Source organism: Chloroflexota bacterium, assembly GCA_016235055.1.
In the GTDB taxonomy this organism is placed as follows: Bacteria; Chloroflexota; Anaerolineae; order JACRMK01; family JACRMK01; genus JACRMK01.
Genome location: JACRMK010000094.1, coordinates 1 through 52,009, shown reverse-complemented (window position 1 = coordinate 52,009; position 52,009 = coordinate 1). Strand labels below are relative to the sequence as shown.

At 64.7% G+C, this 52,009-nt stretch carries 59 protein-coding genes, 1 tRNA gene and 1 riboswitch; of the genes, 36 read left to right on the top strand and 24 right to left on the bottom strand.

Going from position 1 to position 52,009, the window contains the following annotated elements; all coding sequences use genetic code 11:
- The first annotated feature begins 208 nt into the window (after positions 1 to 208).
- The 15 genes from HZB53_21690 (at position 209) to hisE (ending at position 11,929) form a co-directional block, all read left to right on the top strand.
- A tRNA-Thr gene (locus HZB53_21690) sits at positions 209 to 281 on the top strand.
- A 430-nt stretch (positions 282 to 711) separates the two neighbouring features.
- Positions 712 to 1,914, top strand: coding sequence for an ATP phosphoribosyltransferase regulatory subunit (gene hisZ, locus HZB53_21685; protein ID MBI5880272.1), 1,203 nt, complete (start codon positions 712 to 714; stop codon positions 1,912 to 1,914).
- Complete coding sequence (locus tag HZB53_21680) at positions 1,914 to 2,558, top strand: ATP phosphoribosyltransferase (protein MBI5880271.1); 645 nt, start codon at positions 1,914 to 1,916, stop codon at positions 2,556 to 2,558. The genes hisZ and HZB53_21680 overlap by 1 nt, the downstream gene beginning before the upstream one ends.
- Positions 2,559 to 2,586: 28 nt before the next feature.
- Positions 2,587 to 3,267 (top strand): histidinol phosphate phosphatase domain-containing protein, encoded by a 681-nt coding sequence (locus HZB53_21675; GenBank protein ID MBI5880270.1) that lies wholly within the window; start codon positions 2,587 to 2,589, stop codon positions 3,265 to 3,267.
- A complete protein-coding gene (gene hisD, locus HZB53_21670) occupies positions 3,267 to 4,610 on the top strand; it encodes a histidinol dehydrogenase (GenBank protein ID MBI5880269.1) in 1,344 nt (447 codons plus the stop codon). Before HZB53_21675 ends, hisD begins: the two co-directional genes overlap by 1 nt.
- 19 nt (positions 4,611 to 4,629) lie before the next feature.
- Positions 4,630 to 5,733 (top strand): histidinol-phosphate transaminase, encoded by a 1,104-nt coding sequence (gene hisC, locus HZB53_21665; protein MBI5880268.1) that lies wholly within the window; start codon positions 4,630 to 4,632, stop codon positions 5,731 to 5,733.
- On the top strand, positions 5,730 to 6,332 hold the full coding sequence (gene hisB / locus HZB53_21660) for an imidazoleglycerol-phosphate dehydratase HisB (GenBank protein MBI5880267.1): 603 nt from the start codon (positions 5,730 to 5,732) through the stop codon (positions 6,330 to 6,332). The genes hisC and hisB overlap by 4 nt, the downstream gene beginning before the upstream one ends.
- 22 nt (positions 6,333 to 6,354) lie before the next feature.
- A complete protein-coding gene (gene hisH, locus HZB53_21655; protein ID MBI5880266.1) occupies positions 6,355 to 6,969 on the top strand; it encodes an imidazole glycerol phosphate synthase subunit HisH in 615 nt (204 codons plus the stop codon).
- Between the two features lie 116 nt (positions 6,970 to 7,085).
- A complete protein-coding gene (locus HZB53_21650; protein MBI5880265.1) occupies positions 7,086 to 8,147 on the top strand; it encodes an NAD-dependent epimerase/dehydratase family protein in 1,062 nt (353 codons plus the stop codon).
- Position 8,148: 1 nt separating this feature from the next.
- On the top strand, positions 8,149 to 8,892 hold the full coding sequence (gene hisA / locus HZB53_21645; protein MBI5880264.1) for a 1-(5-phosphoribosyl)-5-[(5-phosphoribosylamino)methylideneamino]imidazole-4-carboxamide isomerase: 744 nt from the start codon (positions 8,149 to 8,151) through the stop codon (positions 8,890 to 8,892).
- A gap of 20 nt (positions 8,893 to 8,912) precedes the next feature.
- Positions 8,913 to 9,674: an imidazole glycerol phosphate synthase subunit HisF gene (gene hisF, locus HZB53_21640; protein ID MBI5880263.1), complete on the top strand. Its 762-nt coding sequence runs from the start codon at positions 8,913 to 8,915 to the stop codon at positions 9,672 to 9,674.
- 13 nt (positions 9,675 to 9,687) lie between these two features.
- The gene (locus tag HZB53_21635; protein MBI5880262.1) at positions 9,688 to 10,815 is read left to right on the top strand and encodes a hypothetical protein; all 1,128 of its coding nucleotides are present in this window, start codon (positions 9,688 to 9,690) and stop codon (positions 10,813 to 10,815) included.
- A gap of 6 nt (positions 10,816 to 10,821) precedes the next feature.
- A complete protein-coding gene (hisI, locus tag HZB53_21630; GenBank protein ID MBI5880261.1) occupies positions 10,822 to 11,142 on the top strand; it encodes a phosphoribosyl-AMP cyclohydrolase in 321 nt (106 codons plus the stop codon).
- Positions 11,143 to 11,165: 23 nt separating this feature from the next.
- A complete protein-coding gene (locus HZB53_21625) occupies positions 11,166 to 11,654 on the top strand; it encodes a DinB family protein (GenBank protein ID MBI5880260.1) in 489 nt (162 codons plus the stop codon).
- On the top strand, positions 11,630 to 11,929 hold the full coding sequence (hisE, locus tag HZB53_21620; GenBank protein MBI5880259.1) for a phosphoribosyl-ATP diphosphatase: 300 nt from the start codon (positions 11,630 to 11,632) through the stop codon (positions 11,927 to 11,929). The genes HZB53_21625 and hisE overlap by 25 nt, the downstream gene beginning before the upstream one ends.
- A gap of 4 nt (positions 11,930 to 11,933) precedes the next feature.
- On the opposite strand, the gene HZB53_21615 is transcribed toward hisE, so the two are convergent.
- From HZB53_21615 to HZB53_21595, 5 genes are all read right to left on the bottom strand, one after another.
- Positions 11,934 to 12,233, bottom strand: a complete 300-nt coding sequence (locus HZB53_21615; GenBank protein ID MBI5880258.1) for a hypothetical protein — start codon at positions 12,231 to 12,233, stop codon at positions 11,934 to 11,936.
- A 52-nt stretch (positions 12,234 to 12,285) separates the two neighbouring features.
- The gene (locus HZB53_21610) at positions 12,286 to 12,753 is read right to left on the bottom strand and encodes a hypothetical protein (GenBank protein MBI5880257.1); all 468 of its coding nucleotides are present in this window, start codon (positions 12,751 to 12,753) and stop codon (positions 12,286 to 12,288) included.
- A gap of 78 nt (positions 12,754 to 12,831) precedes the next feature.
- Positions 12,832 to 13,977 (bottom strand): thiolase family protein, encoded by a 1,146-nt coding sequence (locus HZB53_21605; protein MBI5880256.1) that lies wholly within the window; start codon positions 13,975 to 13,977, stop codon positions 12,832 to 12,834.
- 30 nt (positions 13,978 to 14,007) lie between these two features.
- The gene (locus HZB53_21600) at positions 14,008 to 14,889 is read right to left on the bottom strand and encodes an MBL fold metallo-hydrolase (GenBank protein ID MBI5880255.1); all 882 of its coding nucleotides are present in this window, start codon (positions 14,887 to 14,889) and stop codon (positions 14,008 to 14,010) included.
- Positions 14,886 to 15,257, bottom strand: a complete 372-nt coding sequence (locus HZB53_21595) for a PAS domain-containing protein (GenBank protein MBI5880254.1) — start codon at positions 15,255 to 15,257, stop codon at positions 14,886 to 14,888. The genes HZB53_21600 and HZB53_21595 overlap by 4 nt, the downstream gene beginning before the upstream one ends.
- Positions 15,258 to 16,081: 824 nt before the next feature.
- Here HZB53_21595 and HZB53_21590 point away from each other — a divergent pair.
- The 12 genes from HZB53_21590 to arsM all read left to right on the top strand — a co-directional run bounded on the left by HZB53_21590 (position 16,082) and on the right by arsM (position 26,223).
- On the top strand, positions 16,082 to 16,498 hold the full coding sequence (locus HZB53_21590; GenBank protein ID MBI5880253.1) for a hypothetical protein: 417 nt from the start codon (positions 16,082 to 16,084) through the stop codon (positions 16,496 to 16,498).
- A 532-nt stretch (positions 16,499 to 17,030) separates the two neighbouring features.
- Positions 17,031 to 18,275 (top strand): MFS transporter, encoded by a 1,245-nt coding sequence (locus HZB53_21585; protein MBI5880252.1) that lies wholly within the window; start codon positions 17,031 to 17,033, stop codon positions 18,273 to 18,275.
- A 22-nt stretch (positions 18,276 to 18,297) separates the two neighbouring features.
- A complete protein-coding gene (locus tag HZB53_21580) occupies positions 18,298 to 20,874 on the top strand; it encodes a DEAD/DEAH box helicase (protein MBI5880251.1) in 2,577 nt (858 codons plus the stop codon).
- A 187-nt stretch (positions 20,875 to 21,061) separates the two neighbouring features.
- Positions 21,062 to 21,340: a type II toxin-antitoxin system HicB family antitoxin gene (locus HZB53_21575; GenBank protein MBI5880250.1), complete on the top strand. Its 279-nt coding sequence runs from the start codon at positions 21,062 to 21,064 to the stop codon at positions 21,338 to 21,340.
- Positions 21,333 to 21,572 carry a type II toxin-antitoxin system HicA family toxin gene (locus tag HZB53_21570; protein ID MBI5880249.1) on the top strand — a complete coding sequence of 80 codons (240 nt, stop codon included), beginning with the start codon at positions 21,333 to 21,335 and terminating at the stop codon, positions 21,570 to 21,572. The genes HZB53_21575 and HZB53_21570 overlap by 8 nt, the downstream gene beginning before the upstream one ends.
- Positions 21,569 to 22,825 (top strand): ribonuclease H-like domain-containing protein, encoded by a 1,257-nt coding sequence (locus HZB53_21565; GenBank protein ID MBI5880248.1) that lies wholly within the window; start codon positions 21,569 to 21,571, stop codon positions 22,823 to 22,825. Before HZB53_21570 ends, HZB53_21565 begins: the two co-directional genes overlap by 4 nt.
- Before the next feature lie 130 nt (positions 22,826 to 22,955).
- Positions 22,956 to 23,198, top strand: a complete 243-nt coding sequence (locus HZB53_21560; GenBank protein MBI5880247.1) for a DUF433 domain-containing protein — start codon at positions 22,956 to 22,958, stop codon at positions 23,196 to 23,198.
- Between the two features lie 15 nt (positions 23,199 to 23,213).
- Entirely contained in the window at positions 23,214 to 23,573 is a 360-nt protein-coding gene (locus HZB53_21555; protein ID MBI5880246.1) for a DUF5615 family PIN-like protein, read from the top strand.
- A 224-nt stretch (positions 23,574 to 23,797) separates the two neighbouring features.
- Positions 23,798 to 24,109 (top strand): hypothetical protein, encoded by a 312-nt coding sequence (locus tag HZB53_21550; GenBank protein ID MBI5880245.1) that lies wholly within the window; start codon positions 23,798 to 23,800, stop codon positions 24,107 to 24,109.
- Between the two features lie 133 nt (positions 24,110 to 24,242).
- Positions 24,243 to 24,554, top strand: coding sequence for a hypothetical protein (locus tag HZB53_21545; protein ID MBI5880244.1), 312 nt, complete (start codon positions 24,243 to 24,245; stop codon positions 24,552 to 24,554).
- A 515-nt stretch (positions 24,555 to 25,069) separates the two neighbouring features.
- On the top strand, positions 25,070 to 25,381 hold the full coding sequence (locus tag HZB53_21540; protein ID MBI5880243.1) for a winged helix-turn-helix transcriptional regulator: 312 nt from the start codon (positions 25,070 to 25,072) through the stop codon (positions 25,379 to 25,381).
- Positions 25,382 to 25,437: 56 nt separating this feature from the next.
- Positions 25,438 to 26,223, top strand: a complete 786-nt coding sequence (gene arsM / locus HZB53_21535; protein MBI5880242.1) for an arsenite methyltransferase — start codon at positions 25,438 to 25,440, stop codon at positions 26,221 to 26,223.
- 87 nt (positions 26,224 to 26,310) lie between these two features.
- On the opposite strand, the gene HZB53_21530 is transcribed toward arsM, so the two are convergent.
- From HZB53_21530 to HZB53_21480, 11 genes are all read right to left on the bottom strand, one after another.
- Positions 26,311 to 27,930: an exo-alpha-sialidase gene (locus HZB53_21530; protein ID MBI5880241.1), complete on the bottom strand. Its 1,620-nt coding sequence runs from the start codon at positions 27,928 to 27,930 to the stop codon at positions 26,311 to 26,313.
- A 200-nt stretch (positions 27,931 to 28,130) separates the two neighbouring features.
- A riboswitch (cyclic di-GMP riboswitch) is annotated at positions 28,131 to 28,215 on the bottom strand.
- A 302-nt stretch (positions 28,216 to 28,517) separates the two neighbouring features.
- Positions 28,518 to 29,285: a CPBP family intramembrane metalloprotease gene (locus HZB53_21525; protein MBI5880240.1), complete on the bottom strand. Its 768-nt coding sequence runs from the start codon at positions 29,283 to 29,285 to the stop codon at positions 28,518 to 28,520.
- A gap of 92 nt (positions 29,286 to 29,377) precedes the next feature.
- Positions 29,378 to 30,961 (bottom strand): NYN domain-containing protein, encoded by a 1,584-nt coding sequence (locus HZB53_21520; GenBank protein MBI5880239.1) that lies wholly within the window; start codon positions 30,959 to 30,961, stop codon positions 29,378 to 29,380.
- Between the two features lie 83 nt (positions 30,962 to 31,044).
- Positions 31,045 to 31,338: a DUF167 domain-containing protein gene (locus HZB53_21515; protein MBI5880238.1), complete on the bottom strand. Its 294-nt coding sequence runs from the start codon at positions 31,336 to 31,338 to the stop codon at positions 31,045 to 31,047.
- Positions 31,335 to 31,592, bottom strand: a complete 258-nt coding sequence (locus HZB53_21510) for a YggT family protein (protein MBI5880237.1) — start codon at positions 31,590 to 31,592, stop codon at positions 31,335 to 31,337. The genes HZB53_21515 and HZB53_21510 overlap by 4 nt, the downstream gene beginning before the upstream one ends.
- Complete coding sequence (locus tag HZB53_21505) at positions 31,589 to 32,299, bottom strand: YggS family pyridoxal phosphate-dependent enzyme (protein MBI5880236.1); 711 nt, start codon at positions 32,297 to 32,299, stop codon at positions 31,589 to 31,591. The genes HZB53_21510 and HZB53_21505 overlap by 4 nt, the downstream gene beginning before the upstream one ends.
- A gap of 7 nt (positions 32,300 to 32,306) precedes the next feature.
- Positions 32,307 to 33,092 (bottom strand): peptidoglycan editing factor PgeF, encoded by a 786-nt coding sequence (gene pgeF, locus HZB53_21500; GenBank protein MBI5880235.1) that lies wholly within the window; start codon positions 33,090 to 33,092, stop codon positions 32,307 to 32,309.
- 60 nt (positions 33,093 to 33,152) lie between these two features.
- Positions 33,153 to 34,127 carry an electron transfer flavoprotein subunit alpha/FixB family protein gene (locus HZB53_21495; GenBank protein MBI5880234.1) on the bottom strand — a complete coding sequence of 325 codons (975 nt, stop codon included), beginning with the start codon at positions 34,125 to 34,127 and terminating at the stop codon, positions 33,153 to 33,155.
- A gap of 21 nt (positions 34,128 to 34,148) precedes the next feature.
- Complete coding sequence (locus HZB53_21490; GenBank protein MBI5880233.1) at positions 34,149 to 34,922, bottom strand: electron transfer flavoprotein subunit beta/FixA family protein; 774 nt, start codon at positions 34,920 to 34,922, stop codon at positions 34,149 to 34,151.
- 29 nt (positions 34,923 to 34,951) lie between these two features.
- A complete protein-coding gene (locus tag HZB53_21485) occupies positions 34,952 to 36,091 on the bottom strand; it encodes an acyl-CoA dehydrogenase family protein (GenBank protein MBI5880232.1) in 1,140 nt (379 codons plus the stop codon).
- A gap of 330 nt (positions 36,092 to 36,421) precedes the next feature.
- A complete protein-coding gene (locus tag HZB53_21480) occupies positions 36,422 to 37,912 on the bottom strand; it encodes a hypothetical protein (GenBank protein MBI5880231.1) in 1,491 nt (496 codons plus the stop codon).
- Positions 37,913 to 38,623: 711 nt separating this feature from the next.
- Here HZB53_21480 and HZB53_21475 point away from each other — a divergent pair.
- Positions 38,624 to 39,289, top strand: coding sequence for a hypothetical protein (locus HZB53_21475; protein MBI5880230.1), 666 nt, complete (start codon positions 38,624 to 38,626; stop codon positions 39,287 to 39,289).
- Between the two features lie 92 nt (positions 39,290 to 39,381).
- Here HZB53_21475 and HZB53_21470 read toward each other — a convergent pair whose 3' ends face one another.
- The gene (locus tag HZB53_21470) at positions 39,382 to 39,717 is read right to left on the bottom strand and encodes an RNA-binding protein (GenBank protein ID MBI5880229.1); all 336 of its coding nucleotides are present in this window, start codon (positions 39,715 to 39,717) and stop codon (positions 39,382 to 39,384) included.
- A 403-nt stretch (positions 39,718 to 40,120) separates the two neighbouring features.
- Here HZB53_21470 and HZB53_21465 point away from each other — a divergent pair, with 403 nt between their 5' ends.
- From HZB53_21465 to HZB53_21430, 8 genes are all read left to right on the top strand, one after another.
- A complete protein-coding gene (locus tag HZB53_21465; protein MBI5880228.1) occupies positions 40,121 to 40,465 on the top strand; it encodes a winged helix-turn-helix transcriptional regulator in 345 nt (114 codons plus the stop codon).
- The gene (locus HZB53_21460) at positions 40,462 to 40,815 is read left to right on the top strand and encodes a DsrE family protein (GenBank protein ID MBI5880227.1); all 354 of its coding nucleotides are present in this window, start codon (positions 40,462 to 40,464) and stop codon (positions 40,813 to 40,815) included. Before HZB53_21465 ends, HZB53_21460 begins: the two co-directional genes overlap by 4 nt.
- A 14-nt stretch (positions 40,816 to 40,829) precedes the next feature.
- A complete protein-coding gene (locus tag HZB53_21455) occupies positions 40,830 to 41,189 on the top strand; it encodes a DsrE family protein (GenBank protein ID MBI5880226.1) in 360 nt (119 codons plus the stop codon).
- Positions 41,190 to 41,202: 13 nt separating this feature from the next.
- On the top strand, positions 41,203 to 41,529 hold the full coding sequence (locus HZB53_21450; GenBank protein MBI5880225.1) for a DsrE family protein: 327 nt from the start codon (positions 41,203 to 41,205) through the stop codon (positions 41,527 to 41,529).
- A gap of 67 nt (positions 41,530 to 41,596) precedes the next feature.
- Positions 41,597 to 41,815 carry an SHOCT domain-containing protein gene (locus HZB53_21445; GenBank protein ID MBI5880224.1) on the top strand — a complete coding sequence of 73 codons (219 nt, stop codon included), beginning with the start codon at positions 41,597 to 41,599 and terminating at the stop codon, positions 41,813 to 41,815.
- Between the two features lie 132 nt (positions 41,816 to 41,947).
- Positions 41,948 to 42,181 carry an SHOCT domain-containing protein gene (locus HZB53_21440; protein ID MBI5880223.1) on the top strand — a complete coding sequence of 78 codons (234 nt, stop codon included), beginning with the start codon at positions 41,948 to 41,950 and terminating at the stop codon, positions 42,179 to 42,181.
- Between the two features lie 109 nt (positions 42,182 to 42,290).
- Positions 42,291 to 43,307, top strand: a complete 1,017-nt coding sequence (locus HZB53_21435; protein ID MBI5880222.1) for an NAD(P)/FAD-dependent oxidoreductase — start codon at positions 42,291 to 42,293, stop codon at positions 43,305 to 43,307.
- Positions 43,308 to 43,523: a hypothetical protein gene (locus HZB53_21430; GenBank protein ID MBI5880221.1), complete on the top strand. Its 216-nt coding sequence runs from the start codon at positions 43,308 to 43,310 to the stop codon at positions 43,521 to 43,523.
- Between the two features lie 175 nt (positions 43,524 to 43,698).
- On the opposite strand, the gene HZB53_21425 is transcribed toward HZB53_21430, so the two are convergent.
- The 7 genes from HZB53_21425 to HZB53_21395 all read right to left on the bottom strand — a co-directional run bounded on the left by HZB53_21425 (position 43,699) and on the right by HZB53_21395 (position 51,686).
- A complete protein-coding gene (locus HZB53_21425; protein ID MBI5880220.1) occupies positions 43,699 to 45,984 on the bottom strand; it encodes a recombinase in 2,286 nt (761 codons plus the stop codon).
- A gap of 112 nt (positions 45,985 to 46,096) precedes the next feature.
- A complete protein-coding gene (nrdR, locus tag HZB53_21420; protein MBI5880219.1) occupies positions 46,097 to 46,585 on the bottom strand; it encodes a transcriptional repressor NrdR in 489 nt (162 codons plus the stop codon).
- 180 nt (positions 46,586 to 46,765) lie between these two features.
- Positions 46,766 to 47,779 (bottom strand): GNAT family N-acetyltransferase, encoded by a 1,014-nt coding sequence (locus tag HZB53_21415; protein ID MBI5880218.1) that lies wholly within the window; start codon positions 47,777 to 47,779, stop codon positions 46,766 to 46,768.
- A gap of 89 nt (positions 47,780 to 47,868) precedes the next feature.
- Positions 47,869 to 49,074 carry a hypothetical protein gene (locus HZB53_21410; protein ID MBI5880217.1) on the bottom strand — a complete coding sequence of 402 codons (1,206 nt, stop codon included), beginning with the start codon at positions 49,072 to 49,074 and terminating at the stop codon, positions 47,869 to 47,871.
- A gap of 91 nt (positions 49,075 to 49,165) precedes the next feature.
- A complete protein-coding gene (gene modB, locus HZB53_21405; protein MBI5880216.1) occupies positions 49,166 to 49,996 on the bottom strand; it encodes a molybdate ABC transporter permease subunit in 831 nt (276 codons plus the stop codon).
- Positions 49,997 to 50,003: 7 nt separating this feature from the next.
- Positions 50,004 to 50,558 carry a PadR family transcriptional regulator gene (locus HZB53_21400; GenBank protein ID MBI5880215.1) on the bottom strand — a complete coding sequence of 185 codons (555 nt, stop codon included), beginning with the start codon at positions 50,556 to 50,558 and terminating at the stop codon, positions 50,004 to 50,006.
- A 243-nt stretch (positions 50,559 to 50,801) separates the two neighbouring features.
- Positions 50,802 to 51,686, bottom strand: coding sequence for a dihydrodipicolinate synthase family protein (locus tag HZB53_21395; GenBank protein MBI5880214.1), 885 nt, complete (start codon positions 51,684 to 51,686; stop codon positions 50,802 to 50,804).
- Positions 51,687 to 52,009: the final 323 nt, after the last annotated feature.

Genomic DNA, 52,009 nt, shown 5'->3' with positions numbered 1-52,009 from the left:
GTCCCCGGTCTATACACAAAGTTGGGAGGGGGTCGGGGGGAGGGCAACGCCGCTTTCTTGTCGAGCCAGCTTGCGTGATAAGCACCAAGGGGCCAGTTCATAGCAAGCCGGCATTGGAAAGTACCCGTCCAAAGCCAAAATGGGAATTGCTGGCTTGTCGCGCATATTTGCCCGAATGTCTGAACAACGCTAAAATATATTCCATTGCGCCACCCTAGCTCAATCGGCAGAGCAACCGCTTCGTAAGTGGTAGGTTATCGGTTCAACTCCGATGGGTGGCTTCGAGCGCATCATGGTGATGACCAATTTCGCATGCAATCCGGCTGTTAGCGCCCATCATCACGCCACGGGGTGAGTCGATTCCGCGCGCCCTCTGGCGCGCGTGCAACGGCTCACCGCTAGACTAGTCACGCTGACTAGTCTTTTTTGTTGTCTGATACTGTTTCTATATAGGTATGTTCCCATCGGATTGATTCATGAGCCGGTCGCATCGCAGAACCTTCGCCCTCCCCCCGACCCCCTCCCAGCTTCGCTGGGAGGGGGAGCGAGTGGTTGGGGATTGGCGCGGCGGCAAAGCCGCCGCGCCAATCCCCATTAGCTTTTCCCCTTCTCCCCCGCATTGCGGGGGAGAAGGGGTAGGGGATGAGGGGGCGCACTTCAACCATCTGTGCTTGCGCAACAGCTTTGAGGACATAGTCAAACGAAAACAGTATGAGAGTAACGATACCCATGCAGAATCGCGAGCACCTTGAACGCCAGTTGCCGCACGGGTTGAGCGACTGGTTCTATGAAGCCGCCGCCCAGCGCACCGAGTTGGAGCAGGCGTTGGCTGAGACCTTCCGGCGCTGGGGTTACGTCCAGATCATCCCGCCGATGTTCGAGTTCTACGAGAGCATCGCGGCGGAAGCCGGCACGCGCCTGCGCGAGGAGCTGTACCGCTTCTTCGACCGCGACGGCCGCACGCTGGCGCTGCGCGCCGACTTCACGATCCCGATCGCGCGCATCGTGGCCACGCGCCTGTTCGACCGCCCGATGCCGCTGCGCTTCTACTGCGTGGGCAGTGTCTTTCGCCACGAGGAGCCGCGCGCCGGCCGCCGTCGCCAGTTCACCCAGGCGGGCATCGAGTTGATCGGGGTGCGCTCCGCCGTAGCCGATGCCGAAGCGGTGGCGCTGGCCGTTGAATCGCTGCGCGCGATGGGGCTGAGCGGTTATCGCTTCAGCCTCGGCCAGATGGCGTACTTCCGCGCGCTGGTGGCCGGTCTGGGGCTGGACGACGAGCAGATCGCGCGCGTGCGGGCGGCGATCGAGCGGCGATCGAGCGGTGCATTGCAGGAACTGCTTCGCGACATGCCGATTGCACCGGATCGCAAGGCGATTCTGACGCGCCTGCCACACTGGCGGCACAGTGATCGCTGGCTGGATGACGCGCGCGAGTTGTGTATCGATGAGGCAACCACCACAGCGATCGACGACCTGCAGGCAGTCATGAGCCGGCTGGAGGCGATGGGCTACGGCGATGAAATCAGCGTGGACCTGGCCGCCCTGCGCGGCATGGACTACTACACCGGCATCGTGTTCGAGGGCTTTGTGCCGGATATCGGCTACCCGATTGTCAGCGGCGGCCGCTACGACGAGCTGATCGGCCACTATGGCGTCAGCCTGCCGGCCGTTGGCTTCGCGGTCGAGGTGGAGCGCGCCATGCTCGCGCTGCAGGACCGGCGCGTCTCCATCGCTCCGGACGCGGTGGGGGAGGCGTGCGAGCACGCCGCGTGCATGGCGCTGATCGCGGAGGCGCGGCGCGCGGGCGACCGCGTGCTGGTCGACTTGCAGGGGCGCAGCGGCGGCGCGCTGGCCGAATATGCGCGCTCGCTCGGCGCGGCGCGCGTGATGCCGTGCGCGCAGAAAGGGTCGTGATGCGAGGCTTGACGATTGCGCTGCCGAAAGGACGCCTGCTGAGCAATTCGCTGCGGGCGCTGGAGAGCGGCGGCGTGCATTTCGCCGAGGCGCACAAGGATTCGCGGCGGTTGATGTTCACCTCGACCGACGGCGGCTGGCGACTGATCCTCGTCAAACCGGTGGATGTGGTCACGTACGTGGAGCACGGCGCGGCCGATCTCGGCATCGTGGGCGAGGATGTCGTGCGCGAATCGGGTGTCGATGTGCTCCAGCCTTTGACGCTTCCGTTTGGTCAATGTAGAATCGTGGTGGCCGGGACGCCGCAGCAGAAACAGGCCAACCTGCGGCTGCTGACCAACCTGCGCGTGGCGACAAAGTACCCGCGCATCACGCGCGACCACTTCTCGCGTCACGGCCTGAGCGCCGAGATCATCGGGCTGAGCGGCTCGATCGAGCTCGGCCCGGCGATCGGCCTGGCCGACCTGCTGGTGGACGTGGTGGATACCGGACGCACGCTCCGCGAGAACGGCCTCGTCGAGATCGAGACGATACTCCATTCGGCGGCCTGCCTGATTGTGAACCGGGCCAGCCTGGTCATGTATTCCGACCGCATCAACCGGCTGGTCGAGACAATCGGCCGGTCGCTGCCGGAAGCCGCCTGAACGGCTCGGCCACGCAAGGACATGATTCATGCGCATTGATTTGCATACGCACACATTCTTCTCCGACGGCGAGATGCTGCCGAGCGAGTTGCTGCGGCGCGCCGTCGTGAACGGCACGGTCGCGCTGGCGATTACGGACCACGCCGACGCCTCCAATCTCGAAGAAATCATCAACCGCCTGCAGAACTACGCCGTGCAGCAGGCGGCCGACTTTGAGCTGGAGTTTCTGGTTGGCATCGAACTGACGCATGTGCTGCCGGCGCGGATCGGCATGCTGGCCGAGGATGCTAAGCGGCTTGGTGCGGATATCGTCGTCGTGCACGGCGAGACGCTGGCGGAGCCGGTCGCCAAGGGCACCAATCGCGCGGCCGTCGAGTCGCCGTTTGTGGACGTGCTGGCGCATCCCGGCTTCATCACGATCGAAGAGGCGCGCATTGCGGCCGCCACCGACGTGCACCTGGAACTGACGTCGCGGCTGCGGCACGCGCTGACCAACGGGCATACCGCGCAGGTGGCGCGCGAGGCGGGCGCCCGGCTCGCCGTCAATTCCGACGCGCACAGCCCGGCCGACCTGCTGGACGAGGCGCGCGCGATCGACGTGGCGCTCGGCGCCGGCCTGAGCGTCATGGAGGCCGAGTCCGCCGTCATACGCCACCCGCGGGCGCTGGTCGAGAAGATTGTGCGCCGCCGGAATGCGAGGCTGGCCTGATGCCCGTCGTGCGTATCATCCGGGATGCCGCCGAGGGCCGGCGCTTCATCACCCGCAACCGCTCGCTGACCGACCGCGAGGTGTCGCCCGAACTGCTGGACGGGCTGGCGCGGCTGTTCGGCGAGTCGCTCTCGCCCGATCAGGCGACGGCGCGCATTGTGGCGTCGGTGCGCGAGCGCGGCGCAGACGCGCTGCGCGAGTGGTCGCAGAAGCTGGAAGGCGTGGTGCCGGCCACGTTTGCCGTCAGCGCCAGCGAGATCGACGCCGCGTTCGAGGAGACGCCGCTGGCGGTGCGCGAGGCGCTGGCCCACTCGGCCGCGCGCGTGCGTACCTTCCACGAGAAGCAGTTGCGCCGCTCATGGCTGGACTGGGAAACCGACGGCACCGCGCTCGGCCAGATGATTCGCCCGCTGGAGCGGGTTGGCGTGTACGCGCCGGGCGGCCGCGCCCCGTACCCGTCGTCGCTGCTGATGGCCGTGGTCCCGGCGCAGGTGGCCGGCGTGCGCGAGATCATCGTGTGCAGCCCGCCGCAGAGCGACGGGCACGTGGCGCCGGTGGTGCTGGCCGCCGCGCGCACGGTCGGCGTCGATAAGGTCTTCGCGGTCGGCGGCGCGCAGGCGATCGCCGCGATGGCGTACGGCGCGGGGCCGGTGCCGCGCGTTGACAAGATCGTCGGCGCGGGCGGGTTGTTCGTCACGCTCGCCAAGCGAATGGTCTACGGGCAGACCGGCATCGACGGGCTGTACGGCCCGACCGAGACGCTGCTGATTGCCGACGATTCGCCCGATCCGGCCTGGGTCGCCGCCGACCTGCTAGCGCAGGCCGAGCACGACCCGCTGGCCTCGGCGGTGCTGCTGACGACCAGCGACGCGCAGGCCGAGGCGGTCGCGCAGGAACTGGAGCGCCAGATGCCGTTGTTGCCGCGCCGCGCCATCATTGCGCAAGCGCTGGCCGGGCAAGGCGCGATCATCGTCGTCGGCTCGCTGGACGAGGCGCTCGAACTCGGCAACCTGTACGCGCCGGAGCACATGTGCCTGCTGGTGCGCGACGCGTGGTCGCTGGTCGGGCGGGTGCAGAATGCCGGCGGCGTTTTCGTCGGGCACCAGACCTCCGAGGCACTGGGTGACTACGCCATCGGGCCGAGTCACATCATGCCAACGAGCGCCACAGCGCGCTTCGGGTCGCCGCTCAACGTCAACGATTTCCAGAAGATCATCAGCGTGTTCATGCTGGGCGAGCCGACGGCGCAAAACATCGCGGGCACGGCCATCACACTGGCCGAGGCCGAAGGCCTGACCGCGCACGCCAACGCCGTCAGACAGAGACTGGCAGCCAGCCGCTAGCGGCTAGAAAGGGAGACTCGTGTCATTCGATTTCAGCACACTAATCCGGCCGGACATTCTTGAGCAGCCGCTCTTCCAGTGGACGAACTCGCTGGAGGCCGCGTCGAAGCGGCTCGGCATTCCAGTGGAGAACCTGGCCAAGCTCTCGTCGAACGAGAACCTGTACGGACCATCGCCGAAGGTCATCGAGGCGGTTGCCAGGTTCAACGAGCTGCATTACTACCCCGACCCGATGTACCTGCGCCTGCGCGAGGCGCTCTCAAAACACACCGGCGCGCCGATTGAGCGCATCGCCGTGGGCAACGGCCTCGACGAAGTGATCCAGATGCTGATGCGCGTGCTGCTGCGTCCGGGTGACGCGATCATCGACTGCCCGCCGTCGTTCGAAATGTACCGGATGGAAGCGAGCATGGCGCATGGGCGCACCGTGAACGTGCCGCGCAGCGACGAGGACTTCTCGCTGAACCTCGACGGGATCGAGGCCGCCGTCGCCGCCGAACCCGGCATCAAGGCGCTCTGGCTGACTGCGCCGAACAACCCGGACGGCACGCTGCTACCGCCGGAGCACCTCAAGCGCCTGCTGAACCTGCCCGTGTTCGTCATCGTCGATGAGGCGTACGCCGACTTTGCGCCGTACAACTTCATGGACTGGACGCTCAAGTACGACAACCTCGCGGTCCTGCGCACCTTCAGCAAAGGGCCGGCGCTGGCCGGCCTGCGCATCGGCTACGGCGTCTTCCCCCGGATCCTGGCGGACAACCTCTGGAAGATCACGCCGCCGTTTAACATCAATGCAATCGGCGCCGTCGCCGCAACGGCCGCGCTGGAAGATTGGGATTACACGAAAAAGATCGCTGGGCTGATCATCGAGGAGCGCGAGAAGCTGTTCGAAGAACTGTCACAGTTCCCGTTCCTGCAACCGGTGCGCGGCCACGGCTCGTTTCTGCTGGCGCGCGTAGAGGGGCGCAGCGCGGCCGACCTGGCCGGAGCGATGGCCAAACATGGCTGTCTGATCCGCTCGTTCGACAGCGAGTACGTCAAGAACTGCATCCGCATCAGCATCGGCACCCCGCGCGAGACGCGCATGGTCGTCGATGCGTTGAAGGCGATTGTCGCGTCATGAGCGCGAGCGGCGCACCGCGCGCGGCCAGCATCGACCGCCGCACGAACGAAACGACCATCGCCGTGACGCTTGGGCTGGACGGCAGCGGCCGCCATGCGATTGCGACCGGCGTGCCGTTCTTCGACCACCTGCTGACGCATGTGGCCGTGCACGGCCTGTTCGACCTGACGGTACAGGCGCAGGGCGACCTGCAGATCGACGAGCACCACACGGTCGAGGACGTCGCGATCGTGCTGGGGCAGGCGCTCGACCGCGCGCTAGGTGACCGGCGCGGCATCCGGCGTATGGGCTATGCCTACGTGCCGATGGACGAGGCGCTGGCGTTCGTCGCCGTGGACCTGAGCGGGCGGCCGTACACGGTCGTCGAGGCGGCGTTCAGCACGCCGTCAATCGGCGCGCTCGGCACGAGCCTGGTGCCGCACGTGCTCGAATCGCTGGCGACCCATGCGCGGATGAACCTGCATGCGCGGGTGCTGTACGGGCGCGACGACCACCACAAGGCGGAGGCGCTGTTCAAGGCGCTCGGCCGCGCCCTGCGCGATGCGGTCGAGCCCGATCCGCGCCGTGCAGATGTGCCGTCAACGAAGGGCGTGCTGTGAGGCCGGGCCGGAGAGCCAGCGCGTGATCGCGATCATTGACTACAAGCTGTCCAACCTGCGCAGCGTCCAGCGCGCCTTCGCGCAGATCGGCGTGGAGGCACAGTTGTTGACCACGCCGGACGACCTGGCGCACGCGCGCGGCGCGGTGATCCCCGGGGTCGGCGCGTTCGGGCAGGCGATGAGCAACCTGCGCGAGGCCGGCTTTGTGGACCCGATTCACGAGTTTGTTGCCAGCGGCCGGCCGTTCGGCGGCATCTGCCTGGGTATGCAATTACTGTTCGATGAGAGCGAGGAACTTGGCCAGTACGCCGGGCTCAGCCTGCTGCCTGGTCAGGTCAAGCGGTTCTCGGGCGGCGTCAAGGTGCCACACATCGGCTGGAACCAGGTGCAGGTCGTGCGCGATACGCCGCTGCTGGCCGACGTGCCGAGCGGCAGTTACGCGTACTTCGTGCACTCGTACTACTGCGTGCCGGCCCGCGCGGCCGACACCTGCGCCACCACCGAGTACGACGGCGACTTCGCGTCGGTCGTTGCGCGGGACAACATCTACGGTTTTCAGTTCCACCCGGAGAAGAGCCAGCAGGTTGGCCTGCAGATGCTGCGCAACTTCGCGCGCCTCGCCGGCGAATCAGTCTAGCAAACCTATTCACCACAAAGACACAGAGGCACAAAGAAAACCTGGAAGAATCTCTTTGTGTCTTGGTGTCTTTGTGGTGAGATTGAATACAAGGAGCGCGGTTTAACCAGTTAGCCATGTCGAACTCAACACCGAAAACCTACCTCGTCACCGGCGGCGCCGGTTTCCTGGGTATCAACCTCGTGCGCCATCTGCTGGCGCGCGGGCATTCCGTCGTGTCGCTGGATATCGCGGACTTCACGTACCCGGAGAAAGATCGCGTCAAGGTCGTCAAGGGCGACATTCGCCGCAAGGACGACGTCGACCGCGCAATGGAGGGCGTGCAGATCGTGGTGCACACCGCCGCCGCGCTTCCGCTCTACACCCCGGCCGACATCCTTTCCACCGATATCGATGGCCTACGTGTTGTGCTACAGTCGTCGTACGAGCACAAGGTCGAGCGGATGATCCATATCTCCTCGACGGCCGTGTACGGCATCCCCGATCATCACCCGCTGCTGGAAGACGACCGCCTGCACGGCGTCGGCCCGTACGGCGAGGCGAAGGTGCAGGCCGAGCAGATCTGTGCCGAATACCGCGCCAAGGGGATGTGCGTGCCGGTCATCCGCCCGAAGTCGTTCGTGGGGCCGGAGCGCCTCGGCGTCTTCGCGCTGCTCTATGACTGGGCCAAGGACGGCGCGAATTTCCCGATGATCGGCAGCGGCAAGAACCGCTACCAGTTGCTCGACGTCGCAGACCTGTGCGACGCCATCTACCTGTGCGCCACGCTCGACGCGTCGGTAGTCAACGACACGTTCAACATCGGCGCGGGCGAGTTCACGACGATGGGCGAGGACTACCAGGCCGTGCTGACCGAGGCCGGCTTCAAGAAGCGCATCGTGCCGCTGCCGAAGGGGCCAATCATCGCCATCCTGAAGGTGCTGGAGGCGCTCAAGCTGTCGCCGCTCTACCGCTGGGTGTACGAGACGGCCGGCGAGGAGTCGTTCGTGTCGATTGAGCGCGCGCAGAAGAAGCTCGGCTACGCGCCGAAGTTCTCCAACAAGCAGGCGCTCGTGCGCAACTACCAGTGGTACATCGCGCACCTCAAGGACTTCGAGCACACGTCGGGTGTCTCGCACCGCGTGCCGTGGAAGCAGGGCGCACTCGGCATGGCGAAGTGGGTGTTCAAGCTACTCTGACATGAACATCTACCCGGCCATTGACATGCGCGGCGGCAAGGTCGTCCGCCTGCGGCAGGGCGACCCCAACGCGCAGACCGTCTACGCCGACGATCCGGCTCAGCAGGCGCAGCAGTGGGCGGCGCAGGGCGCGCGCTGGCTGCACGTCGTCAACCTTGACGGCGCGTTCACCGGCAGCGGCCACGCGGCGAGCGAGAGCCCGAACCTGGCGGCGCTGCGCCGCATTCTGGCGGCCGTGACGGTGCCGGTGCAGTTCGGTGGCGGCCTGCGCGATTTGGACGGCATCGAGGCCGCGCTCGGCATGGGCGTGGCGCGCGTCGTGCTCGGCACCGTCGCGGTGCAGCAGCCCGAGATCGTGCGCGAGGCGGTGGCGCGCTGGGGCGCGGCGTGCATTGTCGCCGGGCTTGACGCCAAGGACGGCATGATTGCCACGCACGGCTGGCAGACGACATCGGCGTTGACGGCATCCGAAGTGGCACGGCGCATGGGCGCGATGGGCGTTGAGCGGATCGTGTTCACGGATATTGCGCGCGACGGCATGCTGCAAGGCGTCAACGTGGCCGCCACGCGCGACCTGGCGCGAGCGAGCGGCGTGGCGATCATCGCGTCGGGCGGCGTCGCGTCGCTGGACGATATCACGCAGCTGCGCGCGCACGCGGCCGACGGCATCGAAGGCGTCATCATCGGGCAGGCGCTGTATACGGGTGCTGTGAAGTTAGTCGATGCACTGAGCGCGGCCGCCTAGCGCCTGCAAGGAAACGAACCATGCTGGCCAAACGCATCATACCGTGCCTGGATGTCAAAGACGGGCGCGTCGTCAAGGGCGTCTCGTTTGTCAACCTGCGCGACGCGGGCGACCCGGTCGAGCAGGGTGCCGTCTACGACCGCGAGGGCGCCGACGAGCTGGTGTTCCTCGACATCACGGCGTCGCACGAGCGGCGCGGAACCATACTTGACATGGTGCGCGCGGTCGCCGATGCGGTGTTCATCCCGTTCACGGTAGGCGGCGGCGTGCGCAGCGTGGACGATGTGCGTGCGATCCTGCGTGCCGGCGCTGACAAGGTCGGCATCAACACGGCGGCGGTACAGAACCCCGCGCTGATCAGCCAGAGCGCCGAGAACTTCGGCGTGCAGTGCATCGTCGTGGCGATCGACGCCAAGCGCGCGAGCGGCGGTCGCTGGGAAGTCTATGTGCAAGGCGGGCGCACGCCGACTGGCCGCGATGCGGTCGAGTGGGCGCGCGAAGCCGAGCAGCGCGGCGCGGGTGAAATCCTGCTGACGAGCATGGACGAGGACGGCCGCCTGAACGGCTACGACATCGCGCTCACAAGCGCCATCGCGCAGGCGGTGTCTATCCCGGTGATCGCGTCGGGCGGTGCGGGCAAGCTGGACGATTTTCGCGCTGCGCTGGTCGAAGGTGGCGCCGGGGCGGCGCTGGCCGCGTCGCTGTTTCACGACCGCAAGTTGGCGATTCGCGATGTGAAGGAATACCTACTGAACAACGGAGTGGCCGTGCGGCCTATGTAGCCAGGAGGAGAACATGCGCACATGTTTCGCCGGGTTGCGGGGCTGGGTGATAGCTTGCGCGCTGGCGCTGGCCGCGTGCAGCCCGATGACGCCGGATGTCGTGTCAACGCCGCCGCCGCCGACGGCGACACCGACCAACACGCCGCAGGCAACGGCGACGCCCGTGCCGTCGCCCACGTCTCTGCCAGCGGCAACGCCAGTACCGAGCGCGACGCCCGCCCCGACGGCGACCCGCCCTCCGGCGACGAGCGTGCCGACGGCGATCCCGACGCCGGTCGGCTCGTCGCCAGTCTCAAAGTACTTTGTGCCGCTGGCGGGACAGATATCCGGCCCGGCCGCAGTGTTGACGCTGCAACGGCTCGAGTTCTGGCAGGAACTGACCCGCACCAAGCCGCGCAACGGCCTGTTCATCGTCTTCGTCGGCGAACTCAAGAGCGCGACCGCGCAGGTGGCGTGCGCGCACGCGGACAACCTTGCGCTGATGTCCGGCAGCCGCCGCTACGAGACCACGTCCACGGACATGGATCCGTTCAAGGCGCTCTACAAGACCAACTACCCTGGCTCGGTGCTGGGGCAGTGTGTCGTGCGGCCGGAGCCGACGTTCTTCGTCTTCGATACGACGCAGACGCCAGGCCCGACTCGCCTGACGTTCAACAACGTTTCGTTCGACCTGGGCGACCTGACGGCGCTCGTACGCAAGTCGGGCTTCCCGCTGCCGGGCTCCGAGACGCAGCTCAAGACGGCGGTTGAGAAGCTGCTGGCACCTTCGCCGCGCATCACGAACCGCTTGCTCGACTTCAAGCTCGCCGACGCCCCGGCGCTGGCCGGCGCGAAGCTGGCGACCGTCGCGTGGGTCATCGAAGACACCGGCGACGCCGTGAAGACGCGGACCACCTTGAAGTCGGAGGCGACCGCACTGTTTCGCGGCGTCTATACCGCGCCTGGCGTAACGATCGCCGGCGTCGAGGTGTCGGCCACACTGCGCGCCTTCGACGTGTTCGGCAATCCGAAGGACGCGCTGATCGCGCGCCTGTCGCTGGATGCGGCGACGGCGGCCAAGATCAACTGGACGAACTTCCAGGCCGAGAATCTGTTTGCGGTCGCCAAAGTGATCGCGCTTGATCCAATATTGAAGGAGTAGCGCTCCTTGATAGAACTGAAATACAACAGCCAGGGCCTGATTCCGGCCGTCGTGCAGGATGCGCAGACGAAGGAGGTGCTGATGGTCGCGTTCATGAGCCGCGACTCGCTGGCGCGCACCTTCGAGAGCGGCGAGACGGTGTTCTGGAGCCGCAGCCGGCGGGAGTTCTGGCACAAGGGCGAGACGTCGGGCAATACGCAGCGTGTCGTCGAGGTGCGGGCCGACTGCGATGGCGACACCCTGCTCGTGCTCGTCGAGCCGCGCGGCCCGGCGTGCCATACCGGTGCGGTGAGTTGCTTCTTCAACAAAGTGGAGGGGGCAGCCTGAACGGTTGCGACAAGCAGATGATCATGACACCGGAAGAGCGCAGGCAGCGTATCGCGGCCTATGGCGCGGCGCACAGCGTGCTCGTCAAGGCGCTGGAACAGTTCCCGCGCACGATGTGGCAGTTTCGCCCCGCACCGGACCGGTGGACGATCCACGAGATCGTGGTCCACATCACCGACAGCGAGACCAACTCGTTCATCCGCTGCCGCCGCGCGATCGCCGAACCGGGCAGCGGCATCTACGCTTACGACGAGATGCGCTGGGCACGCGAGCTTGACTACCACGGCCAGAGCCCCGATGACGCGCTCGAACTGTTCAAGTGGCTGCGATTGACAACGCACAAGCTGATCGCGACGCTGCCGGACGAGGCGTGGTCGCGCACGTTCGTGCACTCCGACAACGGGGTCGTCACGCTGGAGCAGTGGCTGGACACGTACGAGCGGCACGTGCGCGATCATGTTGCCCAGATGCAAGGAGTGTATGCCGCATGGCTGAAACGCAAACCGGCGTAGCGATCATCCCGGCGCTGTACGATCTGATCCGCGAGCGGCGGCAGAACTCGCCGCCCGGCTCGTACACGGCGTCGCTGTTCGAGAAGGGGCGCGTCGAGATCGTCAAGAAGCTTGGCGAGGAGGCGGTCGAGGTCGTCGTCGCGGCGACGGCGCAATCGCGCGACCGGGTCGTGTACGAGTCGGCCGACCTGATCTATCATCTGCTGGTGCTGCTCGTCGAACAGGGTGTGACGTGGGACGAAGTTGAAGCGGAACTGGCGAAGCGGCGAAAGTAGAAAGTCATCGGGCGCGTCGCGCTACGATGAAGTCGCTCACCATCGCTATCAGCAGGGCATAGGCGACGGCGAGTGCGAGATTCACGGCGAGCCAGAGCGCCGGCTGCTGCTCCGGCCTCAGATAGGTGTAATCCTGCCAGTAGCCGCCCAGGGTGACGATCGCCCAGCCCCAGTCAACCGTATCGCCGACCTGGTCCGTGCGCCACGAGCGCAGCATGGTCCGCTCGACGTACAGGGGCAGCAGCGGCGTGAGCGCCAGCGCGGCGATGAACACCAGGATGAATCGCAGTTTTCGTTTGTTCACGGGGGCCTCGCACGTTAACCGGTTGGCGGCGCAACATCGCCAGGATGGCGCGTCAGTCGCTCAACCGGCAACTCCGCATCTGGTGGATGCTCAAAGCCCAAAAGGCGGCCTTGACGCTGCGATTGCCCGGCAAAGGGAGCATCGTCGTCGTGTTTTGCAGTTGAACCCTCGCCTCAACGCGGTAGAGGTCCGCCGTGGATTTTGCGCCGGTGCAAGCGCGTACCACAAGCGCGCGGGCCCCATTGTCCAGCCAAACCTGGTTCCCATCAAACGTCTTGAAATCACGGGTTCGCGGCTCTATCACGGGCCGCTCGCCGAAGTGGTCGTAATAGTCGTGGCTTGCCACCTGAAACACGGCCTCTTGGATCTCGGTGGTGTTTTGTAGTTGCTCGCGTGTATCGAATAGTCCTTGCCAGAACGCGAACGCCAGCCCGCTTGCCACGGCACAGACGACTAGCGCCCCCAGGGCAAATAGCGGGATGAGCCGACGGTTTCGGGTCTTCCGATTCGTAGTTGCCATACCAGCGACTCCTTTCCGTAGAGGACTGCATCGGCCCGGCGTTGGAGCCTGTCCACTGATTGGCAGATGGTGTGCGGGCTAGGCGCCGATCCGCTCAATAATCGTCGCGGTCGCCATGCCCCAGCCGATGCACATCGTCTGCAGGCCGTAGCGCCCGCCACTGCGTTCCAGCCGGTGCAGCAACGTGGTCATGATGCGCGCTCCGCTGGCGCCGAGCGGGTGCCCGAGCGCGATCGCGCCGCCGTTGGCATTCACTTTCGCCATGTCCGGCTCGATCTCCTGCGCCCACGACAGCACAACCGAGGCGAACGCCTCATTGACCTCGATCGCGTCCATGTCGTCGATCGACAGCCCGGCGCGTTCCAGCGCCTTGCGCGTCGCGGGGATGACGCCGGTGAGCATCAGGATCGGGTCCGAGCCGACTGCGACACGCGACAGTACGCGCGCGCGCGGTCGCACACCGAGCGCCTGCGCGCGCTCGGCCGACATGAGCAGGATGGCCGCCGCGCCATCGCTGATCTGGCTGGCGTTGGCTGCCGTCACCACGCCGTTTTCCTTGAAGGGCGACTTCAGCGTGCCCATCCGGGCCAGGTCGGGGTTCATGCGAATGCCCTCGTCCACGGCGACCGTCTTCTGTTCACCGCCGGCACTGACCGTCACGGGCATGATCTCGTTCTGGAAACGGCCCTCTTTCGTTGCGGCGGCCGCCTTCGTGTGCGATTCGAACGCGAATTGGTCGAGCGCCGCACGGGAGAGGCCCCACTGCTCGGCGATCAGCTCGGCCGAGATGCCCTGTGGCACAAGGTCGAAGGGGAATTGGCCGGGCAGGGTGTCGAACGTGAAGTCGGAGCCCATCGGCACGCGGGTCATGCTCTCCACGCCGGCCGCGATGACCACGTCGGCGTCGCCGGCCGCGATCGCCTGCGCGCCGAAGTGCACCGCCTGCTGGCTGCTGCCGCACATGCGGTTGATCGAGACGGATGGCACTTCGATCGGGAAGCCGGCTTGCAGCACGGCCAGCCGTCCGATGTTGCCGCCCTGGTCCTGCGTCTGCGTTACGCAGCCCATGACAACGTCTTCGACGTCGCTCTTCTGGATGCCGGCGCGGCGCACGACTTCGGTCAGCGCCTTCGCCGCCAGATCCACCGGGTGTGCGTCCTTGAGCACGCCGCCAAAGCGGCCAACGGGCGTCCGCACCGCTTCGATAATCACGACTTCGCGCATAGCTCTCTCCTTTGAATGCGACGCGGTGGTTCAGTCCGCGTCTGCGTCGCCGGTTGCGCCGGTCGCAGTGTGGCCTAGTTGGAACGTCTCGCCCTCTGCGCCGGTTGTCACGCCAAACTCCGGCTTCGCCTGCTCGATTGCCTGCCCCATGATGCGATCCAGATCGGCGTCGCTATGGTCGGGGTCGTGGTGGAACGTGATCAGATGCTTTGCCTCGGCGATGCGCGCGAACGCGAACGCCTGCGAGATTGAACTGTGTCCCCAGCCAATCCGCGCCTCGTACTCCGGCTGTGTGAACTGCGTATCGTGAATCAGCAGGTCGGACTCGGCGGCCAGCGCATAGCCGGACGTCCAGTCTTTCGACTGCGGGAAGTGGCGCACGCCGAGCGCCGGCTCATGGTCAGGCAGGTAGGTGACGACACCGTCCGGCGACTGGATCCGGTAGCCGACGGTGGGGCCGGGGTGGCTGACCAGCGCGGTTGATATACGAAACTCTCCGATCTCAAACACACTGCACGGCACCTCGTGCAGTTCAGGCATGCGCTCCAGGTCGGCCAACGAGATCGGGAAGGTGGGCGGCGACAGGTAGCGCGACAGCCGCGCGTGTAGGTTCAGCGTGGTGCTGGCCGGTCCCCAGATGTGCACGTCGATCGACGGGTCGAGCAGCGGACCGAAGAAGCCGAGTCCCTGGATGTGATCCATGTGCAGGTGGGTCAGCAGAATGTCCACGCGCCGCAGTCCGACCGGCAGGTCGCGTCCGAGCCGGCGCAGCCCCGTGCCCGCATCCAGCACCAGCACCGTCCCACTGTGGCCGCGCACCTCCACGCACGACGTGTTGCCGCCGTAGCGCGCGGTTTCCGGCCCCGGCGAGGCCAGCGAGCCGCGCGTGCCCCACAAGGTGACGCGAGTCACGCGCCCACCTGCCAGAAGATCGTGATGGCGCCGAGGAAGCGGTCGGACTGGCCGATGACCGGGATGGCCGTCACGGAGATGTGGCGCGCGCGCCGGTCGGCGCCGCGGATCCAGAAGGTGTTGTGGGCGGGCTGGCGCTTGGTCAACGCAATATTCAAGGGAAGCTGTTCGCTACTGATGGTCTCGCCGGACTCGTTCATGGGCGAGAAAATGGCCGCCCAGTGCTCGGCCGTCAAGGAACCGGTTTCCTCATAGCGCACGCCGAGGATTTCCTCGGCCGGCTCATTGTAGTACATCAGGTCGCCCGCGGGATCGACCAGGAACATCGGCAATGCCAGATAGCTGGCCAACTGCCGGGCGACGATCATCTCAACTTCCTTGGGAACCATAAGGCCTCAATGAGTGAATTCTGTGGGCAAGCAATCGCCCGGCACGCCGCGGACGTTTGCCGTCGTGCGCCGGACTTCCAGACATTATACCATTGACCGGGGCAGCGCATGGCGGCGGGCGCTGTGGCCCCGGCACGGGTATGCGTGAAACGTGCCGGAGCGCCACGACCGGTACCAAACGCGACTCAGCCCCGCCGTCATTCCGGCGGAAGCCGGAATCCAGGCAAGGCGTCCATGGCCTGCACGCAAGCTACGCGCTGACCTGGATGCCGGCGTACAACATGCCGGCATGACGGATGCGTGAGTTCCGGCAATTTGCCGATATGCCCCGTGACCAGCAATTCTCATTTTGGAGTCGGCCGCCAGGCGGCCTCCTCATCCCCTGGCCCCTGCGCCCCCGCGCGCGCGGGGGCGCAGGGGAAAAGCTAACGGGGAGTGAGTTCCGGCAATTTGCCGATATGCCCCGTGACCAGCAATTCTCATTTTGGAGTCGGCCGCCAGGCGGCCTCCTCATCCCCTGGCCCCTGCGCCCCCGCGCGCGCGGGGGCGCAGGGGAAAAGCTAACGGGGAGGGCAACGCCGCTTTCTTGGCGAGCCAGCATGCGTGACAAGCACCAGGGGGCCAGTTCATAGCAAGCTGGCAATGGAAAGTACCCGCCCAGGGCCAAAATGAGAATTGCTGCCCCGTGACAGAACAATTGTGCTATCCCGGGCGAGTTGTGGTATAATGCCCTCGTTGCCGGCGGCTTGTTAATGCCGCGACGTTTTTATTTGTGCAAACTAACGCATGATCGGGAGTGGGCCGTGAGCCGGTTGATCAACGGGAATAATCCGGGCACCGAGCGCAACCAGTTGCGCCGGACCGTGGCGGAAGCGCTGCGTCGCTTGATGACGAAACCGAAAGTCGACGACGAGGCCAAAGACCTGGTCGCGTTGATCGTCTATTCGCTGCGCGGCATTGCGGCCGGCGTGGACCAGTCGGCCACCGCCTGGGAAAAGCGCGACTACTTCGTGAAGGCGGACAAGTTCCGCACGGAGTGGGCATGGGCTGAGAAGTACGCCAACAAGCTCGAGGTCATGCTGCGTGGCGAGCTGTGGAGCGACCTGCCCATGGCGTTGGCCGAGCTGGCCCCGAAGTTCTCCGATATCACCATCACCAAGTACGTGCGCGGCGAGGCGCTTTGGCAGGGACGTTTCCGCCAGTTAATGGCTGAGCCGTAGGCGGTCACACGGTGGGCTGGTCTGGCTGTTAGGAGGCTCTACGCCGGGCCGGTCGAAGCCCGAGCCTACTGTCACAGCGGTATGCGCTTCGACAAGCCCAGCGCACGCTTCTACACGCTCAGCGTACGCTTCGACGGCGCTCAGTACCGCGCAGCATGCTGCGCTTGTCGATGCGCGCTGTTAGTCCCCAGGTGGCGTCGCGCAATGACTCTTGAGTCGCTCTGACACGGCCAAACGTCAGCAATTCTCATTTTGGAGTCGGCCGCCAGTATGCCCCTCATCCCCATCGAATCGCTCCCCCTCCCAACTTCGTTGGGAGGGGGTCGGGGGGAGGGCAGCACGACGTACTCGTCGAATCGGCTTGCGTGATAAGCGCCTGTGCACCAGTATGTGACAAGCCCACATTGGAAAGTACCGGTCAGAGCCAAATTGGGAATTGCTGGCCAAACGTATTGGGGTTGGCCTGTAAAGGGCTTATACTTAGGAGCACTCATTACTTGCGAGGCCTTCATCCCTTATGGCAATTGCCCCCGTGGGAGACCAATCGGCAGCTCGAGCCGCGCTAGGGCGCATCTTCGGCTCGCTCAAATATCGCGACTTCAAGCTCCTGTGGATCGGGAACCTGGCAACTCAGGCGTCGTACTGGATGTTCAGTGTCGGGCTGGGTTGGCTGGTCATCCAGATGGAGGACACCAATCGAGCGGGGTGGTTGGCGTTGCTCGGTGTCGCCTCCGGGGTCCCGTTGCTCATCTTTTCCCTGCTGGGGGGTGTGCTGGCGGACCGCTTCGAGCGCAAGCGACTGCTGATGACCTATCAGGCCGGCAGCTTGGTGTTCATCTCGGTGTTCGCGGCACTGGTGGCGTTTGACCTGGTGCAGATGTGGCACGTGCTGTTGATCGCGTTCTTGTTTGGCGTTGCGCAGGCGCTCAACATACCGCTTCGGCAGGCGCTGGTTCCGGCGCTGGTGGACCGCAGCGATCTGCTCAACGCAACCGCCCTCCAGTCCGCTGCGTGGAATGCCATGCGGGTGGTGGGGCCGGCGCTGGCGGGCATGTTGATTGCGACGGTGGACACGAAGGGCATCTTCATACTCATGGTGCCCTCGTATATCTGGGCTATGATCTGGGTTGCGCAGATGGAGATCCCGCCGCATCCGCCGCGGCATCGCGCGGTGCACCCGGTGCGCAATCTGGTGGATGGTTTGCAGTTCATGCGCCGCGATGCGACGATATTGACGCTCATTCTGACGGTGACGGTGCCAACACTGTTTTCGCTGCCGTACATGAATTTCGTTCCGCTATTCGCCAGCGATATCTTGCAGGTGGGACCCGGGGGGCTGGGTGTGCTGCAGGGCGCGGTCGGCGTCGGCGCGTTGATCGCGGCGCTTGCCATGGCCGGATTGACCGGCACGTCACGCAAAGGGCTGTGGATGATCGTGGTGATGGTCGGGCACTCAGTGGTCATCGCGCTGTTCGGATTGTCGCTGAACTACTACGTGTCGATCGCGCTGCTCTTTGTGTCGGGCATCGCCTGGTCGGTTATGAACGCCCTCAACTCGACGCTGCTGCAACTGGCAACCCCCGACGAGTACCGCGGGCGCGTATTCAGCGTCTATGCGCTGACCTGGGGCTTTCAGCCACTGGGCGGCTTGCTGATTGGCGGTCTGGCTGAGGCGCTCGCCAGTCCCGCCTATGCGATCGCGATCACCAGCATGGTCGGGGCCGTCTTGATCTTGCTGGCAACCGTGATGAGCCCGCACATGCGGCGCATGGAGTAGGCGGCGCGCCGCCGCGAACCGCATGCCGCTCGCCGACCTGCTCGATCGCTGGCGCAACGATCCGCAATTTGCGCGCAACGTTGCGGCGTGGAAGACGATCCCGGCGCGCGCCGCGCGGCTGGGCGACTTCCCGGTCGGCCTGCACCCGCGGCTGGCCGAGGCGCTCCGCGCGCGCGGCATCCACCGCCTCTACACGCACCAGATCGCTGCGTGGGACGCCGTGCAGGCCGGCCGGCACGTCGCGGTCGTGACCGGCACGGCCAGCGGCAAGACGCTCTGCTACAACCTGCCGGTGCTCGACCGGCTGCTGCGCGAACCCGAAACGCGCGCGCTCTACCTCTTCCCGACTAAAGCGCTGGCACAGGACCAGGCCGCGACCCTGCGCGGCTTCGCCGAGCTCTGGTCGCTGGCGGTCGGCGAGCGCCACGAGGCGTCCGCCGACCCGCTGGTCGCCACCTACGACGGCGACACGCCGGTCGACAAGCGTCCCGCCGTGCGAACCGGCGCGCGCATCGTCATCACGAACCCCGACATGCTGCACACCGGCATCCTGCCGCATCACACGAAGTGGGCGCACTTCTTCGAGCGCCTGCGCTTCATTGTGATCGACGAGATGCACGCGCTGCGCGGCGTATTCGGCTCGCACGTGGCCAACGTCCTGCGGCGCCTGAAGCGCATCGCGCAGTTCTATGGCGCGTCGCCGCAGTTCATCCTCGCCTCCGCGACGATCGCTAACCCGGTCGAGCTGGCCGGGCGTCTGGTCGAGGAGGATGTCGCGCTGGTGGACGACGACGGCGCGCCGCGCGGGGAGAAGCACTTCGTGATTTACAATCCGCCGGTCGTCAACCGCGATCTCGGCCTGCGTCGCTCGGCGTTGCTGGAGGCGGTGCGGATCGGCAACGAACTGCTCAATCGCGACATACAGACGATCCTGTTTGCGCGCAGCCGCCGCTCGGTCGAACTGCTGCTGTCGTATCTTCAGCAGTTGCGCCCGCTCGAGAACTTGCTGCCGGGCGGCGATTCATCGACGCCGCTGCGCGCCTATCGCGGCGGCTACCTGCCGTCGGTGCGCCGCGAGATCGAGCGCGGCCTGCGTGACGGCTCGGTGCGCGGCGTGGTGGCGACGAACGCGCTCGAGCTTGGCGTCGATATCGGCCAGATGGGCGCGAGCGTGATGGTCGGCTATCCGGGCAACATCGCAGCGACCTGGCAGCAGGCCGGGCGCGCTGGCCGCACGGCGACGGACAGCCTGGCCCTGCTGGTGGTGACCGCCGCGCCGATCGACCAGTACCTGGCGCATCACCCGTCGTGGTTCTTCACGCGCACGCCGGAGCACGGCCTGATCAACCCGGACAACCTGATCATCCTCGTGCATCATCTGCGCTGCGCGGCGTTTGAGTTGCCGTTCCAGAAGGGCGAATCGTTCGGCCACGTCGAAGGGGCGCGGGTCAAGGAGTTTCTCGACTTTCTCGCGGATGAGGGCGCGCTGCATTCGTCGGGCGACCGCTACTACTATATGTCAGAGAAGTATCCGGCCGACCAGGTCTCCCTGCGCAGCGCCTCGCCCGACACGGTCGTCATTCAGACAGCCGCGCAGTCCGGCGGCGACGACGCGGGCGACGAGCCCGTGACGACGCTCGGCGAGGTCGACCTGCACAGCGCGTACTGGATGCTGCACCCCCAGGCGATCTACCTGCACGAGGGCCAATCGTACTTCTGCGCCGCGCTCGACCTGGAGCGCAAAGTGGCCGAAGTGCGGCGCGTGGACGCCGACTACTACACCGAGCCGCGCCAGGAGGTCACGATCGAACTGGTCGAGCAGGCGGCCGTGGAGCCGGCGACCGGCGGTGCGAAGTACCACGGCGAGGTCAAGGTCACGTCGCAGTTGATCGGCTTCCGCAAGATCAAGTTGTTTACGCATGAAAATCTCGGCACCGGCGAGGTGCAGTTGCCGCCGACCGAACTGATCACCACCGGTTACTGGCTGTCAGTGGCCGACGAGACAGTGGAGCGCCTGCGCGAGGCCGGGCTATGGAGCAACGACCGCAACGACTACGGCCCGAACTGGCAGGAGCAGCGCCGCAAGACGCGCGAGCGCGACAACTTCCGCTGCCGCAACTGCGGGGTGGCGGAGACCGATGCCGAGCACCACGTCCACCATATTCAGCCGTTTCGCACCTTCGGGGGCTATCTGGCGGCCAATCAGTTGAGCAACCTGCTCACGCTCTGCCCGCCGTGCCATGCGCGCGCCGAAACGGCGGTGCGCGTGCGCAGCGGACTGGCCGGAGTATCGTTCGCTCTCGCGCATCTCGCCCCGCTATTCCTGATGTGCGATCCGCGCGACATCGGCGTGCACTCCGACCCGCGCTCGCCGCTGGCCGATGGCCAACCGGCCGTCGTGGTGTACGACAACGTGGCGGGCGGCATCGGCCTGAGCGAGCGTCTGTATGAACTGCACGCCGAACTGCTGGCGCGCACGCGCGAACTGGTGCGCGCCTGCGACTGCACCGACGGCTGCCCGTCGTGCGTCGGCCCCGCCGGCGAAAGCGGCGAGGGCGGCAAGCGCGAAACGCTGGCGCTGCTGGATATGCTCCACTGAAAGAAATAGCTCAACACGAAGACACACAGGCACAAAGACGACAAGACTGTTTTTCTTTGTGCCTTTGTGACTTTGTGTTGAGATGCTTTGTGGTGGATTCTGCATTGTTGACGCCGGAGCGCATGTGATTACAATTCATGTCAGAGTGACATGATTATTGGCGAATGACAAGACGAAGGAGAAGCCAGTGCCTGCATCCAAAAAGAAAAGCGTCGTTAAGCGTCCCGTCGAGACCGGCTTCAAGTTGAGTGTGACGGCCGAACTTGCACTTGACGAGGAAGAAGGCGGTTACTCCGTCTATTGTCCCGAATTGGACATTTATACTCAAGGCGAGACGATTGAGGAATGTCTGTTGAACTTGCAGGAGGCTGCCGTAGGTTATATCCAGGTGGTGGGAATCGAAAACCTGAAGCTTCGTCAAAAGCCCGTCATTCGCAAAGAAGTCGAACTAACCGTCTATGCCTAGGCTGCCACGCATCGACGGCCGGACCCTTCGCCGCGTCTTGGAGCGTGACGGCTTTGTCGTGGCGCGTATCGAGGGCAGCCATCATATCATGCTCAAGTCTCTGCCGGGTGGCGAGCGGATTGTCGTGCCCGTGCCGATTCACGGGCATCGCGTGATCAAGGTTGGCACGCTGACCGGCATCCTGCGCAAGGCGCGCATCAGCCGTGAGCGTCTTGGTAAACTGCTTGAATGAACACCCCGTCCGGGCTGTCCGCCAAACTCAAGTCGCTGGGCGTCAAGGTCGGCGCGCGCGACGTGCCGCCGCCCGATCCGGCTGAGAAACAGAAACGGATCGACCGCTACGGGATCGAGCTGGTCGTGCCCGGCCGCGAGATCGAGACGCCCGACGGCCCGGCCTACGTGGTTGAAGGTGTCTACGATGCCGACTACCACCACGGACACGCGCCCCTGCACGCCGATGCCCCGCTGGCGGCGCTGGCGCGCTGGGCGCGCGACGAGCGCATGGCGAACTGCCCGCGCGACGAGATCGTCTTCCTCGATACCGAGACGACCGGGCTGGCGGGCGGCACTGGCACCCTGCCGTTCATGATCGGCGTCGGGCGCTTCGGCCCCGGCGGCTTCCGTGTGGCGCAGTTCTTCATGCGCGACCCGGCCGACGAACCGGCCGTGCTCGCCGCGCTCGACGACTGGTTTGCGCCGTGCTCCATGCTGGTGACGTTCAACGGCAAGGCGTTCGACATGCCGCTGGTCGCCTCGCGCTACACCCTGCACCGCCGGCAGCTCGCCATCGCCGCCGCGCCGCACCTCGACCTGCTGCCGTTGGCGCGCCGCCTCTGGCGCGACCGGCTGGCCAGTCGCGCGCTCGGCTCGCTGGAGCAGCACATCCTCGGCGTGGCTCGCAGCGGCGACGAGGTGCCGGGCTGGCTGATCCCGATGATCTATTTCGAGTACCTCAAGACGCGCGACGCGCGGCCACTGCGCGGCGTCTTCTACCACAACGCGATGGACATCGTCGCGATGGCGGCCCTGCTCGGGCACATGGCGCAGATGTTGGCCGACCCGCTCGGCTTCGCAAAGCAGCACCCGGTCGACCTGGTGGCGCTGGCGAAGATGTACGAGGAATGGGGCGACCATGAGACGGCGCAGCAGGCGTACAACCGGGGTATGGAGCACGACCTGCCGGCTGCTACATTCCGCGAAGCGGCGCGCCGCCTGTCGCACCTGCACCGCAAGCGCGGCGAGATCGAGCGCACGCTCGAACTGTGGCACGAAGCCGCAAAGCGCGGCGAACTGGACGCGCATATCAGCCTTGCCAAGCACTACGAGCATCGCGCGCGCGACTACGCGCGGGCCGAGCAGTACGCGGTGGCCGCGCTGGGTGTCGTCAACTCGCCCGCCGTCGCGCCGCGCGAGCGCAAGCGTTTGCAGGCCGAGTTGAACCACCGCCTGGCGCGCATCCGGCGAAAAGCGGGGAATGTGGCGTAGCGTAGTGCGCCAGTGGCCGTTCCGAAGCGCGACGCGCACATCGGGGAGCGATCGACCTATACCGGCGTTCTGGCTCTGGTCCCGTGTGATATAATCCTGTTTACAGAAAGGCAATGACATGCCAGATCATATGGCCGAATACTCTGATCGGATCCTTGTCGATCCTGAAATACTGGCGGGCAAGCCTGTTGTTCGCGGGACCCGCATTCCAGTCGAATTAGTTTTGAAGCGATTGGCCCAGGACCTGGATGTTCAGACTTTGCTGGAGGCTTACCCGCGGCTCACATTGGCTGACGTTCAAGCATGCCTCGCATATGCGCAGTCGCTCGTCGCCGGCGAGGAGATCTTCCCCCAGGCAGCTCCTGCCACCTAAACGAGCCCGGCGCGCATGAAGTTCCTTCTCGATGAGAGCGCGGACTATCCACTGGCCGCATATCTCCGTAGCCGGAGCCACGATGTGACGGCGGTCGCGCACGATTACCCCAACGCTTTGAAGGACGACGCTGTGCTCGCGATCGCGCTTCGCGAAGAACGCATTCTGATCACCAACGATCGCGATTTCGGCGAATTGATATTCCGTCGTCATTTGCCGCACCGCGGTATCATACTTTTCCGGCTGGGCGCGGAAGCGCTGTCGATCAAAGAGCGCTGGCTTGACGTCGTACTCGACGCGCACGCACATCACTTACGTGGGTTCATAGTTGTTACGGAGAACGGCGTGCGTGTGCGGCATAGCGGACAAATCTGACGTGGCTCGCGAGGCGCGCGCCATTGGCACATCGCTAACTTGCCCGCCGTCGCGCAGCGCGAGCGCCTGCAGGCCGAGTTGAACCACCGTCTCGCGCGCATCCGGCACAAGGCGGGGAAGTAGCGACGTGAGGTGAGTAGGTGCAATTCAGGCATCATTGGCGGCTTTGGCTGTTGCCGTTCTTGTTGGTGTGTTGTTCGCCGATACCGGTGACGCCAACGCTCATGCCACCGCGCCCGTTGCCGGCTGAACTGGCGGCACTGCCGCGAATGGCTTGGATGGAGTGTATCGTCGCCGAGCCCGACTGGCCGCTGATTGTTCTGTGGACATGGCCGGGCATTCCACGCGAGCATCCAGATAGCGATACCTCGGGCAATCGCGGTGCCAGCCTCGGTTATGTGCAAGGGTGTACGCAGGTGGAGATCACAAAGTACGCGTGGTCGGGTTCGGACCGTGACTACTACGTTTGGGTCAAAGCGGACGCTGCGGAAGGATGGGTGGGAGTGCAGCAAATTGCTTTCAAAAAGACGTGGTAAACGCGAAAGGTCATGCATGGCAACCGCGTTCGGTATGTTAGTGCACGGGGTTGCCAGTCGGGTATTCCGAATTCGGGATTACCTTGAAGTGGCATCAATTCGTCATTAGGCAAGCTTCTTGGTCGGAGCGAACATGCCAGGTTTTGATTTCATCATTAGCTTCATTGTCGTCGCAGTCAGCGGAGTGTGGCTCCTCTCAAATGGATTGCGCGCTGCACTTATGCCCCGAAAAGTCCAAAAAGACGCCCAACGTCAGCGGCCTGAGTATTGGGAGAGCATTCCTATACTTAATTTGATTTGGGGGTGGATTGATCATCCATTCTATATTCCAACAGTTGTCGTCTGGGGCGTCCTGGCTACCGTGATGGGGCTACTGGTGTTACTTATGCTAATAGCATCAATCATTCGACTTGTATTTATCGCTACCGGTCTTTGGGGCATGTGACTCACACCGCGCGATTTGGCAAGTACCAGGCTGTGGCAGCCAGCGTCCATGTTGACAGCGGCATCGGAATCTGGCGTTTCTCGCCCAACGCGATAGAGGCCGTCTGGTCCGCAATGCTGATTCGGTCGAGTTGTTCGCGTACAAACCCTGCTGGTCATGCAGAGCGCGGAGGCCGCGCCGCTGGCATGAAACTGGCTACGCGCGCGAAGCATCTCAATTCGTGCAGTTCAGATGCTTCGCGCGCGACGTGAGCCCGTCAATCGCAGCCATGCCTTCGCGCTCAGCACGACAAAAAAGCGTCTCCCTGACTGCTGATACCTTCCACCACCGCATCCAATCGATCCTCGCCACGCCGCTGCCGGACTGCAAGATGCTGATCGCAGAAGGGCATACGCTCGCCGCATCACTCACGCTCGGTCGCTCGCTGTTCTGCCGCCGTGCGCATTCGTCCGTTTGTCCGTTCTTTTGTCCGTTGTCCCTCTTGACAAATCGACGATTATCGATATAATAGTAACATGAATGTTGGATCAGTCGCCTTCGCCAAAGCAATCGCCGACGACACGCGGCAGGAGATCATGCAACTCCTCTGCTGTGTCTGGTTGAACGTCGGCGATATTGTCGAGCGGCTAAACGGCAAGGTCAATCAGCCGACGGTCAGCCATCACCTCAAGAAGCTGGAGGAGGCCGGCCTCGTTAAGGTGCGGCAGGACGGCCGCCAACGGTTCTATACGCTCGACCAGGCGCAGTTGACCGTCTGTTGCGGCACGTTGGTGCGTTCGTTCGCGCCGGATTTTGCCGACACGGTGCTTATCAAAGACATCGAGTAGCGCGGTCGTTTTTTTTACCGCGATGTATCGAAATCTATCAATGTATGGAGGATTCCATGAGTCAAAACCCTATCCACGAAGCGGTCCGCGAACACTACGGCGCGATCGCACGCCAGACCGCTCCGGCGGCCACGTCATGCTGCAGCAGCGACCCGTCAGCCGTGTCGTGCTGTGGCGACGGCGCCGGCCCTGGCGCGGCGCTCTATGACGTGGCGCTGCTCGACGGCTTGCCGGTCGATGTGACGTCGCTCTCACACGGCTGCGGCGACCCGGTCACCATCGCGGGTTTGAAGGCGGGCGAGACGGTGCTCGACCTCGGCAGCGGCGGCGGGATCGACTGTTTCATGGCCGCGAAGCAGGTCGGCGCGAGCGGCCACGTCATCGGCGTGGACATGACGCCCGACATGTTGCTGCGCGCCAACGCGAACAAGATCAAGATGAACGCGCGCAACGTCGAGTTCCGGCAGGGGCAGATCGAGGCGCTGCCGGTCGCGGACAACACGGTAGACGTCATCATGTCTAACTGCGTCATCAACCTGTCGCCCGACAAGGCGGCCGTGTTCGCCGAGGCGTTCCGCGTGCTGAAGCCGGGCGGGCGCGTCGCCGTCAGCGACATCGTCACCGAAGGTGAGTTCAGCCCGGAGCTACGCGCGCAGGCCGACCGCTGGGCCGAGTGTGTGACCGGCGCGATTGACGGCGCTGACTACACGCGCCTAATGCGCGAGGCCGGCTTCGTCGACGTGCAGATCGCGGACAAGGTCTCCGCCGATGAGATGGTGCGCACCACCGACGGCATGCCGCGCATCTACAGCGCGCGCGTGACCGGACGCAAGCCGGCGTAACCGCCATTCAAGGCTGAAACAGCAACGCCCCAGCGGGTTTTCCCGCCGGGGCGTTGTGCGTTACGAGTGTGCGCGGCGTGCCGCGCCTTACGGCAGCGCGATGCGCTTGGTGACCGCGTCCTGATTGGGCGATGTCACACCAGGCTTGCCGCGAAAGTCAGTCCAAATCGGGTGGGCCACGTTGTCGGAACCAATAGCCACGCCCGTATAGTCGCCAATAAACGCGCCTGACGCAAACTGAATGCTCGGGTCAGACGACTGCTCGGTGATGCGGGTCGAAGCCGACCACGTCGTGCCGCCGTTGGCGGATTTGACGTAGGCGAAGTCGATCTCGCCGGCCGGCGCCCACTCGCGGCTGTAATACGAGACGATCACGTTGCCGGCATTGGCCGCGACCCAGGGGTAGATCTTGTCCTGCGCCGTGGACGTGAGCTGCTGGGGCGCCGTCCAAGTGACGCCGTCAGTCGACGACTGGATGAACACCTGCGCGCTGGTCGGCGCGCATCCGGAGCCGCCGTAGGCCGGATCACAGAACATCGTCGCATCGCCGTTCCGGTTGTCGGCCCAGGCCATCCACAACTTGCCGGTCACGCGGTCCACGGTCAGGGCGGCGAACGTATTGGTGCGGAAGTGCAGCCCGGTCAGGACGCCGCGCCCGCCGAAGATCGGGAAGTTCTCGTCCACATTGCGGCTCACGACGGTCTGGCTGAAGCTCTGGCCGCCGTTAGTCGACTTGGCCACGACATTGTAGTCCAGATAGCCGTTGGCTGCCACGGCGCTCTCGAACGAGACGTAGATGTTGCCGTCGTTGCCGTAGACCGGCACGGAGCCCTGATTGTACTTGTGCGGCCCGCTGACATCCACCCAGTTCGACCAGCTTGCGCCGTAGTTGCTGGACGTGGCGGCGACGATCGGAGACTCGACGTAGCCGTACTGCGGATTGTCCTTGAAACGCGTCCAACTGATGGTGACTTTGCCGCTGTTCGGATCGGCGCCGACCCACAGCTTGTCGTTGAAGAACGTCGCGCCGCCGCTGTTGGCGACGAGCACCGGATAATCCCAGTCCGTGCCGCCATTGTGCGACACGCTGACGAAGATGCCATCCGACTCGTCAACGCGGTTGAACCCGATGTTGGCGTAGTACACGGTATTGTTGGCACCAAAGGCGATGGTCGGATCGCCGACCGACGTGAGTTTCTTAAACACGCCGCGCGGATCGCCGGTTGATCCGAGGCCGGGCAGTTTCTTGTTGGCCCAGGTCAGGCCGCCGTCCGTGGAGACATACACCCAGCCGCTGCCGTCGTTGCGCAGGGATGTGCCGGAAACCACACAACAGTCGCGGTAGTCATTGGCGCCGGCCACCAGGTTGTTGGGGTTGGCCGGGTTGACGGCGATGGTCGTCTCGTTCTGCGGCGCGCGGCAGCCCTGGTTGACACCCGCGCCGACGTTGTAATTGTCGTTCACAATCACATTGACGTTGCTCACGAACGGCAGATACGGGTTGGCGTTGTTCGTGTTGTCATACGCCTGACACTGTGCCAGCACGTCGCCATAGCCCAATTTGAGGCCGGGAATGCCGGAGTATTCGTGGAACGGATTGCTGATGACCTGTTTGGTCGGATGGGTGTTTGCCGCCTGCACGCCGCTGATGCTTAGGACGCCGGTGATGGCGATGGCAATCAGCAGCCGGGAAACTGTCAATTTCATGATGGATTCTCCTTGACCCGTGGTGTGGAACAGCGGTCACAAATACGCAAAACGTACTGGCAGCGTTTGGTCTGGCGCCTGGTCTTCGTGCGCACTTCCATGCGTGATGATCACGAAGACGATGGGATGGCAGGCGAGTTTTGGCATCACCCCTTTCTGCAAGAGTTTCTGAAACAAAACGACCGCGACATGCGTGTGCATGTTCACGGTCGGTTACGCCATTCGCTCCACCCGGTTCATGGCGTCCAGTCGAGCTAGCCGGGTATCAAAGCATCCGTGGGGCCATCGCGATCGAGCCGTTGGTTAGATGACGATGCTAACCCGCTTCGTAATTCGTGTCAACTGGCGACAGCGATTCGCAGCATGGGTATGGTCCTGAACTGTCGGGCCGAGGAACGTGTCATGTCGGAAAGCAGTTGGCCGGCATGGCACGTTGACCACGCTTCGCACAGCACCAGTGGATTCCGGGCAAGATCACGCCGGACTGGCGCCGCGAGGTACCTCTATCAGTTTCACTCCGACATTCTGGCGTTATACCCTTGCAGAACATCGACAGACCGGTGTGTGTTGTCTGCCGGCTATGAAGCTTAAAGCCCCTTGCAGCTGTTCAGCGCGCAGTACATCTGCGCGCTGAAACTGATCGTATTGAACATCGCGTGCAGCAGGATGCCTGGCCAGAGCGACTTCGTCTGGATGAACAGCAGCCCGAGCAACAGCCCCAGCGCGAAGATCGCCGGGTAGATTGTGACCGGCAGGTGCGGCGCCGTGAAGATTGCGGCGCTGACGATCAATGCGCCGATCGTGCCGAGCCGGCGCTGCAGGCCGCCGAGAATGAAGCCGCGGAAAAACGTCTCCTCGGCGATCGGCGCCGCGATGGCGACGGCGACAAAGCCGATTGCGATGCCGGCCGGACCCGAACCGAACATTTCGTCCACGCCGGTTTGGGTCGGCCAGTTCATGATTCGAATTACAATGCCCCACATCGCCGATAGCGTAAATGCGCCGCACAGGTAGGCGACCGGCAGCAGGCAGCCAAGCGCCGGCCTAAAGCGGCGGAACCCGACGGTGCGCCACGAACTGCGCCGCCAGACAATGGCGAACAGCCAAACCGGCACGAGCATCAACAGTTCGACGAAGCCGGCGAGCGCGGCGCTAAGCTCGGTCTTCGGCATGCCCGGAGGGACCCAGTGCAGTTGGAACGGCAGCCGCACGGCGAGCACGGTCACAAAGGCCAGCGCCACATACAGGACCAGCGCCATAATCATGTCAATGACGCCCCAGGTGGGCTGCGCTTCCTCGATGGTCGATGGGGGCGCCTCCCCAATGGGTGGCGGGATCGGCAGAGCGGTTTGCATATGGATAACGAACCGCCCGCAAGCGCTCGGCTTGCGGGCGGTTCCCTTTGTTAGATCAACTTTCCCAGGTGCATGCCCGGGCTGACCGCTGTTTACGCAGCGGGCGCGTCGGCATCAGTCACCGCACTGTCGGCGGGCTTGTCGGCTGGCGGTTCCGAAGGCGGCGTCGTCGCGGGCTTCTCAGCGGCCGGCGGCTCGCCAAACGGCATGAAGAACGCGCGCGGCGCTTCCTCGCGGCGCTCGGTGGACGGCATCTCGAACGTGACGTAACGCGGTGCGGAGTGGTTGGTCTCGCGCGACTCGGCGTCGGCGTGCACGCGCTCGGTGACATCGGTGACTGTCGCCACGGGGGCTGGCGGCTCCAGCGGCGCAGCGTCGTCGGACGGCGCATGATCCGTGACGAACGCTTCCGCGTGATCCGCGAACGACGACTCGGTGCCCGTATCGGCCGCGTTGCTCTCGGCGATGCTGTCCGACGGGCCGCCGGCCAGCATCTCGCCCGGCGGCAGATCGACGTACTTGCCGAGCACGGCCGGATCGCTCGTCAACTGGTAGAAGGTACGGCGGCCGCGGCCCCGGTTGCTGCGGATCAACAGGCCGATGTGGATCGCTTTGATGACCATGCCCTTAAGCTCGCGGTTCGAGAGGTCCAGCAGCGCCTGGTTGCGCAGGCCGCGCAGCACGTCGAAGACGCGCACGAACGGCACCGCGCCTTCGATCGGCACCATCGCGTTGGCGAACAGCTTCCACTGTGTATCGCTGATCTCGACCTCGACCTTGCCCTCTTCCTCGCCCTCGCCACCTTCCACGTCCTCCTCGGCGGGCGGCTCGGTCGGTGTGATGACCTCCTCGACGAAGCGGCTCGATTTCTTCGGGTCTTCGCTCGGCAGGAAGACTTCGTTGATCGTGCCGGTTGTGAACAGTTTGACCTTGCCGCGCCGCTCGGCTTCCTTCACAAAGTCCTTGAACTTGGCGAGCGGGCGCCCGCGCGGATCCTTGAACTTGCTGGAGTCGAAGTCCTCCAGCAACTCGCTCATCAGGAGCTTGACCGAGGCGAGGGTGGCGACGTAGCCGCGCTGGCGCGCCAGCTTGATGGCCTCGACCAGCGTTTCGTACGGATCGCGCGGCTTCGACTTCTCCTTTTCAGGCGGTTTCAGGTTGTCGGTGATCTGGTGATAGAAGAAGAACTCGTCGGCGGCCTGCGCCAGGTGCGACGACGATGCGCCGGCCACGCCGATCACGACGGCGCGCTTGCCGAACTCGCGGATCGTCTTGACCAGCGGCACGAAGTCGCGGTCGCCGGTGATCAGCACGAACGTCTGGATGTTCGAGTGGCTGTACAGCATCTTCATTGCGTTGATGCACAGGAACATGTCGACGCTGTTCTTGATTGCGCCGCCTTTTTGCTTGCCGCCTTCGCCGTAGTGATAGGCGGGCACGTAGATCGGGTCGATCTCGTAGGCGTGCAGCGCATTGATGTAGTGCGAATACGGCGTCCAGTCGGCGTATGCCTGCGCCACCGAGACGCGGCCAAACTCTCCAGCTTTTTCGATGATCGACTCGAAGTCCGGATTGACATCATACTCCGCGAGCACCGAGATGTAGATGTTCTCGAAGTCGATGAACACGGCGACGTCCTGCCCGCCGAACACGCCTGCGCGATTGATTTCTGCCATAACCTGTGATTTTCCTTGTCTCTGCAGCCGGGGCACGCAAGCCGTCCGGGGCTGTGTGCCCCGGCGGCCGCTGTTGGGGGCGTCTAGCCCGTCCCCAGCCGCGCTCGAATGTCGTCGGCCGAGAGCCCGCTGATTCGCACCCGTTTCAGGCGCGACGTCTCTCCGCCGATAATGTCCACGTTTCCCTGCCGGATATGTAGCGCCTTCGCCAGCAGCGCAATCAGCGCGGCGTTGGCCTTGCCCTCGACGGGCGGCGCCGTCAACCGGACCTTCAACGCGTCGCCATGCCAGCCCTCTACCCGGTTCTGCGACGCGCGCGGCACGACCTTGACGGCGATGATCGCGCTCGCCAGGCCGTTCGCTGGGTGCTCTTTCATCCGCGCAGCACTTGCACGATGATCGATTCGATGATCTGCAACAGAATCATCGCAATGATCGGCGTGATGTCCAGCCCGCTAAACGGCGGCACGACGCGGCGCAGCGGGTTGAGCACGATCCCCGCTATCTGGGCAACCAGCCGCACGAACGGGTTGTACGGATCCGGTCGCACCCACGAAAACAGCACGTCCAGCAGAATGGCGATCTGCAGCAGACCGAAGAGCATCTGCACCGCCTGCACGAACAAACTCATGCCGCAGCCTTTCTCTCGCCGAAAATCGCCGTGCCGATTCGCACCAGCGTCGCGCCCTCCGCGATCGCCGCCCGGAAATCTCCGCTCATGCCCATCGACAGCTGGGGCAGGGGGCGGCCGAGCCGTGCGGCCAGGTCGTCACGCAGTGCGCGCACCCGCGCGAAAACCGGGCGCGCCGCCTCCGGGTCGGGCGCGAACGGCGCGACGGTCATCAGCCCGTCCAGACGCAAATGCGGCAGCGCCGCGATCTGCGCCGCCTCCCGGTAGAGCAGGTCGAGGCTGGCGCTTGGCCGGTAGCCGCTCTTGCTGGCTTCCTCGCCGGCGTTGACCTCGATCAGCACCGGCAGCACGCGCCCGGCCGCTGCGCAGCGCGCCTCCAGCGCCTCGGCCAGTCGCAGCGAGTCGATGCTGTGGATCATCGATGCGCAGGCGATCGCGTCCTTGACCTTGTTGCGCTGCAGATGGCCGATCAGGTGCCAGCGCGCGTCCGGCATCTGCACGGCCAGCGTTTCATACTTCTCGACCGCTTCCTGCACGCGATTCTCGCCGAAGTCGCGCAAACCTGCAGCGTACGCCTCGACGATGGCCGCCGCCGGAACGGTCTTCGACACGGCGACGAGCGCGACGGATCCGGGCGCGCGGCCGGCGCGCGCCGCGGCGTCGGCGATCCACTCGCGCACGTGCGCGGCATTCTCGGCGATCGTCATGGGCCTGTCATCCGTCCAGCGCGATTGCCGAGCCGAAACAGCCGTTCAGCCGGTTCTCGGCGCGCGCCGAGTAAAAATCGTCCACATGGCACGCCGTGCACAGCTCGGCCTGCTCGATCGCGCGCACGCCGGCTTCGCGCAACTGGGCTTCGATGGCGTGCGCCAGGTTCAGGTACGCCCGGCCGTCGGCGCGCGCTTCCACCCAGGCGTGCCCGTGCGCGTAGCGGTCCACGAACGACTGCGAGACTTCGTTGCCGACGTGATAGCAGCAGGCCCCGATGGCCGGGCCGATGCCCGCAACCATGTCGGCTGGATTGCTGCCATACTCCTCCTGCATCGCCTGCACCAGCTCCCCGGCGATGTTGGCCAGCGTTCCGCGCCAGCCGGAGTGCGCCAGTCCGATCGCCCGCCGTACCGGATCGTACAGCACGACCGGCGGGCAGTCGGCGTGCCGCTGCAGCAGCAGGACGCCCGGCTCGTTGCTGATCAGGGCGTCGCAGTCCGGCAGCCGCCCGCCGCGCGCATCGCGTCCGGCCCGGCGCACGGTGTTGCCGTGCACCTGGGAGGACGTGACCGCGTCGCGCGGGTGGAATCCGAGCGCCGCTGCCAGCCGCCGCTGATTCTCGGCCACGTTGGACGCCGAGTCGCCCGTGGCTCTGCTCAGGTTCAGCGATGCCCACGGCGCGGGGCTGACGCCGCCATGGCGCGTAAAGATGCCATGCCGGAGCGCGCTGTGCGCGTCCAGCGATTTGAAGTGAAATGCTGCGAGGCGTCCGTGGTTTTGGCGAATCAAGCGGGAAAACCCTGAGGGTGGGGCGGGCGGCACAGCGGCTGCCCGTCCGCGGCCCGTTCCTTACGCTTTCAACTGCCTGCATGCCTCGGTGAGCAGCGGCACGACCTGCATGGCATCGGCCACGATCCCGTAGTCCGCCACCTTAAAGATGGGCGCCTCGGGATCCTTGTTGATGGCGACAATGACCTTCGACGTCTTCATGCCGACCAGGTGCTGCATGGCGCCCGACACACCCGCCGCGATATACAGCGTCGGCGAGACGGTCTTGCCGGTTTGCCCGACCTGCTCGGAGTACGGCCGCCAGCCGGCATCGACGACGGCGCGCGTGGCGCCGACCGCGCCGCCCAGCACGCTCGCCAGCGATTCGAGCATGGCGAAGTTCTCCGGCCCCTGCATGCCGCGTCCGCCGCTGATAACGATCGGCGCTTCGGTCAGTTCGATCTTGCCCGTCTCGGCCTTGGTCATCTCAACGACTTTGGTCTTCAGCGCGACCGGCGTCACCGTCAGCGCGTCGACCGCCGTCGCTGCCCCGCCGCCTGCGGCCGGCGCGAATGCGTTCTGCCGCAGCGTGGCGACCAGCGGGAGTTTCTTCACCTGGTACACGGCAACCGCGCGGCCGCCGTACACCGGGCGCGTAACACTGATGGCGCCGCCGTCGAGCGCGAAGGCGGTGCAGTCGCTGGTCAGCGCGCACTGCAACTGTGTCGCCAGGCGCGGGCCGAGCGTCAGACCCATCGGCGTCGCGCCGAGGAAGATCATCATCGGCTGCGTGCGTTTGACCAGCTCGACCAGCACCGGCGCGTACGATGCGCCGTCATAGTCTTTCAGCGATGCGTCATCGGCGGCATAGACCTTGCCGGCGCCGTATGCGCCGAGTTGTCCGGCCGCATCCTTGACGCCGTTGCCGATCGCGACCGCTTCCACCGTGCCGCCCGTTTGCGCCGCCAGCCGGCCCGCTTCGCCCAGCAACTGGTGCGTAATGCTCTTGAATTTGCCGTCGCCGTACTCGGCAACGACCAGGATATTGTTAGCCATGTCTGTTCGCTCCGTCTGGGATTAGATAACCTTGGCCTGCTCGCGCAGGAGCCGCGCCAGTTCTTTGACCTGGTCGGCCGGCTCGCCCTGCAGGATGCGCCCGGCCTGGCGCGCAGGCGGCATGTCGAGCTTGACCATCTGCACGCGCGGCGCCAGCAAGTCGCCAGACACGCCGAGTCCCGCCACGTCGGTCTCCTGGATCGGCTTCTTCTTTGCGCCCATAATGCCCTTGAGCGTCGGGTAGCGCGGTTCAGTAGCCTGACCGGATGTGATCAGCGCGGGCAGCGCCGCTTCAACCGTCTCTTTGCCGCCTTCGACGTCGCGCTGGCAGCGCACGGTCGCGCCCGCCACTGTCGTCGAACGCGTGGTGGTGATCAGCGGCAGGCCGAGCAGTTCGGCCAGCGCAATGCCGGCCCAACCCTGGTCGTCGTCCACGCCCTTGCTGCCGGCGAAGATCAAATCGAAGCCGGTCTTTTTGGCCGCCGCGGCCAGCACGTGGGCGACGGTCAAGCCGTCCATCTCGCCGGCGTTCTCGGCCTTGATGATCATGGCGTCGTCGGCGCCCATCGCCAGACCCTGCATGATCATCTCGCGCACGCGCGCGGGACCCATCGCGACCAGCGTGATCTTGGTGCTCGCATCCTTGTCCTTGACCTGCAGCGCCTGCTCGAGCGCGTACTCGTCGTACGGCGAGGCGGCGTACTTGTCGATCTTGGACGCGTCGACCTGATTGTTGCTGACGCTGATCGGCGAGGCCGTGTCGGGGACCTGCTTCATCAATACGAGGATTTTCATCGCGACTCCGTAGGGTGGATGTATGCGCTCTAGCGCAACAACTGCCGCGCAATCACGACGCGCTGGATCTGGTTGGTGCCTTCGTAAATCTGGATCAGCTTGGCGTCGCGCATGTATTTCTCGACCGGATAGTCCCGCATGTAGCCGTAGCCGCCAAAGACCTGCACGGCATTGGTCGTCACGTCCATCGCCATGTCGGAACCGAAGCACTTGGCGATCGCCGACTCGAGCGAGGCGCGCTGGCCGTGATCGACCAGCCAGGCGGCCTTCCAGGTGATCAGCCGCGCCGTCTCGATGCGCATCGACATGTCGGCCAGCAGGAACTGGACGCCCTCGAACTGGGCGATGCTCTGGTTGAACGCCTTGCGCTCCTTGGCGTAATCGATGGCGGCTTCCATGGCGGCGCGCGCCAGTCCGACCGACATCGCGCCGATGCCTGCGCGCGACTGGTCGAGCGTGCGCATGGCGACTTTGAAGCCCTCGCCTTCGCCGCCGAGCCGGTTGGCGGCCGGCACCACGACGTCCTGATAGACGACCTGCGCCGTGTTCGACGCGCGCTGGCCCATTTTGTCTTCTTCTTTGCCGACCGACAGGCCCCTGGCGTCGCCGGGCACGACGAAGGCGTTGATGCCGCCGGTGCCCTTCGACGGGTCGGTCATCGCAAAGACGGTGTGCAGGCTGGCCACGCCGCCATTGGTGATGAACTGCTTGACGCCGTTGAGCACGTACTCGTCGCCGACCTTGCGCGCCGTCAGCTTCATATTGGCCGAGTCGGAGCCTGACTGCGGCTCGGTGAGGTTGAAGGCGATCAGGTTCGGCCCGGCGGTCAACTGGCCGAGGAACTTCTTTTTCTGCTCCTCGCTGCCCGCCAGCACGATTGGCGTGGCGCCGAGCGTGTTCGCCGAGAGAGTGGTGCAGATGCCGGCGCAGCCCCAGGCGATCTCTTCGACGAGCAGGCACTCCTCGAACTGGCCCAGACCGCCGCCGCCGTACGCCTCGGGGACAGTCAGGTTCATCAGCCCCAGCGCGTGCGCCTTGTTCACAACGGCGCGTGGAAACTCTCCGGACCGGTCATGCGCCCACGCCACTGGGCGAATCTGGTCGCGAGCGAACTCGTGTGCCAGATCGCGCAGAGCGCGTTGTTCGTCTGTTAGATTGAAGTCAACCACGGATGGCTCCAGCGTTGAAGGGAAAGGATCTCGGGGAAACAGCCTGGGATTCCACAGAACACTTGTATGAGATTATACAAGTAAAAACGACTATGTCGAAATGCCCTTGCCGGTCATCAGCAGTTCTCAATTTGGCTTTGGCTGGTACTTTCCAATGCCGGCTTGTCATGTGGTGGTGCTCGGCGCTTATCGCGCAAGCCGATTCGACGAGTACGCCGTGCTGCCCTCCCCGTTAGCTTTTCCCCTTCTCCCCCGCGCGCGGGGGAGAAGGGGCCAGGGGATGAGGGGGTAACCTGGTGGACAGACTCCAAAATGAGAATTGCTGGCCGCTCATTTGACCGTTTCTTCGACCCGGAAGACGCTATTGCCGTTGCTGGCGAGATAGTGCAAGCTATCGGGGCCGTCGAATACGATGCGGCTGCCGCGCACGAGCGCATCGTACGCCTTGCCGGCCACCCCGTCAATCGCAACCGACCAGCGTCCGCCGCTGCGCGCGCCGTAGGCGACGTGCCGGCCGCCGGGTGAGAACACGAGCGTGTACTCGCCCAGCGCCTCGAAAACCGGCCCTTCCTGGTCGTCGATAACGACGAACGAGCGGGTACCCTGTCGCGCAATATAGGCCAGCCGTCCGTCCGGCGCGTAGGTGATGTTCGCGATGTCGTCGTAGCGCTTGCCTTCACGCTCGTCGACGATCACGAGCCGCTGCGCGCCCGACTGCATGCCGTAGGCGTGGTGCTTGCTGTCCGGGCTGAAAGCGAACTCACCCCGGATACTGCCGCTGTACAGCGCGCCCTCGCGCGCATCCACGACCATGGTCCAGTTCTGCTCGATGCGCGCGGCATGCGCCAGCCGCTTGCCGTCCGGGCTGATGAACAGCGCACTGCTGATGCCGTCGTACGTCTTGCTCTCTTCGCCGTCGCGCACGACGAACTGCCGGCCGCTAGCCACTGCGCCATATACGAAATGCGCGCTGTCGGCGCTGAACTGCAGTGTGCCCGCGCCGATGAACGTGAAGGGCCGCTGCTCCTTGCCGTCGAGCACCGCCGCCTGCGTGTTGCCGATCAGCGCGACATAGGCGAAGCGCTGGCTGTTCGGGCTGAAGCGCGCCTCGCCGGCGAGCACGTTGTCGTACGCCTTTAGTTCCTGGCCGTCCACCACCATGAACGCGCGCCCGGCCGACTGGCCGCTGTACGCCACGCGCTTGCTGTCGGGGCTGAACAGCAGTCCGCTGCCGATGCCTTCGTAAATCTTGCCTTCCGCGCCGTCGACCACGGCGAAGCCTTTGCTATCATTGCGCACGCCGTACGCGACGCGGCGGCTGTCGGGGCTGAAGCGGAGCGTCGTCGTTATGACGGTATCGTAGAGCTTGCCTTCCTGCCCGTTGACGACGACGCGCTGCCGGTCGCCGCTGCGGGCGACATAGGCCAGCCGCGTGCCGTCCGCGCTGAATTGCAGCGTGCCGGGCATGATATCGTCGTAGAACGTCCCGAGCGTCCCATCGGACGCGACGGCGCGGCGCTCGCCGTCCTTGACGAGGTAGGCGATGTGCCGACTGTCGGCGCTGACGATCAGTGTTTCGGTCAGCGCGCGCGTGTCGAACTGGAGCAGCGACGTTTCGCGGCTGCTGCGCTCCAGCGCGGGCACGGTTGGCGCCGGAGTGCCGGGAATTACCGCGACCGTCGGCGTGGCGACAGCGACCGCAGTCGGCGCGGGGACCGGGGCAGGCTGCTCGCCAAACACCAGCCAAAGCGTGCCAATGCCGATCAGCACGCCGAGTATGTCGAGGATGGCGACGATGACGAAGAGTTTGCGGTAGGTCATGCCTTGGGGCGCTTGAAAAGTATGTGCTGATTATACACCACGCGAAAGACATTATCCACGAAATCGCACGAAGGGCAGCAATTCTCATTTTGGAGTCGGCCGCCAATATGCCCCTCATCCCCTAGCCCCTTCTCCCCCGCGCGCACGGGGGAGAAGGGGAAAAGCTAACGGGGAGGTGCGCGGCGGCGCAGCCGCCGCGCACCTCCCCTTAGAAAGTCGCCCCCTCCCAACTTTGTTGGGAGGGGGTCGGGGGGAGGGCAACGCCGCTTACTTGTCGAGCCAGCGTGCGTGACAAGCACCAGAGGGCCAAGTTCATGGCAAGCCGGCATTGGACAGTACGCGTCCAAAGCCAAATTGAGAATTGCTGCACGAAGGGGGTGTATTACAGATTGGGGGCGAGATGTGGCGCATGACCATACAGCCCTCCACATCGTCACTCCCGTGAAAGCGGGAGCCCAGGGGAAACATCTCTGGACGTGGGCGCATGGCCATGCGCCCCTACGCGGGCATGACGGCTTGTTGGCCCAATAGAGCATGGTAGGCGCTCAATACATCTTCGATAGAGTTGCTGCTGGAGGCTAGTGCGCGCGCTACTGCCATGTTCTTTCGCGTTTCTTCGTGGACACAGGCTGACAAACCGTATCGGGTATAATGGACGCGCTGCTGCGCGCCGCCGGGCGCGCGGCGGCTATCGCCTGCCCGGAGGGAGCTATGACTCAAGCGAATTTGCAGGAGATGATCGACGCCTGGATGCACACGCCTGATTGGGAGGCGTCGGTGGCGTACATGCGCGAACATGGCGCCACGCTGCTAAGCGATGCGGCCGAGGATTCGCTGCGGGCGAACGCGATGGAGTCGCCCGAAACACCGGAGATCGTTGTGCATGCGGACCTGCTGGCAGCTTGCCGTGCGCAGGGCATCGATGCGGGTTACGAGTCCGTGCTGAGCCAGATGGCTGAAGCGCAGGACGAAGCGTTGCTGAACGCGCTGCTCGACGTGCGTGATAGCTCCGAGCTCGCGCAGTTTGCGCAGACGCTGACCGTGGGCGGTCTGGACCGGCTGGTCGAGCTGGGCGATGACGCGCTAACAGGCATGCAAGGCAACAACGCGAGCGCGCTGCAGCAGCGCCTGGCGGCGCTGAAAGCGGTGCGTGAGCAGATCAACAGCCCGCTCTGGCACGGCATCCGCGATTATCTGGATGCGGCAACCGACCAGGCCGCGGAGGCGGTGCTGACGGCGCAGCCCGCGCTGTTGCTGACGAACGACGCCGAGGCGGCGCTCGACAGTATGGAAGGCGCCAATAAGCAGGCACAGACGCGGTTGGTCGAGCGGCGCTCGCTCTGGCGGCGCATTCGCGCGCTGACGACGGGGGCGTAGCCGGGCGGATGGTGTATCAAAGCCAGAGGGCGCGGATGATTCATCCGCGCCCTCTGGCGGCTGTTGCTGCTGCGTTCTGTCAGTACGGGAGTTTAGTAGCGGTTGCCGCCGCCGTAACCACCGCGACGTCCGCCGCCGCCACCGCCGCCGTAGCCGCCTCGGCTGCCGCCGCCGGAATCGGTCTTCGGGCGGGCGATATTCACGGTCAGGTTGCGGCCGTTCATTTCCTTGTCATTGAACAGGCGGATGGCATTCTCCGCCTCGGCCTGTGTGGCCATTTCGACGAAGCCAAAGCCCTTGGACTGGCGCGTGGTCCGGTCGAGGATAAGTGCAACCTCTTTGATCTCGCCAGCCTGCGCAAACAACTGGCGCAGATCGTCCTCCGTAACATCGTAGGACAGATTGCCAACATACAGTTTCGATTCCATACTTTTCCTTTCCCAACGAGGGCCGTCCGCGGACGAACCATGCGCCGGAACAAACAATAACGCCGCCAGCGGGTCAACACCGGGCGGCGCTTCCGATAGAGACGATTTAATATACCACATATTGCGAAATGTGCAAATTGGCGAAGGGTACGTGCAGCCATTCTCATATTGGAGTACGGCGCACCGTAGGGGTCGGGCTACCCGGCCTGCTGGACGCGGCGATCGCATCCCACCGACGGGTTGGCTGGCGATTGCTGGGAATGATGCGGCCTGCCGTCACGGTGCGAAGGCCTGCAAAGCGCCCATCCAGCGTTGAAATGAGAATCGCTGCACCAGGCGCTTGCTTGACAGGCCGTCGACTCGTCACTATAATATTCGTAAATATGAATGTAAGAATGGAATGATGAGTCACCTGCTCTTTCAACGCCATGCCGAACTGTGCCAGACACTTGCCAGCCCCGTGCGGCTGGAAATCCTTAGTCTGTTGCGCTTTGGCGAGCGGCGTGTCAACGAACTGGCTGAACAGACGGGCCTCAAGCAGGCCAATATCTCGCAACACCTGATGGTCCTGCGCCACAAGCGCATCGTCATTGCGCGCCGCGATGGCACCAGCGTGTACTACGGCATTGCCAATCCCAAAATCGTCCAGGCTTGCGACTTGATCCGCGAGGTGTTGGCCGAGCAAGCCGGCGAACATGCCGAGGTGGCGCGCGCTGCACGCAGCGCCCCGAGGAGAAAAGCCGCATGAAGACCCTTACGCTATTTCTGAGCACGCCGCCTTACTCCTACGAAAACACGCACACGGCGCTGCGCCTGGCGCACGCCGCGTTGGACAAGGGGTGGGGCGTCAACCTCTTTGCGTCGGCAGATGGCGTGTATAACTTCACGCGTGGTCACAAAGCCCAGGGTATTCCACACGCAGAGAAAGAGTTCGCTGCGCTCATGGAACGCGGTCTGCACGTCGAGTTGTGCGGCACCTGCCTGCACTTCCGTGGCATCAACGCAGAACATATCGCACCCGGCGCCGACCCGAGCTCCATGAAGCGGCTGTTCGGACTGATCAAAAACTGCGACGTTTTCGTTACGCTGGGATCGTGACACGGAGTAAGCCCATGAAGAATTCATTGTGCATTCTCATTCGCCGTCCGCCTTACGGGCAGATCCACGACGCTGAGGCGCTGCGGCACCTTGGCGGTGCTGTGGCCGAAAAGCTGGCAACCTGCGCCGTGTTGATTGACGATGGGGTGTACGCTGCGCGCGATGGACAGGACGCCGCCGGTACAGCCTGGACCGCTCAATCGCCTTTCTGGCCCCAACACCTAGCGAAGGGCGCGCGTCTCTGCATCCACGCTCCTTCGGCGCGTGCGCGCGGCCTGCTGGCAGACGGACGGTGGGTGGCCGGTGCGGAACTACTGGACGATGTCGCGGTGACGCAACTGCTGGCCGAATGCGACGCCGTGATGGTGTATTGAGGAGATGAGCGTTATGGAATCCGTCCTGGTGTGGATTAACAGCGCACCGTCAAGCTCGAATCTCAGGGGCGCGTTTGAACTCGCGCTAAACATGCGCGCACAAGGCCGCACAGTGTCCATTTTCCTGGCCCAGGATGCCGTACTGGCGGGCGTTGGCGCGCAAGGCGAGACGCCCGTGGTACACGCTTTGCAGGCGGGCATCGCCACCTATGCGCTAAGCGAGGACTTGCATCTGCGCGGCTTCGCGCCCGCGACCATGCAAGAAGGCGTTCAGCTCGCCGATTATACGCAGTTGGTGGATCTACTTGCCCAGCACGAACGCGTGATCGGGGCGCTGTGAGCGCGTCTTCACACAATCTCCATAACTTGATGATAAGGTATAGTACAGGAGGTGTAAGATGTGTTGCATGATGCACATGCTGAACCATGCGGGCCATAGCGCCCAGCCTGCGCAGGCCGACCCGCCGCAGAGCGAATCGTTGCGCGAGATCCTCAAACGGCGCTTTGCGCTTGGAGAGATCAACCGCGAACAGTTTGAGGAGATGAAACGCGTGCTCGGCGTCGCGGACACGCCTCACGCAGCAACAACTGATGACGCGTATCCGCATCATAGGCCGAAGGAGTGATCTGAAATGAATAAAACAGGGTGGGCCATCGTGCTGGCCGTTGGAGTTTTGCTCGTCATTATGCTGGTCGTGGCTCCGTTCGCCGGCGTCGCCGCCGGGCGTGGCTATGGCTGGGGTATGATGGGACCGGGCATGATGGGTGGATGGGGGTTCCCGTTCATGGGTGGACTTGGTATGTTGTTCTTCTGGCTGCTTATCATCGGAGGCGTGGTCTGGCTCGTGCAGTCGGTGGCCCGCAGTGCGGCGCCGACGGGTATGAGCGCACCGACGGCGGAGTCCGCGCTTGACATTCTCAAGCGCCGCTACGCCCGGGGCGAGATTACCAAAGAGCAGTTTGCAGAGATGCAACAGACGCTCGGCGTCTGATCGCACTTGCGTAACTTTGGGTTTACAATAGGCTCATGGGGGGATTGGGGTATACTGACTCCAATCAACTCCACGAGCCTTATGTTTTTGATACCAGCAGAGGGACACGATGACAGCCAAGACGATTCTCATTCTGGGTGCCGGTGCCGGCGGCATTGCAACGGCCAACGCGCTCGCCCGGTTGCTCAAACCCGAACACCATATCATGCTGGTGGACAAGTCCGACCGGCACGAGTTCGCGCCATCGTTCCTGTGGGTGATGATCGGCGCGCGCACGCCCGCGCAGGTGTCCCCCAACGTGCGTCGCCTACTCCACCCGCGTGTCGAGTTCGTGCAGGCTGAAGTCACGCAGGTTGATGCCGGCGCGCAGACGGCCCGCGTGGGTGAGCGCGAAATCCATTGCGATTATCTCGTGTTCGCCCTGGGCGCGGGGTTGGCACCCGAAAGCATGCCTGGGCTGGCTGCCGCTGCGCACACGTCGTATACGCTCACCGGCGCGACGAAGTTGTGGGAGGCGGTGCAGAAGTTTACGGGCGGGCGCGTCGCCGTCGTCGTCGCGCGCTTGCCTTTCAAGTGCCCCGCCGCGCCCTATGAGACCGCGCTGCTCTTGAAGTCGGCCTTTGACAAACGCAAAGTAAACGCGCAGATGGATCTCTTTACGCCGGAGCCGATGCCGATGCCTGTCGCCGGGCCAACGCTGGGCGGCGAACTGCGCGGTATCGTCGAACGGTCGGGCATCGCCTATCACCCGCTCACGCAGTTGAAGAGTGTGGACGGCGAACGGAAGGAACTTGTGTTTGAGAACGCGCCGAATGCTTCCTATGACTTGCTGGTGGCGATTCCGCCACACACTGGTTCGCGGGTGGCGCGCGAGGCCGGCCTGACCAACGAGGCGGGATGGATTCCGGTGGATGGTGCGTCGCTGCGGACCAAATATGCGAACGTCTTCGCCATCGGAGACGCTACGGCCATTACGTTACCGGGGCGCTGGAAACCCGAAACACCGCTGCTCTTGCCGAAGGCGGGCGCATTTGCGCACGCGCAAGGGGAGGTTGTGGCCGCCAACATCGCGGCGGAACTGGAGGGGCGCACGCCGGCCGCCGTCTTCGACGGTCACGGTTACTGAATGGTCGAACTCGGCCACGGGATGGCCGCCATGGGAGCAGGCAACTTCTACGCTACGCCCAGTCCGGCAGTAAACCTGGAACAGCCGGGCGCGTCGTGGCATTGGGGCAAAGTGCTGTTCGAGAAATACTGGCTTTCCTCGGGCGCGACGCGCGAGTTCTATCGTGCGCTGATACTCGCGGGCAGCAAGAGCACGGGTGTGGAAATGCGGGTGTGAGCGCGTGTAAGAACCGAAGGCAGCCTCAATCCGATTGGGGCGTAGGGTGCACGATGGAGATCTCAAGAATCGTACGCGCAGCACCGGTCGAGCCGTACACATCGGTCGCACAGTCAATAAAACAAACGCCCCGCGGTGAAGCGGGGCGTTTGTTTTTTTGTCCAGCGCTTGCGCGCTAGTTGTTGCTTGGCGCCGGCGCGAAATCCACTTCGCAGACGCCCGAGGCGCACGCCAGTTCCTGCGCGGCGGTCGTCAGGTCTTCTTCCTCGTAGCGGAACAGCTTCGAGAAATCGATCTGCGGGAACTGTCCGGCCAGCTTCTCGTACTCGCCCTGCGTGATATCCTGATACGGCATCTGCGCGTACTGGGCATCGTACGCCGGCAGGAACGTCATGCCGCCGACCAGATCGCGGTGATCCCAGACCCATTTGACCAGTTCGATCACCTCATCCGGCGTGTAGGTGATCGTCACGCTCGGGTTGTGCTCGGTCCAATTCTGCTTGACCTGCAGCCAGTATTCGCACTGCCGGAGCGCGGAGATGTCGTTGCGCGTGATCGCGCCGTCGGGCGCCTTGACCGGGAAGTGCACCACCCAGGTATTGGCGTTCTCCGGTGTCTGGCCATTCTCCGGGTCCATCGGCGCGCCGGCGTCGCGTAGCACTTTGAACAGCGGCGAGTGCCCGCTGACGCGCACGTTGCGGATGTAGTAGGGCGCCCAGCGTGCGTGAATGCCCGACGAGCAGTCGAACAACTGCGACGAGTTGCCCGACGGCTTGACGCACGTCACGGCGGCCGAGACGTTGATGCCGAGCGACTGCGCCGCCTGCCGGTTGGTCTCCACCGCGACCTGGCGCAGCTTCGCCTGCACCGACGCATCCTGCGCGACCCGGCTGTCCAGTTGCCCGTTGATGTCCACGCCGAGCAGTCGCTCGTCTTCGCAGTTGGCCTGCCACTGCGGGCGCAGGCCGGGGAAGTGCGTCGCCATCGACTGGATGGTGCCGATGATCGTCGCGAGCTCGACCTTTTCTTTGAGCGTCTCGTACGTGTCGTCTTTGCGCGCGACGGCGATCGACAGATTGCAGAACTCCCACGGGCGCAGGATGATCTCGCCGCACGGGTTGGTGCCGAAGTCGAGCGGCTTGCGCCGCGCCGGCACCGAGTTCAGCGCGGCCTGGCGGCTGAAGATGCCGGGCTCGCCGCGCCCGCCCTCGGCCATTTCCAGCATTTGGCGCAGGATCTCGGTCTGGGTCAGTCCGGCTTCCGGCCAGACGGTGCTGTTGTTGGCGTTCCAGCGCTGGCTGTTCTCGCGCTCGAAGTCGCCGTTCTTGGAGGCCAGCATCTCGGCGTCGTGGTAGTCGAACAGCGAGATCATCGCCGTGCGGCGCATGCCGCCGCTGACCGCCGCGTTGCCGACGGCGCACATCATGTCGTGCGCGTCGATCGGACGCAGGAACGAGCCCTGGCGCGCCAGGATGCGCGCGCGCAGGAAGTCGAGCATCTGGCGCAACGGCTCGGGGCCGGACGCCCGCCCGCCCTTGGTGCGCAGCGGCGCGCCGGCCGGTCGCAGCAGCGACAGGTCGAAGGCCATATCGCCGCCCTCGAACCAGGTCTGCATGCCGGCGCGCATCGCGTCGGCCCAGCCTTCGGCCGAATCTTCGACGACCATGCGCAGTGGGGTGTGCCCGCCCTGCCGCCGGATGCGCGGGAAGTTCTCCACGTAGCGGCTCTCGACCGAGTAGCCGACGCCGCAGCCGCTCATCGAGATGATCAGCGCCTCGACGAATGAGTCGATGCTCTCGACCGGCTGGTACGAGCAGTTGTAGATCGCAATGTTGTTGCGACGCGCGGCGGCGCCGGCCATCGCCAGCAGGCGCATCGACGGCATGGCGCGCATGCCGAGCATGCCGGCGCGGATGCGCGCGTACGTCTCGCCGGGCAGGCGCGACTGCGACAGCTCACGCAAGTAGTCGACCGCGCGATCGACCGTCTCGATCCACGTCTCGCGGCGGCCGAGATCGTAGTTGAAGCGCGAGTACTTGTCGTAGAACTGGAACTTCTGCAGTTGCGTCGGGAAGTAGCTGTCGGACTCGTCAAACGCGGCGCGCACGGCATCCGGGATCGGGCGCTCCTTGCGCTGCTTGGCGTGCTCGGCGCGGTAGAGGATGTAGTGCTTGGCCGCCTCGTACTCGCCGGCCGCCTGCAGCACCATCTCGACCACGTCCTGCACGTCCTCGACGGCCGGCCGCTCGAACTTGGCGGATATGATGTTCACCGCCTGCCGCGACAGCGCTTTAATCGGGGTGCTGGGCGTGCGTCCGAGCGAGGCAAAACAGCGCGCCATCGCGTTCTCGATCCGCTCGATGTCGAACATCACCACGCGCCCGTCGCGCTTGGTGATGGTCGTGGGCATGACCACGAGCGAAACGGGGTTGAGTGCCTGGCCGCGCTTTTCGATCAGCATGTGTGCTCTCCCTGCAAAAATGGTTATTGCGGGCCATTCCAGTCCGCAAAGATAAAAACAAAAAGGCGGGCGCGCGTCCCTGTCCAGCAGGGACGCACGGCCCGCCCGGGGATTAAATAAGTTTGAGTTGCGCTTTGAGTTCTTCCTCGCGCTGCTTGCGCTCCTTGAGCGCCTTGATCTCGTCCGCGAGGCTGTCCACGTCCGCGAATTTTCGGTAGACGGAGGCGAAACGCACGTACGCCACATCGTCCAGCGCGCGCAGTTTCTCCATGACTTTCTGGCCGACCAGATCGCTGCGCACCTCGGCCTGGCCGATGCTGAACAACTCGGTTTCGATCTCGGTGACCACCTGCTCCATCTGTTCGGCGGACACCGGCCGCTTGGCGCACGCCAACTGCACGCTGCGGAAGATCTTCTCGCGGTTGAATTCCTCGCGCCGGCCGTCGTTTTTGATCACCATGAGGTGGATCGGCGCGACGCGCTCGTACGTCGTGAAGCGCTGGTGGCACTTGAAGCACTCGCGGCGACGCCGAATGCCGCCACCCACTTCGCGGGTATCGATGACCTTGGAGTCTGCGTTAGCGCAGAATGGACATTTCATAGCGCACTATATATAGTGGTCAATGGCGTGACTATTACTAAATATGGGCACGACAGGGGAAAGTGTATCACAGGGTCAAGGGGAATGCAAGCGGATTGCCTTAAAGATCAGGCCGCGTAGCGTCAGCTTTAAGGCCGGGACTGCCACGTCGCACCGGCCATGCAGAAAAACGGAGGAAATCTATCGAGAAACAGTCAACATGTGGACGTGTGTGTCCACCGCGCCCATGCGGTACTTGTACGTCTCGCTGCCTTGCAGGAAGTCGAAGTGGGTCCGTTTCTGCTCGATCGAGTGCTCGATCAGGTGGCTGAGCAGGACAATGCCGGGGCTGAGCGCGGCGTACGCCTGCGGATCATAGCCCGAGTTGTACAGCAGCGTCTGTTTGTCGTACACGAAGCTGAAATAGGTCGCGGCGCGCTGGCCGTTGACCTCGATGAACGACAGTTCCAGCCAGCCGGCCGCCAGCATGATGCGCGCCAGGTCGCGGAAGTATGCCTGCATCGCCGGGGTCATGAACGAGTCTTTGTTCTGCTGCGATTTCTGGTGCAGGTCGATGAAGTCGCTCAGCGCCTGGTCGAGATCGTGCGTGGCGCCGGTGACGTACCAGTTGATCTCCGCCTCGGCGTGCGCTTTGCGCAGCTTGCGGCGCACCTCGTGCCGCTGCTTCTTGTCGAGCGTTTCGAGGTAGGCGTCGAACGTCTCGGGCAGGGTGATGACTGGACAGACCTCCTCGACGCGCTCCTCTGCGCTGAACCCGCGCGCGGTAGCCTGCGCGGCCATCAGCGTTCGCGTCGCCGACGCAGCCGGCAGGTTGCGCAGGTCGAGCACATGCCAGTTGTCCCGCGTGCACAGCGCGTCGAACGCCGCGGCGATCACCGTCTCTTCGCTGCCGCGCGGCGCAATGATGTCACAGTAGTCGGCCACCTCGACGCCGCCGATCAGCCGCAGCGCCACGCGCCCGTCCACCGGCGGCTCGGCGTATAGCGGCACGATGCCTGCCAGCGCGCCCGCATCGTCGCGGACGACGACCAGCCGCAGGCCGCCCTCGGCGCCGAAGTGTTGCCACCAGTTGGCCTGAAACTCTCGCGTCAGGAAAAGCGTATTGGTGGCGGCGCGTCCCAACAGGGCGCTCCATTCGGAACTCAGCGTGTCAAAGGCATCGGCGGTGTCGTAGATCTGGACGTTCAAGGGCATGGCCTGTGCAGGATGGGATGGTGCGCGAGTGACCGTACGCAGCGCGCAATACGTTATAGCACGCGAACGAAAGAGGGACAAATAGCCGGCTACATCCCGCTCTCGTCCGGCACAATGCGCGCGACGCGGTAGCCGATCAATCCGGTCAGCAGGCCCGCGCCCGCGCTCAACACGATGCCCAGCAGCAGATCGCTCGCGCCGATCGGGTAGTCGCGCAGCACGGGCAACTGCTTGTACCACGCGAACGCCGTGATGACCAGGCTGGCGCTGTAAATCGGCGCGGCAATCCACATGCGCGGGCGCGCCCAGGCGATCCGGTCGAGCAACGCGACGAGCAGCAGGGGCGGCAGCGACAGCGCGAGCATCCACGCTTGCCCGAAGCCGACCCAGCCGGAGAGCCCCACGGCCGACATGAACACCGTGGAGATTGCCACCGTCGAGTCGGGATTGTTGCGGATGAACTCCGTGGTGACTGAGACCGGCTGCAAAATGGCAAAGCCGGCCGCGGTAACGCCCACACTGACCAGTTGCAGGACGAACGCGATGCCGAACATCAGCAGGCCGACGCTGAAGCGCCTCACCACGCGCACCGCCAGCACCAGCGCGAGGGGGAAAAACGCGCCGACCAGCACCGGGAAGAGCAGGCCGTACAGCCCGGCGCCCTGCACTTTGTAGCCTTCCACGAACGCCTGGCTCATCTGGAAGTTGAACGCCTCGAACAGGAACGCGCCCGGCAGGCCGACACCCCAGAACAGGGAGCTTCCGCGCGCGAACGGCACACCGAGCCGCCGCGCCGACGTCGCCATGCCGGTCAGCAGGCTCAGGTCGACGAGCATGGTCGAGAGCATGATGAAGAGGTGCGGCGGGCTCCAGAGCGTCGCGTCGATGCCGAAGGCGCGGTGCCACAACTCATCGAAGCCGCCGCCATTCAAGGCGGCGACATACGCGACGAGGACGCCCCAGAACGGCGGGGCCGCTTCCAGCGTCCCGAAGCGCCAGGCGCCGGTCAGTCGCTGGCCGCTGCGGGCCAACTCGCTTTCGTAGATAACCCAGGCGAGCGCGATCGCCAGCCCGCCGACGAAGGCGACGACCACCAGCAGGTGCGGCGGAATCCAGAGGCTGTCGCGCCCGATGGCGACGTGCCACTGAATGTCCCAGGCCCCGCCGAAGAAGTTGAACAGCTTGAACAGCGCAATGGTGAACAGTGCGGCCAGCCGCCGTTTTTCCAGCGCGGTCTGGTCGATGGCGCGTGGCGCCACCGCTTGCCGGAGCCGGCTCTGAATGGCGTCAATCATGTCGTCTCCCCCCCCCTCGCGTCCTGGCGGCACGTCCACCGATCCGCCATGACAGTATAACACAGCCGCGACGGCGCCGACGCCGGGCGGCCTATGACTGCCGCAGGAAAGTCTTGATGATGATCAGGGCGGCAAACGCGAAGCTGACCAGAATCAAGGAAAGCGTCAGCGCGACGTCGAGGTGAAGCTCAAAACCGAGATAGATCGCCAGTGGCATCGTCTGTGTGCGGCCGGGGAAGTTGCCGGCGAAGATGATGGTCGCGCCGAACTCGCCGAGCGCGCGCGCAAAGGTGAGCACCGCGCCGCCGGCCAACGCCGTCCACGCCAGCGGCGCCAGCACGAAGCGAAACAACTGCCAGCGATCGGCGCCGTCGAGCGCGGCAGCTTCCAGCATCTCGCGCTCGATCGACGCGAAGCCGACGATGGCCGATTTAACGTAAAACGGCGATGCGATGAACGTCTGCGCGATGATCACGGCTGCAGTCGTGAAGGCGATATCGATGCCGAGCGTGTCGAGCGTGGAACCGAGCAGACCGCGCCGCCCGAACGCGAGCAGCAGCGCGACGCCCGCGACCGCCGGGGGCAGCACGGTTGGCAGGTCGATGAACGTGTCGAGCACGCGCTTGAGCGGGAAGGTGCGCCAGGCCATCAGCATGGCGACCGGCGTACCGAAGGCGATCGACAGCAGGGTGGCCGTCAGGCTGGTGCCGATGCTCAGGCGCACGGCCAATGCAACGTCCGGCCGCTGCAGGTTCTCCCATGCGCCGCCCGGCGAGGTGCTCAGCAGCAGCGCGGCGACCGGCAGCGTGATGAACAGCAGGAACGGCACGGCCGCCAGCCACAACGGGGCATGCACGGCGCGCCGTGCGGCCAGGTCGTCGCCGCGCGCGGGCGCAGCCAGCCAGTCGCTCAGGGTCGTCATGCGCTTCTCAACTGTCCGCGGCCGCCGCGATCAGTGCGGGCGTGCCCGTGTCGAGCCAGGCCAGCATCGCTTCGATCTGATGAAGCCGGAAGTTTTTGACGAGCGCCTCGAATGGCGCACCATCGGCAGGCGAACCGGTGCGTCGCTCGTCCAGCCACGCGCGACATTCCGCTTGCTGTACTGCGACAAGTGCGGCGGCCGCCCCGGCGCCTTCGCGCGCGGCGAAATACAGCTTGGCGAGGAAGTCCTGGCGCAGGTCGCGGCCGTGCGGCACCGGCGAGCGCACCCAGGTGAGGAAGCGGTCGCGGCCGGCGCGCGTCAGCCGGAAGACCCGGCGGGGCGGGCGCGTCTCCTGCGTCTGAAGCGTCGCGCTGACCAGTCCCTCGGATTCGAGCTTGGCGAGCAGGGCGTAGAGCTGGCTCTGCTTGATGCGCCAGATGAGCCACAGCCCGTGCGGGTCGCACAGCTGCTGATAGAGCTCGTAGCCGTGCATCGGGCGCCGGCGCAGAAAGCCGAGCAGGGCATGCTCCATCGCGAGCGGGGCGCGGGTGGTGCGACTCATGACAGGGATTGATTACTCAAAGTGTGAATACCCGAAGTGTAATCGACAGTCGGACGGCTGTCAAGCGAGCGAGCACCGCAATCGAAGCCTTGGGTCATGCAGCAGAACGCACATCGACCGGGGTTTAGTTGACCTTGAGCCTGGACGGTGAAAACGGCGAAGCCGGAAGGACAAGCCCTTCCGGCTTCGCGCGCTGAACACTCGACGATGCAATTGGCGTCTATGCGCGTGATTCGCGGATCGCTAGACTGCTTTCAGCGCGGCGAACGCCTCGCGGACGCGGGACTTCTGATCGTCGCTGAGGTCGCGCATCGGCCGGCGCGGATAGCCGCTCGGTACGCCTTGCAGCGACTGCACGTACTTGACGCCCGACGGCAGCAGGTCGCCCGCGATCGTGTTCCATAACCGCAGGATCGGCCATGTCAGTCGTTCGGCGGTCGCGTAGTCTTTCTTCTGCACCGCGTTCCACATCGCCACCGTCTCAAACGGGACAGCCGACGGCACGGCCGCAATCGAACCGTGCGCGCCGAGCGCGAAGGTCGGGTAGAGCAATGCGTCGATCGCCGAGTGCACGATCTTGCCGGGCGGCAGGTCCATCAGCAGGTCGGCCACGGCCTTCATATCGCTATTGCTTTGCTTGACGCCGAGCACGCCCGGCACCTCGCGCATGATGCGGATCATCAGCGCAGCCGACAGGTAGCACCACGGGATCACGTTGTAGATCAGCACCGGCAGGTCGGTCGCTTCGGCGATATCGCGGAAGTGCGCCAGGCATGCTTCGTCGTCCGGCTTGAACAGGTAGTGCGGGGGCGTCACCTGCAGCGCGCCGGCGCCGGCGCCTTTGGCGATGCGGCAACGCTCGATCGCCTGCTTCGTGCTGTTGACGATGATGCCGGCGACCAGCGGCCGCGGGCTGGCGGCGCGCGCGACAGTCGTCCAGAGCGTTTCGAGTTCGCGCGCTTCGAGCGTGTAGCCTTCGCCGATGCTGCCGCCGGCGCAGATGCCATTCACGCCCGCGCTGGCCAGGAACTGCACCTGCGCGGTCACCGCTCCGGTGTCGATGTTCTCCCTTGTGTCAAACGCAGTCGTCATCGGCGGGATGATACCCGTCAAGTCATGGGTAGTCATACGGTCTCCTGTCGGGTGTGTATGGGGGCGGATACAGGCGGATTGTACGCTTAACGATGGGCAAATGGCAAACGCGTAGCGTCGGTCAGAGTGGGCGCAGCAATTCTCATTTTGGAGTCGGCTGCCAATATGCCCCCTCATCCCCTGCCCCTGCTCCCCCGCGCGCGCGGCGGAGCAGGGGCAAAGCTAACGGGGAGGTGCGCGGCGGCGCAGCCGCCGCGCACCTCCCCTAAGAATCTCGCCCCCTCCCAACGAAGTTGGGAGGGGGTCGGGGGGAGGGCAGCGCCACTTTTTCGGCGGGCCAGCTTGCGTGACAAGCGCCT

Bases quoted from the DNA above. Each gene is read 5' to 3' on its own strand.
- hisZ (MBI5880272.1), top strand. From the start codon at position 712: ATGAGAGTAACGATACCCATGCAGAATCGCGAGCACCTTGAACGCCAG.
- HZB53_21680 (MBI5880271.1), top strand. From the start codon at position 1,914: ATGCGAGGCTTGACGATTGCGCTGCCGAAAGGACGCCTGCTGAGCAAT.
- HZB53_21675 (MBI5880270.1), top strand. From the start codon at position 2,587: ATGCGCATTGATTTGCATACGCACACATTCTTCTCCGACGGCGAGATG.
- hisD (MBI5880269.1), top strand. From the start codon at position 3,267: ATGCCCGTCGTGCGTATCATCCGGGATGCCGCCGAGGGCCGGCGCTTC.
- hisB (MBI5880267.1), top strand. From the start codon at position 5,730: ATGAGCGCGAGCGGCGCACCGCGCGCGGCCAGCATCGACCGCCGCACG.
- HZB53_21650 (MBI5880265.1), top strand. From the start codon at position 7,086: ATGTCGAACTCAACACCGAAAACCTACCTCGTCACCGGCGGCGCCGGT.
- hisA (MBI5880264.1), top strand. From the start codon at position 8,149: ATGAACATCTACCCGGCCATTGACATGCGCGGCGGCAAGGTCGTCCGC.
- hisF (MBI5880263.1), top strand. From the start codon at position 8,913: ATGCTGGCCAAACGCATCATACCGTGCCTGGATGTCAAAGACGGGCGC.
- HZB53_21635 (MBI5880262.1), top strand. From the start codon at position 9,688: ATGCGCACATGTTTCGCCGGGTTGCGGGGCTGGGTGATAGCTTGCGCG.
- HZB53_21625 (MBI5880260.1), top strand. From the start codon at position 11,166: ATGACACCGGAAGAGCGCAGGCAGCGTATCGCGGCCTATGGCGCGGCG.
- hisE (MBI5880259.1), top strand. From the start codon at position 11,630: ATGGCTGAAACGCAAACCGGCGTAGCGATCATCCCGGCGCTGTACGAT.
- HZB53_21610 (MBI5880257.1), bottom strand. From the start codon at position 12,753: ATGGCAACTACGAATCGGAAGACCCGAAACCGTCGGCTCATCCCGCTA.
- HZB53_21605 (MBI5880256.1), bottom strand. From the start codon at position 13,977: ATGCGCGAAGTCGTGATTATCGAAGCGGTGCGGACGCCCGTTGGCCGC.
- HZB53_21595 (MBI5880254.1), bottom strand. From the start codon at position 15,257: ATGATCGTCGCCCGGCAGTTGGCCAGCTATCTGGCATTGCCGATGTTC.
- HZB53_21580 (MBI5880251.1), top strand. From the start codon at position 18,298: ATGCCGCTCGCCGACCTGCTCGATCGCTGGCGCAACGATCCGCAATTT.
- HZB53_21570 (MBI5880249.1), top strand. From the start codon at position 21,333: ATGCCTAGGCTGCCACGCATCGACGGCCGGACCCTTCGCCGCGTCTTG.
- HZB53_21565 (MBI5880248.1), top strand. From the start codon at position 21,569: ATGAACACCCCGTCCGGGCTGTCCGCCAAACTCAAGTCGCTGGGCGTC.
- HZB53_21560 (MBI5880247.1), top strand. From the start codon at position 22,956: ATGGCCGAATACTCTGATCGGATCCTTGTCGATCCTGAAATACTGGCG.
- HZB53_21555 (MBI5880246.1), top strand. From the start codon at position 23,214: ATGAAGTTCCTTCTCGATGAGAGCGCGGACTATCCACTGGCCGCATAT.
- HZB53_21550 (MBI5880245.1), top strand. From the start codon at position 23,798: ATGCCACCGCGCCCGTTGCCGGCTGAACTGGCGGCACTGCCGCGAATG.
- HZB53_21545 (MBI5880244.1), top strand. From the start codon at position 24,243: ATGCCAGGTTTTGATTTCATCATTAGCTTCATTGTCGTCGCAGTCAGC.
- HZB53_21540 (MBI5880243.1), top strand. From the start codon at position 25,070: ATGAATGTTGGATCAGTCGCCTTCGCCAAAGCAATCGCCGACGACACG.
- arsM (MBI5880242.1), top strand. From the start codon at position 25,438: ATGAGTCAAAACCCTATCCACGAAGCGGTCCGCGAACACTACGGCGCG.
- HZB53_21530 (MBI5880241.1), bottom strand. From the start codon at position 27,930: ATGAAATTGACAGTTTCCCGGCTGCTGATTGCCATCGCCATCACCGGC.
- HZB53_21525 (MBI5880240.1), bottom strand. From the start codon at position 29,285: ATGCAAACCGCTCTGCCGATCCCGCCACCCATTGGGGAGGCGCCCCCA.
- HZB53_21520 (MBI5880239.1), bottom strand. From the start codon at position 30,961: ATGGCAGAAATCAATCGCGCAGGCGTGTTCGGCGGGCAGGACGTCGCC.
- HZB53_21515 (MBI5880238.1), bottom strand. From the start codon at position 31,338: ATGAAAGAGCACCCAGCGAACGGCCTGGCGAGCGCGATCATCGCCGTC.
- HZB53_21510 (MBI5880237.1), bottom strand. From the start codon at position 31,592: ATGAGTTTGTTCGTGCAGGCGGTGCAGATGCTCTTCGGTCTGCTGCAG.
- HZB53_21505 (MBI5880236.1), bottom strand. From the start codon at position 32,299: ATGACGATCGCCGAGAATGCCGCGCACGTGCGCGAGTGGATCGCCGAC.
- HZB53_21495 (MBI5880234.1), bottom strand. From the start codon at position 34,127: ATGGCTAACAATATCCTGGTCGTTGCCGAGTACGGCGACGGCAAATTC.
- HZB53_21490 (MBI5880233.1), bottom strand. From the start codon at position 34,922: ATGAAAATCCTCGTATTGATGAAGCAGGTCCCCGACACGGCCTCGCCG.
- HZB53_21480 (MBI5880231.1), bottom strand. From the start codon at position 37,912: ATGACCTACCGCAAACTCTTCGTCATCGTCGCCATCCTCGACATACTC.
- HZB53_21475 (MBI5880230.1), top strand. From the start codon at position 38,624: ATGACTCAAGCGAATTTGCAGGAGATGATCGACGCCTGGATGCACACG.
- HZB53_21470 (MBI5880229.1), bottom strand. From the start codon at position 39,717: ATGGAATCGAAACTGTATGTTGGCAATCTGTCCTACGATGTTACGGAG.
- HZB53_21465 (MBI5880228.1), top strand. From the start codon at position 40,121: ATGAGTCACCTGCTCTTTCAACGCCATGCCGAACTGTGCCAGACACTT.
- HZB53_21460 (MBI5880227.1), top strand. From the start codon at position 40,462: ATGAAGACCCTTACGCTATTTCTGAGCACGCCGCCTTACTCCTACGAA.
- HZB53_21455 (MBI5880226.1), top strand. From the start codon at position 40,830: ATGAAGAATTCATTGTGCATTCTCATTCGCCGTCCGCCTTACGGGCAG.
- HZB53_21450 (MBI5880225.1), top strand. From the start codon at position 41,203: ATGGAATCCGTCCTGGTGTGGATTAACAGCGCACCGTCAAGCTCGAAT.
- HZB53_21445 (MBI5880224.1), top strand. From the start codon at position 41,597: ATGATGCACATGCTGAACCATGCGGGCCATAGCGCCCAGCCTGCGCAG.
- HZB53_21440 (MBI5880223.1), top strand. From the start codon at position 41,948: ATGATGGGTGGATGGGGGTTCCCGTTCATGGGTGGACTTGGTATGTTG.
- HZB53_21435 (MBI5880222.1), top strand. From the start codon at position 42,291: ATGACAGCCAAGACGATTCTCATTCTGGGTGCCGGTGCCGGCGGCATT.
- HZB53_21430 (MBI5880221.1), top strand. From the start codon at position 43,308: ATGGTCGAACTCGGCCACGGGATGGCCGCCATGGGAGCAGGCAACTTC.
- HZB53_21425 (MBI5880220.1), bottom strand. From the start codon at position 45,984: ATGCTGATCGAAAAGCGCGGCCAGGCACTCAACCCCGTTTCGCTCGTG.
- nrdR (MBI5880219.1), bottom strand. From the start codon at position 46,585: ATGAAATGTCCATTCTGCGCTAACGCAGACTCCAAGGTCATCGATACC.
- HZB53_21415 (MBI5880218.1), bottom strand. From the start codon at position 47,779: ATGCCCTTGAACGTCCAGATCTACGACACCGCCGATGCCTTTGACACG.
- HZB53_21410 (MBI5880217.1), bottom strand. From the start codon at position 49,074: ATGATTGACGCCATTCAGAGCCGGCTCCGGCAAGCGGTGGCGCCACGC.
- modB (MBI5880216.1), bottom strand. From the start codon at position 49,996: ATGACGACCCTGAGCGACTGGCTGGCTGCGCCCGCGCGCGGCGACGAC.
- HZB53_21400 (MBI5880215.1), bottom strand. From the start codon at position 50,558: ATGAGTCGCACCACCCGCGCCCCGCTCGCGATGGAGCATGCCCTGCTC.
- HZB53_21395 (MBI5880214.1), bottom strand. From the start codon at position 51,686: ATGACTACCCATGACTTGACGGGTATCATCCCGCCGATGACGACTGCG.